This window comes from Salmonella sp. SAL04157 (genome assembly GCF_046551635.1).
GTDB lineage: Bacteria > Pseudomonadota > Gammaproteobacteria > Enterobacterales > Enterobacteriaceae > Salmonella > Salmonella enterica.
The window spans coordinates 57672-114028 of record NZ_JBGDVS010000002.1 but is presented as its reverse complement, the minus strand read 5'-3'; the positions used below and the strand labels follow the sequence as shown (position 1 = coordinate 114028).

The 56357-nt window shown below is 50.6% G+C and carries 58 protein-coding genes, 1 tRNA gene and 1 pseudogene (1 of these 60 only partly in view); 26 read left to right on the top strand and 34 right to left on the bottom strand.

Annotation, left to right across the window (positions count from 1 at the left end):
* The 12 genes and pseudogenes from ACLJRE_RS04030 to ACLJRE_RS03975 form a co-directional block, all read right to left on the bottom strand.
* Positions 1 to 455, bottom strand: partial view of a DUF1367 family protein gene (locus ACLJRE_RS04030; RefSeq protein WP_000090037.1) — the 5' portion only. 142 nt of this gene lie to the left of the window's left edge; only the first 455 of its 597 coding nucleotides appear in the window; the start codon lies at positions 453 to 455; its stop codon lies beyond the left edge, outside the window.
* 68 nt (positions 456 to 523) lie between these two features.
* A complete protein-coding gene (locus ACLJRE_RS04025; protein WP_000474096.1) occupies positions 524 to 715 on the bottom strand; it encodes a hypothetical protein in 192 nt (63 codons plus the stop codon).
* Positions 716 to 898: 183 nt separating this feature from the next.
* Complete coding sequence (locus tag ACLJRE_RS04020) at positions 899 to 1237, bottom strand: hypothetical protein (RefSeq protein WP_001129735.1); 339 nt, start codon at positions 1235 to 1237, stop codon at positions 899 to 901.
* Between the two features lie 80 nt (positions 1238 to 1317).
* Positions 1318 to 1407: pseudogene (locus ACLJRE_RS04015) on the bottom strand (methyltransferase); the annotation flags it as partial.
* Positions 1404 to 2006, bottom strand: coding sequence for an MT-A70 family methyltransferase (locus tag ACLJRE_RS04010; RefSeq protein ID WP_023228212.1), 603 nt, complete (start codon positions 2004 to 2006; stop codon positions 1404 to 1406). The pseudogene ACLJRE_RS04015 and the gene ACLJRE_RS04010, both read right to left, overlap by 4 nt.
* Positions 1999 to 2247: a hypothetical protein gene (locus ACLJRE_RS04005; protein WP_000918618.1), complete on the bottom strand. Its 249-nt coding sequence runs from the start codon at positions 2245 to 2247 to the stop codon at positions 1999 to 2001. The genes ACLJRE_RS04010 and ACLJRE_RS04005 overlap by 8 nt, the downstream gene beginning before the upstream one ends.
* A 3-nt stretch (positions 2248 to 2250) precedes the next feature.
* Positions 2251 to 2931: a hypothetical protein gene (locus ACLJRE_RS04000; RefSeq protein WP_058108909.1), complete on the bottom strand. Its 681-nt coding sequence runs from the start codon at positions 2929 to 2931 to the stop codon at positions 2251 to 2253.
* A gap of 37 nt (positions 2932 to 2968) precedes the next feature.
* Positions 2969 to 4357 carry a replicative DNA helicase gene (locus ACLJRE_RS03995; RefSeq protein WP_080213897.1) on the bottom strand — a complete coding sequence of 463 codons (1389 nt, stop codon included), beginning with the start codon at positions 4355 to 4357 and terminating at the stop codon, positions 2969 to 2971.
* Positions 4354 to 5334, bottom strand: a complete 981-nt coding sequence (locus tag ACLJRE_RS03990; RefSeq protein ID WP_080213896.1) for a helix-turn-helix domain-containing protein — start codon at positions 5332 to 5334, stop codon at positions 4354 to 4356. Before ACLJRE_RS03990 ends, ACLJRE_RS03995 begins: the two co-directional genes overlap by 4 nt.
* A 2-nt stretch (positions 5335 to 5336) precedes the next feature.
* A complete protein-coding gene (locus ACLJRE_RS03985) occupies positions 5337 to 5561 on the bottom strand; it encodes a hypothetical protein (protein WP_015406026.1) in 225 nt (74 codons plus the stop codon).
* Between the two features lie 22 nt (positions 5562 to 5583).
* Positions 5584 to 6030, bottom strand: a complete 447-nt coding sequence (locus tag ACLJRE_RS03980; protein ID WP_058108933.1) for a toxin YdaT family protein — start codon at positions 6028 to 6030, stop codon at positions 5584 to 5586.
* A gap of 64 nt (positions 6031 to 6094) precedes the next feature.
* Positions 6095 to 6298 carry a Cro/CI family transcriptional regulator gene (locus ACLJRE_RS03975; RefSeq protein ID WP_023228218.1) on the bottom strand — a complete coding sequence of 68 codons (204 nt, stop codon included), beginning with the start codon at positions 6296 to 6298 and terminating at the stop codon, positions 6095 to 6097.
* 78 nt (positions 6299 to 6376) lie between these two features.
* Between ACLJRE_RS03975 and ACLJRE_RS03970 the strand changes: the two genes are divergently transcribed.
* The 9 genes from ACLJRE_RS03970 to ACLJRE_RS03930 all read left to right on the top strand — a co-directional run bounded on the left by ACLJRE_RS03970 (position 6377) and on the right by ACLJRE_RS03930 (position 12680).
* Positions 6377 to 6778, top strand: a complete 402-nt coding sequence (locus tag ACLJRE_RS03970) for a helix-turn-helix domain-containing protein (RefSeq protein ID WP_024142132.1) — start codon at positions 6377 to 6379, stop codon at positions 6776 to 6778.
* 187 nt (positions 6779 to 6965) lie between these two features.
* On the top strand, positions 6966 to 7112 hold the full coding sequence (locus ACLJRE_RS03965; protein ID WP_016152511.1) for a hypothetical protein: 147 nt from the start codon (positions 6966 to 6968) through the stop codon (positions 7110 to 7112).
* A 492-nt stretch (positions 7113 to 7604) separates the two neighbouring features.
* The gene (locus ACLJRE_RS03960; RefSeq protein ID WP_000387662.1) at positions 7605 to 7928 is read left to right on the top strand and encodes a hypothetical protein; all 324 of its coding nucleotides are present in this window, start codon (positions 7605 to 7607) and stop codon (positions 7926 to 7928) included.
* 7 nt (positions 7929 to 7935) lie between these two features.
* Positions 7936 to 8181, top strand: coding sequence for a hypothetical protein (locus ACLJRE_RS03955; protein ID WP_080213895.1), 246 nt, complete (start codon positions 7936 to 7938; stop codon positions 8179 to 8181).
* 29 nt (positions 8182 to 8210) lie between these two features.
* Entirely contained in the window at positions 8211 to 10484 is a 2274-nt protein-coding gene (locus tag ACLJRE_RS03950; RefSeq protein ID WP_080213894.1) for a hypothetical protein, read from the top strand.
* Entirely contained in the window at positions 10481 to 11035 is a 555-nt protein-coding gene (locus ACLJRE_RS03945) for a siphovirus Gp157 family protein (RefSeq protein WP_000205292.1), read from the top strand. Before ACLJRE_RS03950 ends, ACLJRE_RS03945 begins: the two co-directional genes overlap by 4 nt.
* Positions 11036 to 11037: 2 nt before the next feature.
* A complete protein-coding gene (locus ACLJRE_RS03940; RefSeq protein ID WP_000916251.1) occupies positions 11038 to 11220 on the top strand; it encodes a hypothetical protein in 183 nt (60 codons plus the stop codon).
* 212 nt (positions 11221 to 11432) lie between these two features.
* Positions 11433 to 11657 carry a DUF4224 domain-containing protein gene (locus tag ACLJRE_RS03935; protein WP_001643772.1) on the top strand — a complete coding sequence of 75 codons (225 nt, stop codon included), beginning with the start codon at positions 11433 to 11435 and terminating at the stop codon, positions 11655 to 11657.
* Entirely contained in the window at positions 11658 to 12680 is a 1023-nt protein-coding gene (locus ACLJRE_RS03930) for a tyrosine-type recombinase/integrase (protein ID WP_010835719.1), read from the top strand.
* On the opposite strand, the gene ACLJRE_RS03925 is transcribed toward ACLJRE_RS03930, so the two are convergent.
* The 3 genes from ACLJRE_RS03925 to ACLJRE_RS03915 all read right to left on the bottom strand — a co-directional run bounded on the left by ACLJRE_RS03925 (position 12673) and on the right by ACLJRE_RS03915 (position 15350).
* Positions 12673 to 13959: a hypothetical protein gene (locus tag ACLJRE_RS03925; protein WP_080213893.1), complete on the bottom strand. Its 1287-nt coding sequence runs from the start codon at positions 13957 to 13959 to the stop codon at positions 12673 to 12675. The genes ACLJRE_RS03930 and ACLJRE_RS03925 overlap by 8 nt on opposite strands.
* Positions 13960 to 13962: 3 nt before the next feature.
* A complete protein-coding gene (locus ACLJRE_RS03920; protein ID WP_010835717.1) occupies positions 13963 to 15048 on the bottom strand; it encodes a nucleoid-associated protein in 1086 nt (361 codons plus the stop codon).
* 214 nt (positions 15049 to 15262) lie between these two features.
* Positions 15263 to 15350: transfer RNA gene (locus ACLJRE_RS03915), tRNA-Ser, on the bottom strand.
* 394 nt (positions 15351 to 15744) lie between these two features.
* On the opposite strand from ACLJRE_RS03915, the gene yccA reads away from it, so the two are divergent.
* Both yccA and tusE read left to right on the top strand, forming a co-directional pair.
* Entirely contained in the window at positions 15745 to 16404 is a 660-nt protein-coding gene (gene yccA, locus ACLJRE_RS03910; protein WP_000374046.1) for an FtsH protease modulator YccA, read from the top strand.
* An 86-nt stretch (positions 16405 to 16490) separates the two neighbouring features.
* On the top strand, positions 16491 to 16820 hold the full coding sequence (tusE, locus tag ACLJRE_RS03905; RefSeq protein WP_000904446.1) for a sulfurtransferase TusE: 330 nt from the start codon (positions 16491 to 16493) through the stop codon (positions 16818 to 16820).
* On the opposite strand, the gene yccX is transcribed toward tusE, so the two are convergent.
* The 3 genes from yccX to ACLJRE_RS03890 are packed head-to-tail and all read right to left on the bottom strand — an operon-like array spanning position 16817 to position 18500.
* Positions 16817 to 17098 carry an acylphosphatase gene (gene yccX / locus ACLJRE_RS03900; protein ID WP_000072884.1) on the bottom strand — a complete coding sequence of 94 codons (282 nt, stop codon included), beginning with the start codon at positions 17096 to 17098 and terminating at the stop codon, positions 16817 to 16819. The two genes, tusE and yccX, sit on opposite strands and share 4 nt — an antisense overlap.
* Positions 17099 to 17146: 48 nt before the next feature.
* Positions 17147 to 17926: a helix-turn-helix transcriptional regulator gene (locus tag ACLJRE_RS03895; protein WP_023212164.1), complete on the bottom strand. Its 780-nt coding sequence runs from the start codon at positions 17924 to 17926 to the stop codon at positions 17147 to 17149.
* A gap of 25 nt (positions 17927 to 17951) precedes the next feature.
* Entirely contained in the window at positions 17952 to 18500 is a 549-nt protein-coding gene (locus ACLJRE_RS03890; protein WP_000859426.1) for a YbhB/YbcL family Raf kinase inhibitor-like protein, read from the bottom strand.
* A gap of 214 nt (positions 18501 to 18714) precedes the next feature.
* Here ACLJRE_RS03890 and rlmI point away from each other — a divergent pair, with 214 nt between their 5' ends.
* Both rlmI and hspQ read left to right on the top strand, forming a co-directional pair.
* Positions 18715 to 19926 carry a 23S rRNA (cytosine(1962)-C(5))-methyltransferase RlmI gene (rlmI, locus tag ACLJRE_RS03885; RefSeq protein WP_000140488.1) on the top strand — a complete coding sequence of 404 codons (1212 nt, stop codon included), beginning with the start codon at positions 18715 to 18717 and terminating at the stop codon, positions 19924 to 19926.
* A 57-nt stretch (positions 19927 to 19983) separates the two neighbouring features.
* Complete coding sequence (gene hspQ / locus ACLJRE_RS03880) at positions 19984 to 20301, top strand: heat shock protein HspQ (protein ID WP_000561983.1); 318 nt, start codon at positions 19984 to 19986, stop codon at positions 20299 to 20301.
* 44 nt (positions 20302 to 20345) lie between these two features.
* Here the strand turns inward: hspQ and ACLJRE_RS03875 are convergent, their stop codons facing one another.
* Positions 20346 to 20759 (bottom strand): CoA-binding protein, encoded by a 414-nt coding sequence (locus ACLJRE_RS03875; RefSeq protein WP_001537782.1) that lies wholly within the window; start codon positions 20757 to 20759, stop codon positions 20346 to 20348.
* Positions 20760 to 20932: 173 nt separating this feature from the next.
* On the opposite strand from ACLJRE_RS03875, the gene ACLJRE_RS03870 reads away from it, so the two are divergent.
* Both ACLJRE_RS03870 and mgsA read left to right on the top strand, forming a co-directional pair.
* Positions 20933 to 21595 (top strand): DUF2057 family protein, encoded by a 663-nt coding sequence (locus ACLJRE_RS03870; protein WP_023212162.1) that lies wholly within the window; start codon positions 20933 to 20935, stop codon positions 21593 to 21595.
* A gap of 94 nt (positions 21596 to 21689) precedes the next feature.
* Positions 21690 to 22148 (top strand): methylglyoxal synthase, encoded by a 459-nt coding sequence (gene mgsA / locus ACLJRE_RS03865; RefSeq protein ID WP_000424187.1) that lies wholly within the window; start codon positions 21690 to 21692, stop codon positions 22146 to 22148.
* Between the two features lie 35 nt (positions 22149 to 22183).
* Here mgsA and helD read toward each other — a convergent pair whose 3' ends face one another.
* Positions 22184 to 24238, bottom strand: a complete 2055-nt coding sequence (gene helD / locus ACLJRE_RS03860) for a DNA helicase IV (protein ID WP_000420515.1) — start codon at positions 24236 to 24238, stop codon at positions 22184 to 22186.
* Between the two features lie 123 nt (positions 24239 to 24361).
* On the opposite strand from helD, the gene ACLJRE_RS03855 reads away from it, so the two are divergent.
* Both ACLJRE_RS03855 and yccS read left to right on the top strand, forming a co-directional pair.
* A complete protein-coding gene (locus ACLJRE_RS03855) occupies positions 24362 to 24808 on the top strand; it encodes a YccF domain-containing protein (RefSeq protein WP_001261222.1) in 447 nt (148 codons plus the stop codon).
* An 18-nt stretch (positions 24809 to 24826) separates the two neighbouring features.
* Positions 24827 to 26980: a YccS family putative transporter gene (gene yccS / locus ACLJRE_RS03850; protein ID WP_000950879.1), complete on the top strand. Its 2154-nt coding sequence runs from the start codon at positions 24827 to 24829 to the stop codon at positions 26978 to 26980.
* On the opposite strand, the gene ACLJRE_RS03845 is transcribed toward yccS, so the two are convergent.
* On the bottom strand, positions 26967 to 27572 hold the full coding sequence (locus tag ACLJRE_RS03845) for a TfoX/Sxy family DNA transformation protein (RefSeq protein WP_001202375.1): 606 nt from the start codon (positions 27570 to 27572) through the stop codon (positions 26967 to 26969). The two genes, yccS and ACLJRE_RS03845, sit on opposite strands and share 14 nt — an antisense overlap.
* Positions 27573 to 27788: 216 nt before the next feature.
* On the opposite strand from ACLJRE_RS03845, the gene sulA reads away from it, so the two are divergent.
* On the top strand, positions 27789 to 28298 hold the full coding sequence (gene sulA, locus ACLJRE_RS03840; RefSeq protein WP_000288730.1) for an SOS-induced cell division inhibitor SulA: 510 nt from the start codon (positions 27789 to 27791) through the stop codon (positions 28296 to 28298).
* 356 nt (positions 28299 to 28654) lie between these two features.
* On the top strand, positions 28655 to 29707 hold the full coding sequence (gene ompA, locus ACLJRE_RS03835; RefSeq protein WP_001562588.1) for a porin OmpA: 1053 nt from the start codon (positions 28655 to 28657) through the stop codon (positions 29705 to 29707).
* Between the two features lie 71 nt (positions 29708 to 29778).
* Here the strand turns inward: ompA and matP are convergent, their stop codons facing one another.
* Positions 29779 to 30231 (bottom strand): macrodomain Ter protein MatP, encoded by a 453-nt coding sequence (gene matP / locus ACLJRE_RS03830; RefSeq protein WP_000877172.1) that lies wholly within the window; start codon positions 30229 to 30231, stop codon positions 29779 to 29781.
* Between the two features lie 185 nt (positions 30232 to 30416).
* Between matP and ACLJRE_RS03825 the strand changes: the two genes are divergently transcribed.
* Positions 30417 to 32177: a Lon protease family protein gene (locus ACLJRE_RS03825; protein WP_000156463.1), complete on the top strand. Its 1761-nt coding sequence runs from the start codon at positions 30417 to 30419 to the stop codon at positions 32175 to 32177.
* A 68-nt stretch (positions 32178 to 32245) separates the two neighbouring features.
* Entirely contained in the window at positions 32246 to 32764 is a 519-nt protein-coding gene (fabA, locus tag ACLJRE_RS03820; RefSeq protein WP_000227928.1) for a bifunctional 3-hydroxydecanoyl-ACP dehydratase/trans-2-decenoyl-ACP isomerase, read from the top strand.
* Positions 32765 to 32863: 99 nt separating this feature from the next.
* Here fabA and rmf read toward each other — a convergent pair whose 3' ends face one another.
* From rmf to rlmKL, 6 genes are all read right to left on the bottom strand, one after another.
* The gene (rmf, locus tag ACLJRE_RS03815; RefSeq protein WP_001537784.1) at positions 32864 to 33031 is read right to left on the bottom strand and encodes a ribosome modulation factor; all 168 of its coding nucleotides are present in this window, start codon (positions 33029 to 33031) and stop codon (positions 32864 to 32866) included.
* Between the two features lie 255 nt (positions 33032 to 33286).
* Positions 33287 to 33850 carry a membrane integrity-associated transporter subunit PqiC gene (gene pqiC, locus ACLJRE_RS03810; protein WP_023212161.1) on the bottom strand — a complete coding sequence of 188 codons (564 nt, stop codon included), beginning with the start codon at positions 33848 to 33850 and terminating at the stop codon, positions 33287 to 33289.
* Entirely contained in the window at positions 33847 to 35487 is a 1641-nt protein-coding gene (pqiB, locus tag ACLJRE_RS03805; protein ID WP_000433412.1) for an intermembrane transport protein PqiB, read from the bottom strand. Before pqiB ends, pqiC begins: the two co-directional genes overlap by 4 nt.
* Before the next feature lie 4 nt (positions 35488 to 35491).
* Positions 35492 to 36745 carry a membrane integrity-associated transporter subunit PqiA gene (gene pqiA, locus ACLJRE_RS03800; RefSeq protein ID WP_000333143.1) on the bottom strand — a complete coding sequence of 418 codons (1254 nt, stop codon included), beginning with the start codon at positions 36743 to 36745 and terminating at the stop codon, positions 35492 to 35494.
* A gap of 14 nt (positions 36746 to 36759) precedes the next feature.
* Positions 36760 to 38667, bottom strand: a complete 1908-nt coding sequence (locus ACLJRE_RS03795) for an ABC transporter ATP-binding protein (RefSeq protein ID WP_000053043.1) — start codon at positions 38665 to 38667, stop codon at positions 36760 to 36762.
* Between the two features lie 12 nt (positions 38668 to 38679).
* Positions 38680 to 40788, bottom strand: a complete 2109-nt coding sequence (rlmKL, locus tag ACLJRE_RS03790) for a bifunctional 23S rRNA (guanine(2069)-N(7))-methyltransferase RlmK/23S rRNA (guanine(2445)-N(2))-methyltransferase RlmL (RefSeq protein WP_001086481.1) — start codon at positions 40786 to 40788, stop codon at positions 38680 to 38682.
* Between the two features lie 98 nt (positions 40789 to 40886).
* Between rlmKL and ACLJRE_RS03785 the strand changes: the two genes are divergently transcribed.
* Entirely contained in the window at positions 40887 to 41996 is a 1110-nt protein-coding gene (locus tag ACLJRE_RS03785) for a YcbX family protein (protein WP_023212160.1), read from the top strand.
* On the opposite strand, the gene zapC is transcribed toward ACLJRE_RS03785, so the two are convergent.
* The 3 genes from zapC to pepN form a co-directional block, all read right to left on the bottom strand.
* On the bottom strand, positions 41993 to 42535 hold the full coding sequence (gene zapC, locus ACLJRE_RS03780; protein WP_001220671.1) for a cell division protein ZapC: 543 nt from the start codon (positions 42533 to 42535) through the stop codon (positions 41993 to 41995). The genes ACLJRE_RS03785 and zapC overlap by 4 nt on opposite strands.
* 165 nt (positions 42536 to 42700) lie before the next feature.
* The gene (gene pyrD, locus ACLJRE_RS03775; RefSeq protein WP_000291723.1) at positions 42701 to 43711 is read right to left on the bottom strand and encodes a quinone-dependent dihydroorotate dehydrogenase; all 1011 of its coding nucleotides are present in this window, start codon (positions 43709 to 43711) and stop codon (positions 42701 to 42703) included.
* Between the two features lie 207 nt (positions 43712 to 43918).
* A complete protein-coding gene (gene pepN, locus ACLJRE_RS03770; protein ID WP_000193768.1) occupies positions 43919 to 46531 on the bottom strand; it encodes an aminopeptidase N in 2613 nt (870 codons plus the stop codon).
* Between the two features lie 266 nt (positions 46532 to 46797).
* Here pepN and pncB point away from each other — a divergent pair, with 266 nt between their 5' ends.
* The 4 genes from pncB (at position 46798) to aspC (ending at position 52642) form a co-directional block, all read left to right on the top strand.
* Positions 46798 to 48000, top strand: a complete 1203-nt coding sequence (gene pncB / locus ACLJRE_RS03765) for a nicotinate phosphoribosyltransferase (protein ID WP_000191405.1) — start codon at positions 46798 to 46800, stop codon at positions 47998 to 48000.
* A 168-nt stretch (positions 48001 to 48168) separates the two neighbouring features.
* Positions 48169 to 49569: an asparagine--tRNA ligase gene (gene asnS, locus ACLJRE_RS03760; RefSeq protein ID WP_000117867.1), complete on the top strand. Its 1401-nt coding sequence runs from the start codon at positions 48169 to 48171 to the stop codon at positions 49567 to 49569.
* A 606-nt stretch (positions 49570 to 50175) separates the two neighbouring features.
* Entirely contained in the window at positions 50176 to 51267 is a 1092-nt protein-coding gene (gene ompF, locus ACLJRE_RS03755; RefSeq protein WP_000977709.1) for a porin OmpF, read from the top strand.
* Positions 51268 to 51451: 184 nt separating this feature from the next.
* Positions 51452 to 52642, top strand: coding sequence for an aspartate transaminase (gene aspC, locus ACLJRE_RS03750; protein ID WP_000462653.1), 1191 nt, complete (start codon positions 51452 to 51454; stop codon positions 52640 to 52642).
* A gap of 61 nt (positions 52643 to 52703) precedes the next feature.
* On the opposite strand, the gene ACLJRE_RS03745 is transcribed toward aspC, so the two are convergent.
* The 3 genes from ACLJRE_RS03745 to ldtD all read right to left on the bottom strand — a co-directional run bounded on the left by ACLJRE_RS03745 (position 52704) and on the right by ldtD (position 56034).
* The gene (locus ACLJRE_RS03745; protein ID WP_001109471.1) at positions 52704 to 53351 is read right to left on the bottom strand and encodes an MBL fold metallo-hydrolase; all 648 of its coding nucleotides are present in this window, start codon (positions 53349 to 53351) and stop codon (positions 52704 to 52706) included.
* Positions 53352 to 53378: 27 nt separating this feature from the next.
* A complete protein-coding gene (locus ACLJRE_RS03740; protein WP_000357052.1) occupies positions 53379 to 53927 on the bottom strand; it encodes a YcbK family protein in 549 nt (182 codons plus the stop codon).
* 259 nt (positions 53928 to 54186) lie between these two features.
* On the bottom strand, positions 54187 to 56034 hold the full coding sequence (gene ldtD, locus ACLJRE_RS03735) for a L,D-transpeptidase (protein WP_000925894.1): 1848 nt from the start codon (positions 56032 to 56034) through the stop codon (positions 54187 to 54189).
* Positions 56035 to 56357 lie beyond the last annotated feature (323 nt).

Genomic DNA, 56357 nt, shown 5'->3' with positions numbered 1-56357 from the left:
AACGATATAGATTTTGGTTCTTTGCGGCTGGTGCCATCCGGCATCTGGTATTCAGTATAAAAACCTGATTCGATTGTCACCCATGCGCGGAACGCTTCAAAGGATTTGACGGAGCTGATATTGCTGGCGCGTTTCTCAGCTTCTTCATGCAGATATTGATCGGCCAGTTCCTGGAGTGTTTCTTCGTGACCCGCGTAGTGAGCAACCAGTTGTACATATCCCCGAACCAGTTTTTTATCTGCCGGGGATATTGCACCGCCCGACGGTTGCCAGTAATCGAACCCAAGATTGAGGAGTGCGAAAAATTTTCTGTGAAACGCTGCATTACGTGCCTGTTTAAAGTCGGCATACAAAACAGCGCCCAGACGAAATTTTTTGTCGATAAATTCGCGAGCATCCGGGGTTGCTGGAATAAGTACACCGCCCGCTGATTTTACAAATGAATACTGCGCCATTGGTTTCCCCTTTAGCGCAGCAATTGCTCAGAAATACAGTTTGCCGGGTGTTCAGTCCGGTACCGTGATTATACCCTTTGTTTACCTTTTTGAACAACAATACAGCCTGCTTGTTCTGCCAGTTCTAACAATGATTTAAGGGATGCGACATGTTCATCGTCGTACACGTTTCTTAAAGACATCACCTTGCCATTTTTACAGGTAATGAGAACGCGACCATTATCGGGGAGATGTTCCCCTATCTCCGTCTTTTTAAACACGCGCCCTCCCTGCGATAACTGTATAGATATCCAGTATATATACTCCTTAGTAATTGGAAGTGCAAACTTTTAAAGGCACAAAACGTTAAAAAATGAAATAGATTTATTATTTAACACTATGTTAAATAAAGAAAAACCGCCTTTATGGCGGTTTATTTACATGTTGCAGACTGGCGTGACATGTCACATTGTTAGTTTCACCGCATGCCATCCAGACGTAACCCAGCACTGAGAATCACCTGCACATGGGCATGATGTAATCGGCAGCGCGTCGCCGCATTTTCCACATTGATTTGCGCTGATTGATTTGATACGTCCACGAACTCGCGCATCATCCTGACGAATTAGCATCGCAATATATTCGCCCATTTCATACGGCGCACGACCCGGGCGGCGGGCGGCGCAGTTCCGCTCCAACATGTCCAGCTCCTGAGAATCAAGCACCAGTTCAATCTTGCGCTCACCAGCGGCAGACTGACGGGCGCGTTGCGCTGCTTTACGTTCTGATGCTGATTTTGCCATTATGCTGCCTCCCTGCTTACACATAATTCAGGTAAATTAGCCCTCACCAGCGCCTCTGCGAAAGGTGGGGGAACAGCATTATCAGTGAAAACTGCTCTTTCGTCCTGCTTATCGAACCAGAACATTCGAGAACCGCAGCACATATCAAGAATTGTTGCTACATTAGTCATGCCGCACACTCCCCATGTTCCTTGATAAATTCAGCTATTCCTGGCAGCAGCATTACATCAGGTGAATCACACTCATTTCCCCATACGTCAAACCCATGAGAGGACTGGCGAGCAAACAGTTCAATACGTGGAACATCACCAAGCAATTGCACCAATTTTTCACGCACAAAGTCAGGTTTTTGCGAATGCTCCAGGCGCGGCGCGGTAAATGACTGGACGATCCCGGCGTCAATGCGTTCAGGAAGATTTCCTTTAATCGCAAAAAGACAATCTTCACTATTTGCACGTGTCATATGCCCCATTCCCATCACCAGCTTATCCGTCTGGCGGCTCCCACATTTATTCCAGGTAAAGCCTTTCATTGTCATCAGACGGAAACCCCACGCCTCGACAACCTTCAGTGCTTCAATCGGCTGCGTTGGGACCCACCACATAGCCAACAGGCAACTTTGCGCTGCAAGATCCCACACAGGCAGGCGGCAGATGTCGAGAACATTCATCACGGGATATTTGAACCCGGCTCCACGGCCACCATCTGCAGCTTTGTCCCGGTACGCCCAAGGCGGATCTGCATAAATTAATGTGTATTTTTTATTCACTATTTCCCCCTTCGCGCATCTGGCGCCAGTAATTCAAACGCCCTCTGAAAAAATCCCGGTAGCTCTCCGGCGTCGCGTCAATGTGCTGTATAACCATCTGGCGAGTGACTTTGCGCTCATAGAGCTGGCGAACGAGCGCGGCGGCGCGCATGTCATAATGCTCTTTGAGTTGGCACTCTTGCGGCCATTTGGCACGATTGAGCGGTAAGCCGGGCGGGAGGTAGTCCGATTGCCCGGCCATACCTTAAGCCCTCATGTTTTTCTCTGAGTGAACGTAAAAACGGGGATCAACGCTTTTCAGCGTAAAGTGTGTAACGGGCATATCGTCATGCCGCTCAATGCCGACGAAATTAGACATACACAGCGCAAAGACTCGTTTCTGAAGTTGTTCCATGGTAATTTTGATGTCCGGGTGATATCTTTTAATGGCGGACATAATCCCCTGGTATGACAGCGTTTTTCCCTTCATGATGGCTACCAGTTGTACCGCTGGTAATTCGCTGGATTTGGACTGAACGACAGGTTCTGTAGATGCTGCTATAGGTTTAATCGAATCCAGCAGCAAGCGGCAGCGACTGGTTACCCCCACCCTGTAGCCTGTCTTTTTGTCGTAATTTTCTTTGCTGCCGGAAGTCCAGACCGTTGCGGTTTCGCGAAGTTTAACTGTCTTCTCACCACCGGAATAGATCACTGTGCCAGTATGCGTTTTCGTGTGACGCCGAGGTGCTGGCCCTGACAGTTTCACCTTTTTCACCGTCGAAGATACACGTACGGTTAATCCCGGTACCGGGACAGGACGGGGACACGGAACATACATTGAACGGCTGCGTGCTCTGGCTCCGGCATTCATCCGCCAGATGATTACATTCGTCCAGTCACAGGCATCATCAATGGTCTCTACTTTTGGATAAATTAAATCGGTCATTGGTCTTTCCTCTCTAAATTTAGCGCGGGTCAGGCGCTTAAAATGCATCGGTGTTGTACTTCTCTGAATATTTGCGGTGCGGTTTTCTGGTTTTTGCTGCCTCCAGTTGAATGCGGGTCTTCTCTTTGCCGACGTGCTGATCGATCGGCAGAAAGTGTCCGTTTTTAAATTCCTGGTAAATTACGGTGCCAGCAGCAGCGAACCGGCATTTGCCCAGAATGACTTCAGCTACACCAGCCGCCGGGCTTTCAGGGTTATAAACATCATCGCGGTACAGAAACAGAATGCTGTCAGCATCCTGCTCGATGGAACCAGAATCACGCAGGTCTGACATTACGGGGCGACGTTGCGCCGCCGGACGCGCATCAACCGCGCGGGAAAGCTGGCTGAGCGCAAAGGTCGGTGTATGTAGCCGCATAGCCATCGTTTTGAGATTGCGAGAAATGTGCGCTACGGCAAGGTCGTTACGCTCTGCTTTCGGTTTTTTAATCAGACCGAGATAATCGACCATAATCATTGCCAGATGCGGATGGCGTCGTTTGTGCGTTTCTGCAATCGCGCGAATCTGTTCAACTGTAAGGTCGGTCGCATCGACAATCCAGATATCCCGGTCCGTAAGCTCACCAATGGCGGCAGTCAATCGTGCCCAGTCCTCGTCGTACATATCCTGAGGATTACGCAGACGTGAAACAGACAAGTTTCCAGCGCCAGCCAGCGAACGCTCGACAATCTGAGCAGCAGCCATCTCCATGCTGAAAATGAGCGCTCCACCTCCTTTTGACGTTACACCTTCCACAACCGTAAGAGCGAATTCTGTTTTACCCATACCAGGACGACCAGCCACAACAATAAGATCCTGCGGGTTAATCCCACCTGTTGCGTTATCAAGATCCACAATACCAGTCAGCAAATTGCGCGTGGACTCATCGCCATCCATACGTTTCTGTACTGTGTCCATGTAAGCGGGCAATAGCTCGTTGATATGTACCGGTTGAACGTCACCACTATCGGCAGTCATATCCAGCAGTTGTGCTACGGCGTTTTCGACTATCTGATCGCGTTGATCCTGGTTTGCTGCGTTACGAATGCCATCGGCCCCATCCTGCAGGAGCTTCGCCAGCGCACGACTTCGCCATGCCTTAACCATCTTCCTCGCATAGCCTTTGAGGTTTGGCACCGTTGCAGGGATACGGGATATTTCCGACAAGTTAGCCAGACTCGAACCACCCAGTGCTTCGCTAATAAATAACATGTCAATCATGCCACTAGTCAGCGCCTGTTTTTTTATTTCGCTGAATGTACGGCGATAAAATCCTATGCTGAATGATTCTTCTGGGGTGGAGGCGATCACATCGAATGCATCAGGTGAAGCGCCGCCATTCAACAGGCCAGCCAGTACACATGCTTCCAGTTCCTGAGGACTCACAGTGCTTCCTCCCTTGTTTTACGCAACGTTTCAGGTTTCATCAGATAATCAAAGCTGGCGCGCCAGCCACTGGCACCGAAATAAAAATCGGGTGCATCAGCGCGGAATTTTTCGAAATAGCCAAGAAATGCCCCCGTAGTTTTATTTTTCATGTGAGCAGCCAGGCGGATAATCATCCCTCGACGATCGGCATCCAGTTCAGCAGCAGGCAGTGTGTCAGCAAATATTTCGTTGTAGCCGTTCATGACAGCATCCGGATCAACATCAGCCTCTGTAGTAGCCCATGCTTCTGCATCCGCGAGATAACCGTCAAAGCGATTTACGCGGCAAATATTGGCCGGTTTTGGCAAACCAGAACCACGGCGGCGCCAGGTAGCCAGTACCCAACGAATAACTAATTGCAGCTCAGCCAGTGTGTATGCTTCGCGTGTTTTTGTCGGCGTCAGCATTAGTACGAACGGCTTAATATCACGGCAACGGGTTCCGGTTTGTTCGTTGTAGAATTCCAGGGCTTTTTTAGCGTCAGCAAGGAGCCATTCGTCGCCCTCCCCCTTCTGGGGGTTAGGGGGATCATTAGGTTCATTGACTGGTTCAAAAGAGTGACTGGTTCTGGTGCCACCACATGGCATAGGGGGTGTGTTTTCTAACGGCATACCTGTGATTTTTGACGGCACAGGGGCTGTGCTTTTTGGTGGCACAGGGGTATCAAGATTCAGGTAATACACATTCGACGTATTGCCCTTACCATTGTTTATACCCATGCGGTTTTCTTTTGTTAAAACGCCCATGCCAATAAGCGCGTCAATATGCGTACGAACAGCACTCCTGCTGCATTCGCAATGATCAGCAATGTGCTGATAAGATGGCCAGCATTCACCATTATCATTGGCGTTATCAGCAAGTTTAATCAGCACCAGTTTACGGATTGGGTTTCCGGTTTTTATTGCCATAGCCCGGGCCATTAGGGTCATGCTCATAGTCAGATCCCCAGCAGCTCAGCCAGTTCACGACAGGCTATTTCGTAGTCTTTTGGTGTGAGAAAAACGCACGTCTCGATCATCTCAGCTTTGCGTTTCTCATAAATTTCCCATTTTTTAGCGGACAGGCGTTCTTCAAATATTCCCCGTACGTCCTGTGCACAGGATGGCTCGCCATTTAAACGCCAGCCGTTCCGCCAGGTGATGCGGTCTGTTGATGTCTGCATATTGGTCTTTCCTCGATACAAGTTAAACGCTGGTCAGGCGCTGTGTTTCCTGTATGGCTTGTAATGCCTGTGCTATCCGCTGTGGTCGATCTCTGGCATCAAGCAACAAGGCAATAATCGCCGCGGCAAAATCACGAATCGCGATGCAAATTAACTGCTGAGTGGTCATCCCCAGCTGTGCATATCGTTCCGCAGGCAATGCAGCCTCCATCGCCATGGCCAGCGCTTTAGTTTTGATTCTTGCCGCTTTCGTCTCACCACGTAGCCAGCGAAAAATCTGCTGCCGGTTGTTGTTGATCGCCCGCCAGTCAGCATTACCTTTTGAATCTTCCATCGGGTGCAGTTTTACGCAGCTGGTATTGTCGCCCATTCGAAACCACATGCGAGTGATCTCGATAGCAACATGTTCCTGCCCACGCTCAGCAGCCCAGTTGAAGATTTCTCTTTTCAGTTCGTCGAGGTTTTCCACTTCGTCGCGTCTCCTGTCGCTGAAAACCTGATTAAGCGTAATCAGATTTCGAATACGCCTCTTGTTAAGCTGCATCATCAGTTTTTGTAATGTTCTGGTATTCGCACGGATCATATACAAGCTGGCCTGCGGTCATCAGAGCCAAACGCGCAGCTCTCTTTTCGGGGACATGTACTCCCCAACGAGAAACTGCGGGCTGAGATACGCCCAATGCTTTTGCCAATTTGGTCTTACTGCCAAAGTAATTTATTGCATCTTGAGTAAGCACATTCGCCTCCTAACGTTAACGTTTGTTTGGAAATTACAACTTAACATAAGGTAAGTCAAATTAATTTACATTAACCCTATGAAGAACATTGAACTGAATGACCGCATCCGTAGCAGAAGAACACAGCTCGATATGTCGCAGCAGAAACTTGCAGATGCTGTGAAGGTTTCACACGTCACTATCTTTAAATGGGAAAGTGGTGAAACGCAGCCGCGAGGCAAGAATCTATTCACATTAAGTAAGGCCTTGAAATGTTCTCCCACATGGTTGCTTTATGGTGATGAAGACCAAACTCCATTACCTCCATCAGAGATCCCAGCAGAGTTAGATGAGCGTCAACAGAAACTGCTTGAGCTTTTCGATTCCCTTCCTGAATCAGAGAAAGACCGACATTTGACTGAATTGGAGCAAAAAGTTGATGACTTCAATGCTCTGTTCGAAGAACTATTAGCTGCCAGAAAAAAATCACAAAAAAAATAGTTATATTATTCAATTGGTTATTTTCTCACACCAACCAGCTTAACTTTTTTTAAGCAAAAATCATTGACTGTTAACTTACCTTTAATTAAGCTCACCACCATCAACGACGCACTAACCACGCGGCAGTTGTTCAGAAAAACGTTCTGACAGTCTGGAAAGACAGACGCCGAATTGAGGAAAGACCAATATGACCAAGAAAGACATGACCGATATGCTGATCAGAGCTCATGGGGTCTCGTGGGAAACCGCGTATCAGTACCTTTGGGAATCAGAATGGGTCTTCTGGATGGCTTCAGCATGTATCCGCGAAGATCAGGCAAGCGGACTTATTTAACGAGAATTGCCTCGGGTCGCCGACAGTACGATGACATGCGGGAAAGACCGCAACTGGATTCGATTCGTTGCAGTGGTGGAAGGTAAGAGCAATGGGCGCGTAACACCACACAAGCCCCCTGTCACGGCAGTGAACGCGGTTGAGCCGTCCGCCCGCGTAAAGAACGCCCCGTGAGGCTTAAAAACAGGCCGTATGATCCACGTTACGGATCATCAAATATCCATTGCTGTGTGTAGTCTTTGCCTCGTCTCAATGAGGGGCAATTTTTTACATAGCAACCAGTACCGAGGAAAGACCAGGCGGGTATGACCAGCCCTGACAGCCCGGAAAGACGGGCAACAGATGTAAAAAAACCCACCGAAGTGGGTTTCTTTACCCGGAACGGCGACCAAACCACTCCGGAGGTGGTACAGGGGACCAACCCTGCACCGAGGAAAGACCAACGACATGAGCCGCTGATCGGCTCGGATTATACACTAGTAAGGAGCCGCTATGGAAGCGCTTGCCATCCCAGTAAAGCTGTACATCCATTACAACGCCAACACGTTTGCTCAGGAAAAAGTCATTGTATCTACCTGTGACATGTCACGCACCTTTCCAGATCAATACGTCCTGCTGGAGACTCGCGATATATCCATCGATGTAAACCAGCCAGAACCTTTCGACATTATTGCTCTTCAGGTCGACCAGTTGCGTGGTCAGAAAGAGAAGATAGCAACGCTGGCAAAACATCAGATAGCCCAGGTTGACGACAAAATACAGCAACTGCTGTGTATTGATCACTCTCCTGTCCAGGAAAGCGATATTCCGTTCTGAGGTAACCATGCAGACTGAAATTATCATCGACAAGGTAATGAGTGCTGGCTTGTCTGTACTCGAACATGAGAACAACGGCGATTTCGGAAATGGCATTATGCATCTAACAATTGTCGGTGGTGTTCGCCGCGTTGAATTCTATCCAACAACCGGAACTGTGTACGCTAACGCCGTAAAAGGTAAGTACCCGATTTTTAAGCAGAAGAAAGCAGGAATCAAAGTAGCTATCCGACTTGCAAAATCAGGCGCCTGACCAGCGCCAGTAATCAAAGAGGAAAGACCATGACAATTTACAACTGTCTGTTCGAGCCGAAGAAATCGGCTATTAAAGATGGTGCTGTTGCGCTGGCAATCAGCATCGAAGCACCAAATAAAAAAGTCGCTGAAAGTATCGTCATTGGCAAACTCTGGGAACACTACCCGGCAAACGGCGACAACTATTTTAAGCCCAAAATCTGGGAAGACTCGGAGGATCAGCCTCGTCCGGAAGTTGGAAAATTTGATGAACAATTTGCTCAGGCGAACACTTTTGACGGGGAAAAATGGATCGCCAACAAACCAGACACCAGCGTTCCAGGTTTACCAAGCAGTGATGAAATCATCGATCTGATGAAGCTGCCAGCCCGGGAACGGTTCGCTGCCGTCCTCATGTTCAGCAATTCTCCCATAGATGGCGTGCTTTATTCTCAGGTTCTGGACTATCTCGATAATCTGGAAAATAACACTGAACCCTTTGATGATGACGATCGGATTAATTCAAATATCCTTCATGCACTGCACAATAACGAGCCCGTTCGTCATATGCATGTTGAAGGGTTAAACAATCTTATTCAGGCCATCTTAGCTAAATTTGAAGACCAGACACCGGGCAAGGCTGCTATTTCTCAATTTATCAAACGCTGGCTGGAGAATCCGGGTAAGCGTGAAGAAATGGTACCAAGTAAGACATCTTCCCTTAACACCAGCGATAATATAGAGAGTCCTAAAGTGGCCCCCCTACGTGGTTATAAACACACTTACGCAACACTGGACCAGGAGATCGCCGTCGCCCTGCTGCCTATATCTCCTGACGCACCGGTGCTTTCAGGAAATCTTCGCGATGCAGAAAAAATCATTGCAGAAGACCGGGAGGATTTTAAACGCTGGTCAATGGCCCTGCGTACCACTGAGAAGATCCTCAAATATGACCGACCGAGTATTTTTGGCGTTATACAGAACACGCCAGCTAAAGATACTTACCATTTCCCAGAGTCTCTGCGGCGCCATATTGATTCATGGCTGACTGAGCATGGTCAGTTCGAATGTCCTGAACCCGATGCGGAGAGGACTGGCAAATTGCTTGCGGCAGCGCGTGGCGAATATGTCGAAGGCATCAGTGACCCTAACGATCCGAAATGGGTTAAAACCGATACCCAACCACAGGTATCAAACCTCGGCAATGGAATGTTCTCTGTTGATAATCTGATGTCTGAAGCCGCCTCAAATGAATGTAAAAAACAGGAAGTAATCGAACAAGGAACTGTTACAGATGATCAGGCAACACAAGCCCGTGAAACGCTGAATAGCATGGGTTATGGTGTTTATGCAACGAACCGGGACGAAGCTATCCAGCAGGAAGAAAAGCTGAGCGATAAAGTAAAAAATATCGTTCAGGATGTGGATCAACTTGTCGAGCGCATTAAACGTGAAGAGCAGTTCCCGCAGGCCTCTGAACTGGTTCAGAGCATCAACGAAATGCAGTCTGCTGAACGCGATAACCTGGAATTGTGGAAAAACGTGTTCAAAACAGATGAGCGTTTTACTACTGCGTTCTCTGTGAACGGAGGCGGAACCTCAATCAATGGTACCTACATGACCATGATCGCTACACGCGAATTTGGTCCAAAAGGTATCGGCTGGGGTGTCGATATTCTGGAAGAGCGCTTTGACAATGGCGCGCCAATTACTCGCACAGTCAAAGGCACTGACGGTAACAACACGTGGGAACTTATCCCCGACGGTGTCGGCGGCGTCCTGACAGAAAAACATCACGTTATCAAAATCAGACTTTGGTACATCCGCAATAGTGTACGCGGTGAGGAGATTTCTTTCGGGTGTACCCCATATATTTACGGCAGCAAATATGGCCCTATTTGTGATGGTGAAGCAACAAAAAAATCACTGACTGACGCAACCAAAAAAGCACTGTCTGCGCTTGGTTTCTGCGCTGATATTTTCATGGGCCTGTACGACAACCCGGAGTATCGACAGAAAAATAAAGCTGAATTCGCGCTGAAAAATGCCAGTGAAAACGCTGAGGATGCAGCCCGCGTCCGCCAGGAACTGGACGACAAACTAACCCGAGTCGCTAACACCATTGCATCTGCTGTATCAGAAAACGAGATCAACAAAGTCTATTCATCGATTGCCCGCGAAGCGGAAGTGCATCGCAAGGATGCAGAAGCGAAAGGTGATACACAGCACGCGCGTTACTTAGGTGGGCGTCTGCGGCGGCTGACAACCATTAAAGATGAACGTATCGCCGAACTGAACAAAGCACAGGAGAAGGCAGAATGACTACTGCAATCGCGTTAGCTGCTGACTATACCAGTCTGTTGCAATTGCTGGAAAGCTCTGATGAGCTTACTCCAGAAATGATCGCCGATACGCTGGAAAGTATTGAAGGTGAACTCGCTGATAAGCTGGATGCCATCATGGTAATTGCCCGCAATAATCTCGGTCATGCCAAAACCTGCGATGAAGAAATAAAGCGTCTGGCGGAACGTAAAAAGCATTTCGAAAATAAAGATAAAACATTACGTAAATATATTCTGTCGTGCCTGATGGCCGCTAATCTGGATAAGCTCAAGACGTCTAAAAATACCTTTTCCGCCAGAAAAGGTAGCATCAGTGTTGTCATCGATAACGAGAAGCTACTGCCAGACGAACTGGTTACTGTTCAGACGATTATCGCCCCGGACAAAAAAGCCATCAAAGAAGCGATCGAAGCTGCGGAAGCTGCCGCAGCGCAAATCACTGCTGACGGTGGAGAAGTACCTGCCGAACTGTTAAATCCGGTACCGGGCGCCCATCTTGTGATCGGCGAACGCTCACTACAGGTACGCTAACAATGCTGAAACTATCACTTAAACGCGGCGATGCCGTCCACGTCGTATTCGCGGACGGTAGTAACGGAATTATTGAAGCACGCAGCCGTTGTGAACTGGGTATGCACCTGCCAAAAAACGTAAAGGTTACGCGCGAGAAAGGCGCATTCCTCCCCGAAAACCTGATTAAGCGTAATCAGAAATAAACCGCCACCACCGCTAGCATTGTGGTCTCACTATTTACAGGAGACCGCAATGCTGCGATGGCAACCCGGAGCTACCTTACTCACAGATTTCGATATAAAGATTGGCCGGTTATCGGCAAGCGTACGAAAGAAGACGCTGACCCAGTCAGACATCGAACGCGCCTGCAGTGATGCTGACGACGCTGTGTACCGGATGATGAGGAAAGACCAACATGACCAGAGAAAACGATCTGCTAACAGACGCTGAACTTATTGAGTTTACCGGCTATCAGAAACCATCCAAACAACGGGAAATACTGGACCGTGGCGGCGTTTCGTACATTCCCGACCGGGAAGGACGCCCGATGGTTACCTGGACACATATCAACGCTGTACTGAACGGACAGATCACCGTGCAGACCAGTACAGAAGAGAAACCCGATTTTGGAGCTATTTAAATGGGGCGCAGAAGAAAGGATCCGGGTGATAACAGACTACCCCCGCGCGTATCAAAAACCAGAACGCGTTACTACTACAAACCCACCTCGCGGGAAACCGTGACGCTTGGACCAATCACCCTCACCATGTCAGCGTTATGGAAACGGTACGAGGAAGAACGACGCAATTATTCAGATGTGATGACGTTCGAAAAGATCTGGAAGATGTTTCTTAAAAGCGCCTACTACACCGAGCTTGCAATACGAACCCAGCGGGATTACCTGCAACATCAGAAAAAACTACTTGCCGTATTCGGTAAAGTTAAAGCTGACTTAATCAAACCGGAAGACGTTCGTCAGTTTATGGATCGTCGTGGCCTGCAAAGTAAAAATCAGGCCAATCAGGAAATGAGCAGTATGTCCCGTGTTTACCGCTGGGGATATGAGCGCGGTTACGTTAAGGGAAATCCGTGCGCCGGCGTCAGTAAATTTTCCCTCAAGGCTCGCGAGCAATACATCACTGACGAAGACTACCTGGCGATTTATAAACATGCAGATCACGTCGTCAGAGCAGTAATGGAAATATCATACCTGTGCGCAGCCCGGCAAGCTGATGTACTCGCTCTGCGCTGGATGCAGATATCTGACAAGGGGATTTTTATCCAGCAGGGTAAGACAGGGAAAAAGCAAATTAAGGTGTGGACGCCCCGCCTTCGGCAAGCGCTGGAAACAGCACAGACAGAATGTCCGAAGCTCTCACCTGACGCACTGGTTATCTATAACAACGATCGTGGTCAGTTCATCCGCAAAACATTCAATAATCGCTGGCTAAAGGCCGTACGTGCCGCACAAAGGGAACTTGGCCGACAACTAGATTACACGTTTCACGATATCAAGGCAAAAGCTATTTCAGATTTTGAAGGGAGTAGTAGGGATAAGCAAATATTCAGCGGACACAAGACGGAAAGTCAGGTGCTTATTTATGACAGAAAAGTGCAAATTAGTCCTAGTCTTGATAAACCGCCAATTAATAAAATCACTTAAATAATTGAGTCATAAATACATCGATGAAACAATTAAAATACGAAATCACAGAAGGATGGAATTTAAACATATACACACCTAAAGAAATCATAAATGGCAAAGCAGAAATAATCAACAAAAACACCATTGCTGCATCTAAACCCCTTGCTTGAGAATAGAGCTTCTCTTTATGCTTTGAAATTAACTCTGCCAGTTCCCCACTCCTCTGGGCTTTTGTATGACTAAATAAAGCATCTATTGAATTCATGATCGATTTAAGTACTTTTTTTTGATCATAAATAGTAAGCGCAATTAACAGGGATGTTATTGCAACACCTAACAAGGCTAAGATGCTTTCAAATTTACCTGTGTTTAAAATGGCTACAGCCACAGCAAAAGAAATTGGAAGCCCAAATAGCTTACCAGATATAGACGAAAGAGTACCTGAAATTTTTGAAGAAACAGTCATGTAATTTTCAGCTGCTTCTTTTTTCTGTTTCAAAAATGAAAAGTTAGTTAAATAACACTCAAAATTCCCGTAATATGTTTCTTTCAATAACTCCCATTGTTCAATCAGAAAATTAAATTTATCCTTACTCTCATCTATGTCTTTAAGCACCTCAATAATTGACACTCTAAACATAGCTTGTTTTTCTTGAATGTGAGCATTATCCGTTCCATTTTCCTTTATACTTTTAAAGATAGACAAGTCAACCACAGGAAAAGAAATGCTTTCACTAGTTATTCTGGGTTCAATAACAATCGGTGATGTTTTTTTCGAGTTGCTAGTATCAATAAATACAAGCTTTAGCAGACCACTATGCTCTACACGATCGTTATAATTTGCTAATTCATAAAGTTCTGTAATGAATTTTGAAAGCTGTAACGCCTTTTGAACTTGTTCATTTTTGGAGTTTACCTCTCCAAATAAAAAATCCTCTTTTACAAGATAAACATTCTCAACTCGACCACCAGTATTTAAATTATTATCTATGAGTAAAAAATCTTCTAATGACTCAATAAATTTAAAATCACCAACAGGTAACGACACTGTTAGAATAACATCTTTATCTGCTGTTAGACTTTCAGGAAAAGCATCCTCATAGCATGTACCACAGGATATTGAGTCAAAATTCAACTCAAAATCTGCAATACTCTGATCCGCGTTATTCCATAAGTCTTTAAAAATGTCGAACTGGGTAGTAAGTTGTCCTCTATATTCGAATGAGCTGTTAATAACAGAAGGTTTTCCTAACCCTCTGTAAAATGCAACCAACTTTTCAAAATATATCGAGGACATAATTTACCCTTCGTTCTTGAGTGCATCTTCTAGCTTCTGGATTGTATTATCATCCAACTGAGAAATTATTAATTTCTTTTCTTTACGCAAATACTGAATTACAGAACCTACCTGTTCACCGAAGAATTTCTTTTCAAAACTTAACTCCCATCCATTGGATTTTGTCCTGACTTTAGTTCTTTTGTTTACGACAGCCCTATTTATAGCAAACTCTAATGGAACCCCTATTTCTTCGCCATTGAGATACTCAACTAAATTGTCGATATTAGCATGTTTACCTGCCGGCACAGCTTGTCTTACAATATGCTCAATTTCGGCCAGAGAAGCAGTTTCCCCCGGTTTTTTCTCTTTTAGATGGTACAGCACAGCATCGTAAGCGGCATTTTTATACGCTTTGATATCTGCGTGTGCATCAAAGTAACTTCTAACACCATTGAGAACTGCATCTGTAGCTTTAGCTGAGGGAACACTATCTGAACATCCCAGAGCTGCGACGAAATATCCAGAAGCATCCTGATTCACTTTAGGGCTAACAAATGCTAAATAAGTTAGCTTTTCATCATCAGGAAGTGTTTCAAACAGGTGATACCTATCAAAGTTAACACGTGCAGCCTGATGAATTTTTGCTAAGTCAATTTGAACCGTTCCCACTGGCTTTAAGTTCTCATCCAAACGCAGCGCATCCTTCTGCTTAACCATAGTAATCAGAAGGAAATGTGATTGACCACGAGTATAGTGGGCAAAGACTATGGCCCCACCAGATGCTGCCACTCTAGTTGGATCTTTAGCTTGGCGAGATAGTTCACTCATGCATGTTAACGAGAACTGATGGAAATCGTCAGATGAAGCTGCCCCATCATAATACGTCTTAAAAGCAGTAGGTACTTTAAACGTCACATCCTCGGAATCGAAGGTTCCTCGGGCGGCCTGATTCTCTTTTTTGCCGATCAAGTCGTTCAAAGACTCTATCAGTTGACAGACGTATTTATCATCGCTTGGAAGTACAGGCTTAATTGTTGTTTCAACTTTCTGCCTGCCGCTCTCTTTAACTAGCTCATGAATTACACAGTGGCGTAAATTAAAATCCATCTTTTCTACCTTAACATTGCTGTTAATAGTCAAATCATGACCATAAAAGTGCTCATATGAACACACACTGCATGTAGTGTAGAGGGTTACAAGTTCTGCTTAAAATGATTTTTTATGCAGTTTTGAGGTAGGTCGAATTCTTCGAGGATATTCTTTTTTTATTCTTCGCCTCAAAAACAAAGGGGCTAGCTTATTGCTAACCCCTTGTTTTATTTGGCGGAAGCGCAGAGATTCGAACTCTGGAACCCTTTCGGGTCGCCGGTTTTCAAGACCGGTGCCTTCAACCGCTCGGCCACACTTCCGGAATGAGGCGCACTATAAACATCCCGGTGCGTCATGTAAAGACCGAATGTGTTCGTTTGCGTGAAAAACAGGCAAAATTTCGTTAATTGCCTGAAATAGCGGCACATTGACCATTTCTTCAACACAAAAACTGGCTTAATACGTGTTGATCGTCCCCACTGTTTTACCTCTGTGATTATCAATTTTTTATCGGTAGCGCGTAGTTGGCGCTGCCGCCTGTTTTATGGCGTAGCGCCAGGCATGAGCAGACCGTTTTAACGACGGTAATCACCTGAAATCTCTTAAGGAAACTAAACGTAAACGAATGCGTAAAGATGGGTAAAACCACTGGGTGACAGTGACTGTTTTTATTATTCTCCTTTATTAATTACATCTGTCATAAGAGAGTGACTAATGGATCGTATCATTACATCATCGCGTGATCGTAGCTCGCTACTGAGTACGCACAAAGTACTGCGCAACACCTATTTTCTGTTGAGCCTGACGCTGGCTTTCTCCGCAATTACCGCGACAGCCAGTACGGTACTGATGCTGCCCTCCCCCGGCCTGATTCTGACGCTGGTCGGTATGTATGGGCTGATGTTCCTGACCTATAAAACCGCCAATAAGCCGGTCGGTATCCTGTCTGCTTTTGCGTTTACCGGCTTCCTCGGCTATATCCTGGGCCCGATTCTTAACGCCTATCTGTCAGCAGGCATGGGCGATGTCATTGGCCTAGCGCTGGGTGGTACCGCGTTAGTATTTTTCTGCTGCTCCGCTTACGTTCTGACCACCCGTAAGGATATGTCTTTCCTGGGCGGTATGTTAATGGCCGGGATCGTCGTCGTGCTGATTGGTATGGTGGCGAATATTTTCCTGCAACTGCCTGCATTGCACCTGGCGATTAGCGCGGTGTTTATCCTGATTTCCTCGGGCGCTATCCTGTATGAAACCAGTAACATCATTCACGGCGGTGAAACCAACTATATTCGTGCGACCGTCAGTCTGTACGTTTCGCTGTACAACATCTTTGTCAGCCTGCTCAGCATTCTGGGCTTCGCCAGCCGCGACTAATCGACATTCCCCTCTTCCAGCCCTGCTTATGCAGGGCTTTATTTTTTGCTACACTGCCGTCCGTGTTGATTACGCAGTGAAACGTTATGTTGATCTTTGAAGGTAAAGAAATCAGTACTGATAGCGAAGGCTATCTGAAAGAGACGACGCAGTGGAGTGAAGCGCTGGCAGTCGCTATCGCCGCCAATGAAGGCATTGAGCTCTCTGCGGAACACTGGGAAGTCGTGCGCTTCGTGCGCGAATTTTACCTGGAGTTTAATACCTCTCCCGCCATCCGAATGCTGGTAAAGGCGATGGCGAATAAGTTCGGCGAAGAAAAAGGCAACAGCCGCTATCTGTATCGTCTGTTCCCGAAAGGCCCGGCAAAGCAAGCGACCAAAATCGCCGGTCTGCCCAAGCCGGTAAAATGTATTTAATACCGAATACTAAAGCCTGTTAGCGTCTCGCGAGGGCTGTGCGGTTCAGTAAGGATTTTGTCCACACGAGCAGAGCGCGGCCCGCCCTCTTTCAGCCACTTGATGAGTTTTTCCACCTGCGCCGCGTCGCCACAGGCCACCACTTCTACGCTTCCGTCATCCATATTCTTCGCATAGCCGGTTAACCCCAGCCGCTGCGCCTCATGCTGCGTGGTATAGCGAAACCCGACTCCCTGAACGCGACCATAAACCCAGGCGATAATGCAGACGTTCGACATGATGGTTCTCCTTTCATAATCAGTGGTGGAGGCTCATACAGGACATACTTAACGTACCTGACTGGGCAGACACCCATAATGCTGGCGGAATCTGGCCGTAAATCGCGACCCCGACAGGTAGCCGCACCGTAGCGCTATTTCGCCGATCGGCAGCGTCGTCGATTGCAGTTGAGAAAGCGCGCAGGACATGCGTACCTCTTCAACAATTTGTCGATAACTCTGCGATTCGCGCTGCAAACGTCGACGCAGCGTCGATGTTCCCATAGCAAGGCGGCGGGCTATCTCCTGGGCTGTCCATAGCTTAGCAGGTGAGAGCATAATCAGTTGCCGCACCTGCTCCGTGAGGGTGTAACGCCGTTCAATAAGCAGCGGTCCCGCCGCGCCATCATGTAAAAGCGCTAACAGTAACCCCATCGTCTGATGTTCCTGTAGCCCAACGGGTAAACCCTGGCGCACAGCATCCAACACGTTCTCCCACATAAATGTCAGGCTACGGCTCATCGGGGTACACAGCGATGTCAGGTTTGCCGGTGGATAATCCTGAACGTACATCGTTTTAAAGCGAGCAATAATCTCCGGTGAAAGTAACAACAGGTCGGAGCGAAAACCGCTCTGCGCAGGCTGATTAATAATCTCCAGCGGCGTGTTCGCCGGGATAATAATCAACTCACCCGGCCCGGCGACAAGGCGGCTATCATCCTGAATGATGACTTTACTGCCCTGCGTAATATGGCAAATAGCGGCGGAAAAAAGCGTAACACGATGCAAACGGTGCAGATGACTGGAACGCACCTCTGCCGTCGTAAGATCCTGATGTCGAATATGCATCTCCTGCACCGTGCCGTCCTCTGTTTTACCTTCCGTATGTGGCCGTGAATTTTGCTTTCGCAATCACATGCGCGTTAAGCATAAACCCTACCAACGCGCCACTCGACTCACTGTCGAGCGGCAGTGTTGCCGTATTCAGCGCCCACACAGTAAACTGATAGCGATGAGGCTTATCGCCCGGCGGCGGACAGGCGCCGCCAAAGCCAGCATAACCGAAATCATTACGTCCCTGCACCACTCCAGCGGGTAACGTTTTTTTATCAGCCCCCGTCGGCAGGTCGTGAATCTGCGCAGGAATATTCACCATCGTCCAGTGCCACCAGCCGCTTCCGGTGGGCGCATCAGGATCGAAGACGGTAATAGCGTAGCTTTTGGTTCCGGCAGGCGGATTACGCCAGCTCAGCTGCGGCGAAATATTTTCTCCACTACAACCAAATCCTTTAAAGACGTGCTGTTGCGTTAAACGAAAATCCGCCGGAATATCCGCGCTACTGAGGCTAAACGCCGATGCGGCAGATACGCTGCCACTCAATGCCATCATTGCGGCTGCGGTCAAAGAGAAGACTGTTTTCATTGTATTTCCTTCTTCATGTAAAGAAATAACACTATAAAAAGCGCCCACTGAAGAAACTGTGCCTTTACGATTCTATTTTGTGCAGAAACGCTCACCACCATACGCTGATGATTGCCCCTCTTATCTGTGCTACCCTACGCGCCATTTCGTTTTCACGGTCCCTGGCTGGAGCTATCATCCGGCTCGCGTTACTGTTTGTGAGAGGTTACTCCGCATGACTGAATCTACATTTTCGCAATATCCCCGTTTAGTCCTCAGCAAAGGGCGAGAAAAATCTTTACTCCGCCGCCACCCATGGGTCTTTTCCGGCGCCGTATCCCGCCTGGAAGGCAAAGCCAACCTCGGTGAAACTATCGATATCGTCGACCATCAGGGAAAGTGGTTAGCACGCGGCGCCTGGTCGCCAGCATCCCAGATCCGCGCGCGCGTCTGGACATTTGATAAAGCAGAATCCATTGATATTGCGTTTTTCACCCGCCGCCTGCGCCAGGCGCAGCAGTGGCGCGACTGGCTGGCGAAAAAAGACGGCCTGGATAGCTATCGTCTGATCGCCGGTGAGTCCGATGGCCTGCCTGGCGTCACTATCGATCGTTTTGGTCATTTTTTGGTGCTGCAACTGCTCAGCGCCGGGGCCGAATATCAACGCGCCGCATTAATTAGCGCTCTGCAAACATGCTATCCGGATTGCGCTATTTACGATCGCAGCGACGTCGCCGTGCGGAAAAAAGAAGGGATGGCGCTGACGCAAGGCCCGGTCACTGGCGAACTGCCGCCTGCGCTTCTGCCAATTGAAGAACACGGTATGAAATTGCTGGTCGATATCCAGGGCGGCCACAAAACCGGTTATTATCTTGATCAGCGCGACAGTCGTCTGGCGACGCGCCGCTACGTGGAAAATCAGCGGGTACTGAACTGCTTCTCTTATACCGGCGGTTTTGCCGTGTCGGCATTAATGGGCGGTTGTCGCCAGGTTGTCAGCGTGGATACCTCACAGGATGCGCTGGATATCGCCAGGCAAAACGTTGAACTGAACCAACTGGATTTGAGCAAAGCCGAATTCGTGCGCGATGACGTGTTTAAGTTGCTGCGCGCTTACCGTGAACACGGCGAAAAATTCGACGTCATCATCATGGACCCGCCCAAATTCGTCGAAAATAAAAGCCAGTTAATGGGTGCCTGCCGGGGCTATAAAGACATTAACATGTTAGCGATTCAACTGCTCAATCCGGGCGGCATACTGCTGACATTCTCTTGCTCCGGACTGATGACCAGCGATTTATTTCAGAAAATCATTGCCGATGCCGCAATAGATGCCGGTCGTGATGTACAATTTATAGAGCAGTTCCGTCAGGCCGCCGATCACCCGGTGATCGCCACCTACCCGGAAGGGCTGTATCTGAAAGGGTTTGCCTGTCGCGTCATGTAACTTGAAAAGTGGAATAGTATCCTCATATAAAGGGTATCTATTTCCCGGGAGGTGACTATGATAGCCAGCAAATTCGGTATCGGCCAACAGGTCCGCCATTCCCTGTTAGGTTACCTCGGAGTGGTCGTCGATATCGACCCGGAATATTCGCTTGATGAGCCGTCGCCTGATGAACTGGCGGTTAACGACGAACTTCGCGCCGCTCCGTGGTACCACGTGGTAATGGAAGATGATGATGGTCAGCCAGTGCATACTTATCTGGCCGAGGCCCAGTTGCGAAGCGAAATGCGGGACGAGCATCCAGAACAGCCATCGATGGATGAACTGGCGCGTACCATTCGCAAACAGCTTCAGGCGCCGCGACTACGTAACTGATTGTATTTAAAAGGCCGGAGGGCGATATCCGGCCATTTAAACTTTTATTTCGCCAGCCCCAGGCGAGGGATCTCAATCGCCGGGCAGCGATCCATCACCACGGTCATGCCTGCATCCCGCGCCAGTACCGCCGCCTGCTCGTTGATCACGCCAAGCTGTAGCCACAGCGTTTTTGCGCCGATGGCGATAGCTTCCTGTGCGACGCCCCATGCAGCTTCAGAGTTGCGAAAAACATCCACCATATCGACTTTTTCGGGAATGTCCGCCAGCGTGGCATACCCCTGTTGCCCCAGCAATGTCTTACCCGCGACTTTTGGCGCAACCGGAATCACATGGTAGCCCTGTTCAAGCAGGTATTTCATTACCCGATAACTTGGACGATCGGGTTTATCGCTCGCACCTACCAGCGCGATAGTGCGAGTGGACGTCAAAACATCAGCAATATCGGTCTCTTTCATCATCTTTCTCCTGGCTGTTTTGCAAAGTGTACGACAAACCTGACATAGCAACCATTCATCCCATACCGATGTATGAGAGCAAAACGCCAAAATATGTCTATATGTTAGTAAACATGATCTAAGAAAAATTTCGATACATTATTAGCCAGACGGCCTTTGGACAGGAGAACCTTATGAAAACCGGCGCGCTAGCCACCTTCCTTGCTCTCTGTTTGCCGGTGACTGTTTTTGCCACAACGCTCCGTCTGTCGAATGAGGTTGATCTGCTGGTGCTGGACGGCAAAAAGGTGTCCAGCTCTTTATTACGCGGCGCAGAGAGCATCGAACTGGAAAACGGGCCGCATCAACTCGTTTTCCGGGTGGAAAAAACCATCCGCCTGCCCGGTAATGAAGAGCGGCTTTATATTTCTCCGCCGCTGGTGATAAGTTTCGATACCCAACTGATAAATCAGGTCAATTTCCAGCTCCCACGGCTGGAAAACGAGCGCGAAGCCTCGCATTTTAACGCGGCGCCGCGTCTGGCGCTTTTGGACGGCGACGCCATGCCCATTCCGGTAAAACTCGATATTCTGGCCATTACTTCTACGGCTAAAGTGGTCGATTATGAAATAGAGACCGAGCGTTATAATAAATCGGCGAAACGCGCCTCGCTTCCTCAGTTCGCCACGATGATGGCAGACGACAGCACATTACTTTCCGACGTCTCAGAGCTTGATACCGTACCGCCGCAATCACAAACTCTGACAGAACAGCGGCTGAAATATTGGTTCCGACTGGCCGACCCGCAGACACGCCATCATTTTCTGCAATGGGCGGAAAAACAGCCGCCCTCTTGATGTGAGTTGTCCCAGCGCGCAATTTTTTTGTCTTTCTCTTGCAGCATCAAGCGCTTCCAGTAATCTGTAGACAGGTTAACTACGGAATCGAATTATGGAACTGACGACTCGCACCTTGCCGACGCGCAAACATATCGCGTTGGTTGCTCACGACCACTGCAAACAGATGTTAATGAACTGGGTGGAACGCCATCAGCCGTTGCTGGAAAAACACGTTCTTTATGCAACCGGCACCACGGGGAATCTGATCCAGCGCGCAACCGGTATGGACGTTAATGCGATGCTGAGCGGCCCGATGGGCGGCGACCAGCAGGTTGGCGCGCTCATTTCAGAAGGGAAAATCGACGTGTTGATATTCTTCTGGGACCCGCTTAACGCGGTACCGCACGACCCCGATGTCAAAGCGCTACTGCGTCTGGCCACCGTATGGAATATCCCTGTCGCCACTAACGTCTCAACGGCGGACTTTATCATCCAGTCCCCGCATTTTAATGACGCTGTAGATATTCTTATTCCGGATTATGCGCGTTATCTGGCCGAGCGCCTGAAATAACCGCTACGCGGGCGGGATGCTGTACCGCCCGCGCTTTAGGGCTTCCTCGCCACCGGCACATCCAGCTGTTTAAGCGCCTCCACAAAGCGCGAGGGATTATCTTTATTGAAAAGCAGCCAGACCCGCGCACGCGCACGCGTCAACGCCACATATAACAAACGCCGCTCTTCAGCGTCCGGAAAATCCTCAACCTGAGGAAGAAGCGCACTTTCCATAATGGATTCTCGCGCCGGGGCGGGGAAACCGTCGTTACCCTCCTGCAATCCGACAAGAATCACGTAATCGGCCTGTTGGCCTTTGCTGGCATGGATAGTCATGAAGTCTATCTGTAACTTCGGCCAGCGAGTCGCCGCTTTTTGTAGACTCGCGGGTTTCAGATGATGATAGCGCGCCAGCACCAGGATACGTTCATCTTCCTTCGCATAGCCGGATAATTTATCCAGTAACGCGTCCAACTGGCTTTCATCCAATAACGTCACCGCTTTTTTATCGCCTGGGGTCAGACTATTTAACGGTTTTTTAAGTTGGTGCGGATTCTGCTGTACAAAGCGATTGGCAATATCGCCAATCCGACTGTTAAAGCGGTACGTGGTGTCCAGGTGGCAATGCTCGCCCTCGCCGAACGTCTGATGAAACGCCGTCGTTAAGGAGAGCTGCGCCCCGCTAAAACGGTAAATCGCCTGCCAGTCATCGCCAACGGCAAACAGCGTAGTCTGGCTATTCTGCTTGCGCAGCGCCTCTAACAGCGCCGCCCGTTGCGGGGAAATATCCTGAAATTCATCGACCAGAATATGCTTCCACGGGCTGATAAAACGCCCTTTTTCGAGGATCACCATTGCCTGATGGATCAGCCCGGAGAAATCAACGGCATTTTCCGCTTTCAACGCGCTTTTCCAGGCCTTCAGCAGCGGCGCCATCAGCTTAATGCGTTTGCCAAACAGCTCGCGGCACTCCTCTGGCGCGCCAGCGATCATTTCTGCCTGCGCGCCGCCGTGCATACGCATCAAACTGACCCAACGATCCAGGCGAGGGGCCAGACGCCGCTGTAATGTCTCATCGTCCCAGAAATTACCTTCCGGCACTACCCACTGCATCTCCTCTTCCAGCCACTGACGCCAGCCTTTGGCCTGCGCTTTTTTCTCGCTACACTGCTGACGCCAGGTGTGCAGAAATAGCTGATGCCGCGCGGTGGCGTCACTTTCCAGCTTACTGACAACCGGCGCTTTTTTACTGCCTTGCTGAATAATATACAGCGCCAGCGAATGGAACGTACGGGCAGTAATCTCTTCCGTATGTAAGCGCTCGCGGATACGCTCATCCATCTCCTCTGCCGCCTTGCGACCAAACGCCAGTAAAAGAATTTGCCCCGCATCGGCTTGTCCGCGCGCCAACAGCCAACCCGCGCGCGCCACCAGCACCGAGGTTTTGCCGCTTCCCGCCCCCGCCAGTACCAGTAACGATGATTCGCCATTAACCACCGCCCTGGCCTGGGAGGGATTAAGCGGAGAGGATTCTATCTGCGTAAAAAAGTCGGCATGCGCTTCCAGCATGGCATCAGCATACGCCTGATTATGCTGCTGCCGACTTCCCTCGCTATCCTGTAACCAGGCCAGACACTTACGCCATATCTCGCGACAGTGAGCAAACTCCTCCAGACGTGAGACCGGTAGCGGCAAGGCGGCAAACGTCTGGCGAATTTCGTGTTCCAGCCCCCGAACGCGTTCACGGGTAAGCCATTGGTTTTCGCCCGTTCGCTCACTAATACGCGCCCATTGCTCTTGTAATGCCTGCGCGGCGACATCACTCATCTCCTGGCTCCAGCGACGCCAGTGCGCGTCCAGATAGCGATGGAATTGCTGGGTTTCCGACCACTCGGTACCGTGCAAACGCACGACTTTATCCTCCGGCAGGACAAACTCCAGCTCGCCCCATACCAGCCCACGCTTACAGTGAATCGCCAATAACTGATTGAATGGAATAAGATATTCATGCCTGTCGCCAGACACTTTCACCCCAGCGTTGAGGATCACGGCACGATCATACGGGTGTTGCGCCAGACGTTTTCCAAGAGAAGTTGCTTTCAGTTCCATGACTCAGCGAATCCAGACGTAAAGATGTGCTTATCAGTGTAACCGCCAGAGAAAACGTGCTCCAGTCTAAAAAAACGTTACAATTGCCCGCAGTGATAGAAAACCGGAATGAACTGAGGGTTTATGCGTACCGTTCTGAATATTTTAAACTTTGTACTGGGCGGCTTTGCCACTACGCTGGCCTGGCTGCTGGCGACGCTGGTCAGTATTGTGCTTATTTTCACCCTGCCGTTGACCCGCTCCTGCTGGGAGATAACCAAACTGTCCCTGTTCCCTTACGGTAATGAAGCCATTCACGTTGACGAACTTAATCCGGCGGCGAAAAGCGTATTAATGAATACTGGCGGTACTTTGCTGAATATTTTCTGGTTACTTTTTTTCGGCTGGTGGCTATGCCTGATGCACATTGCCTCCGGTATCGCGCAGTGTGTCACTATCATCGGGATACCTGTCGGTATTGCGAACTTTAAAATTGCCGCGATTGCGCTTTGGCCTGTCGGTCGCCGCGTCGTCTCTGTAGAAACCGCTCGCGCCGCGCGAGAAGCTAACGCGCGCCGCCGTTTTGAATGATCGGGACAAATAGCCTTTATGTTAAGTCCGTTGATTCGCCGTTATACCTGGAACAGTACCTGGCTGTATTACATCCGCATTTTTATCGCTCTGTGCGGCACCACCGCCCTGCCCTGGTGGCTGGGCGACGTCAAACTGACCATCCCGCTCACGCTCGGTATGGTTGCCGCGGCGCTAACCGATCTCGACGACCGCCTTGCCGGACGCTTGCGTAATTTAATCATTACCTTAATTTGCTTTTTTATCGCGTCGGCTTCTGTGGAGCTACTCTTTCCCTGGCCGTGGCTATTTGCGTTGGGCTTAACGTTATCCACCAGCGGGTTTATTCTGTTGGGAGGACTAGGGCAACGCTATGCTACCATCGCGTTCGGCGCGTTACTCATTGCCATCTATACGATGCTGGGTACCTCTTTATACGATCACTGGTATCAGCAACCACTGCTCCTGCTGGCAGGCGCAGTATGGTATAACCTACTGACGCTAACCGGGCATCTGCTATTTCCGATCCGTCCGTTGCAGGATAATCTGGCACGCAGTTACGAACAGTTAGCGCACTATCTGGAACTGAAATCACGCCTGTTTGATCCTGATATTGAAGATGAAAGCCAGGCGCCGCTCTATGATTTAGCGTTAGCGAACGGGCAGTTAATGGCGACGCTGAACCAAACGAAAGTGTCGTTGTTGACTCGCCTGCGCGGCGATCGCGGTCAACGCGGTACGCGCCGTACCCTCCATTACTATTTTGTGGCGCAGGATATTCATGAACGCGCCAGTTCTTCGCATATTCAATACCAGACGCTGCGCGATTATTTTCGCCATAGCGACGTCATGTTCCGCTTTCAGCGTCTGATGTCGATGCAGGCGCAGGCCTGTACGCAGCTGGCGCGCTGTATCTTACTGCGTACGCCGTACCAGCATGATCCGCGTTTTGAACGCGCCTTTACCCACATTGACGCCGCGCTTGAACGTATGCGCGCCAGCGGCGCTTCTTTAGAGCTGTTAAATACGCTTGGGTTCTTATTAACCAACCTACGCGCCATTGATGCGCAACTGGCGACGATCGAGTCGGAGCAGGCCCAGGCAATGCCGCGCAATGAGTCAGAAAACCAGTTGGCTGATGATAGCCTGCACGGGTTTAGCGACATCTGGCTGCGTCTGAGCCGTAATTTTACCCCGGAGTCCGCTCTCTTTCGCCATGCGGTACGCATGTCGCTGGTATTGTGCATCGGTTATGCTCTCATCCAAATTACCGGGATGCGCCACGGGTACTGGATATTGCTCACCAGCCTGTTTGTTTGCCAGCCTAACTATAACGCGACCCGCCATCGCCTTGCGCTCAGGATTATCGGTACGTTGGTAGGCGTTGCGATCGGCCTGCCGATTTTATGGTTTGTCCCTTCGCTTGAAGGACAGTTAGTTCTGCTGGTGATTACCGGCGTGCTTTTCTTCGCATTCCGTAATGTGCAGTATGCCCATGCGACGATGTTCATCACCCTGCTGGTATTACTCTGCTTTAACCTCCTGGGCGAAGGCTTCGAGGTAGCGTTACCGCGCGTCGTCGACACGTTAATTGGCTGCGCTATCGCCTGGGCTGCGGTCAGCTTTATTTGGCCGGACTGGCGCTTTCGCAACCTTCCCCGGGTACTCCAGCGCGCCACCGATGCTAATTGCCGCTACCTTGATGCGATCCTTGAGCAATATCACCAGGGACGGGATAACCGCCTGGCCTATCGCATTGCCAGACGCGACGCGCACAACCGCGATGCAGAACTGGCATCCGTGGTTTCTAATATGTCGAGCGAACCCGACGTCACGGCCGAAACCCGGGAGGCGGCGTTCAGGCTGCTTTGCCTCAATCACACTTTTACCAGCTATATCTCCGCCCTCGGCGCGCACCGCGAAAAGCTCAGTAATCCGGACGTGTTGGGGCTTCTGGATGACGCGGTCTGCTACGTTGATGATGCGCTTCATCATCAACCTGAAGACGAACAGCGCGTACACCAGGCGCTGGAGGGTTTAAAGCAGCGAGTTCAGTCGCTGGAAACACGTCCGGACAGCAAAGAACCTCTGGTTGTTCAACAAATTGGTTTGCTCATTGCCTTACTGCCCGAGATTGGACGCTTGCAACGGCAAATTTCACCGCCGACTTCTACATTAATTACCCAGCCGTAAGCGAATGAGCCCAGTCGGCAAGCTCCTGGCGACGACTCGCCGGGAGCGCCGCTTCATGTACGCCGACAATTGCGCCTTCCAGGGCATACAAAACTTTCACCGTCAGCAAGGGATTGCTTTGTCGCAACCTTAGCCAGCACATTTTCGCGCCCAGTATGCGTAACATATTTTCGTCCTTTATCCCTGACTCATTGAGCAATGTTTCCAGATGGAAGGTCATATTGGGGAGATCTTTGAGTCTGTGCTGTAAAATACGGCTGTGTTTTTCCTTCATTGCCGCGTCAAGAGAATACTTCGATAAACGTACCAGCTGCTGCTGATCGCGCCACAGGCTTTCATCCACCCGGTAATAGTTGAGCATAACGGGACGTCCACATTTCATAAACATGAGCCAGGCGGGAGGATGCTTCACACAGTAGGGTACGCTTTCTTCACAGGCGCGGAGATAAAGCTCGCCATTAGCCACCATCGCAAAGACGGTATCCTCCACGGTCAGACTATAGCTACCGAATAAAGATCGATACTGGATCGTCCCCAAAGAGGCCAAATATTCTTGCGATTTATAGATCCTGTCATAAGAGAGTGCTCTCATAAAATTCCTTTTAAATCATAAAGTAAAAGAATGATTTGCAGTAACGGATCCGTTAATGACGAAAATAGGCAACTTATACTCCGCGAGCAAGATGATTTTTATTTTTGACGCCACTAAGAATAAAAATTGCGAGACAGTTTCCGAAAATAGAGTTGATCTTTCATCGCCACAGGGGTACTGTATGAATATACAGTAACTCACAGGGCTGGATTGATTATGTACACTTCAGGTTATGCAAATCGTTCTTCGTCATTTCCTACCACTACCCACAACGCTGCGCGCACCGCTACGGAAAATGCCGCGGCAGGACTGGTCAGTGAAGTTGTCTACCACGAAGACCAGCCCATGATGGCGCAGCTCCTGCTTTTGCCTTTACTCCGTCAGTTAGGCCAACAATCACGCTGGCAGCTCTGGCTCACGCCGCAGCAAAAGCTCAGCCGTGAATGGGTACAGTCTTCAGGTTTGCCATTAACGAAAGTGATGCAAATTAGCCAGCTTGCGCCTCGTCATACGCTGGAGTCGATGATCCGCGCTTTGCGTACAGGAAATTACAGCGTGGTAATTGGTTGGTTGACTGAAGAACTGACAGAAGAAGAACATGCCAGCCTGGTTGAAGCAGCGAAGGTAGGTAATGCGGTAGGGTTTATCATGCGCCCTGTACGTGCGCACGCTTTACCCAGGAGACAGCATTCCGGGCTAAAAATTCACTCTAATTTGTATCATTAAGTAAAATTAGGATTTATCCTGGACTTTTTTTTACGCGAACGCATCTCCTTTGAGTGGTAACGTTTTTTTTGCGAGAAAGCTTGCCAGAAGCGGTTTCCGCAATTTTTGCTGTACGATTTATCATCTGAAACTGTTAAATGATGTGTATATCCATCATGTTTTTTTCACATGTCTGACGGAGTTCACACTTGTAAGTTTCCAACTACGTTGTAGACTTTACATCGCCAGGGGTGCTCAGCATAAGCCGTAGATATCGGTAGAGTAACTATTGAGCAGATCCCCCGGTGAAGGATTTAACCGTGTTATCTCGTTGGAGATATTCATGGCGTATTTTGGATGATAACGAGGCGCAAAAAATGAAAAAGACAGCTATCGCGATTGCAGTGGCACTGGCTGGTTTCGCTACCGTAGCGCAGGCCGCTCCGAAAGATAACACCTGGTACGCTGGTGCTAAACTGGGCTGGTCTCAGTACCATGACACCGGCTTCATTAACAATGATGGCCCGACTCATGAAAACCAACTGGGCGCAGGTGCTTTTGGTGGTTACCAGGTTAACCCGTACGTTGGCTTTGAAATGGGCTACGACTGGTTAGGCCGTATGCCGTACAAAGGCGACAACATCAATGGCGCTTATAAAGCTCAGGGCGTTCAGTTGACCGCTAAACTGGGTTATCCAATCACTGACGATCTGGACGTTTATACCCGTCTGGGTGGTATGGTATGGCGTGCAGACACCAAGTCTAACGTCCCTGGCGGCGCGTCTACTAAAGACCACGACACCGGCGTTTCCCCGGTATTCGCGGGCGGTATCGAGTATGCCATCACCCCTGAAATCGCAACCCGTCTGGAATACCAGTGGACTAACAACATCGGTGATGCCAACACCATCGGCACCCGTCCGGACAACGGCCTGCTGAGCGTAGGTGTTTCCTACCGTTTCGGCCAGCAAGAAGCTGCTCCGGTAGTAGCTCCGGCACCGGCTCCGGCTCCGGAAGTACAGACCAAGCACTTCACTCTGAAGTCTGACGTACTGTTCAACTTCAACAAAGCAACTCTGAAACCAGAAGGCCAGCAGGCTCTGGATCAGCTGTACAGCCAGCTGAGCAACCTGGATCCGAAAGACGGTTCCGTCGTCGTTCTGGGCTTCACTGACCGTATCGGTTCTGACGCTTACAACCAGGGTCTGTCCGAGAAACGTGCTCAGTCTGTTGTTGATTACCTGATCTCCAAAGGTATTCCGTCTGACAAAATCTCCGCACGTGGTATGGGCGAATCTAACCCGGTTACCGGCAACACCTGTGACAACGTGAAACCTCGCGCTGCCCTGATCGATTGCTTGGCTCCGGATCGTCGCGTAGAGATCGAAGTTAAAGGCGTTAAAGACGTGGTAACTCAGCCGCAGGCTTAAGTTTCCGTCTGATAAAAAACCCCGCGTCGCGGGGTTTTTTGCTCTGGTCTGGATGACAACGCCTTTCAGCGTTACTTCTTGCCTAATAACGCCTGTAAATCCTGCTTTAACGTGGTCATTTGCGTGGCATATTTCTCTTTATGCTCCGCGTCTTCTATCAGTTGCACTATCGTTTCGGATAATGTTTTACCGCGTCGCTGCGCAAGGCCCGCCAGACGCTGCCAGACCATAAACTCTAAATCGATAGATTTTTTGCGCGTATGCTGATGTTCCGCATTGAAGTGTCGTTTGCGTCTTGCCCGAATGGTTTGTTTCATCCGATTAAGCAAGGCAGGATTCATATGCCTGTCTATCCAGACATTTACCCGCACCGGTTCATTTTCGAGGGCCAACAACAAATTGACGGCTTCCTGGGCAGCACTGGCTTCCACGTAGCGGGTGATCAACTCCCCTTCGCGGTGCTTTTTCACCAGATATTTCCATTTCCAACCGCTTTCAAGATTTTCAAGTTGTTGATATTTCATTGTGATCCCAATGTTACCGTGTAACTGTTATCAGAATATCAGTTTTTTAGCCATCTGAAGAAAAGAATCTCGAACCTGTGAATGGTTACACGTCTTCATATTACTTTGCATTCGCTTTCCGCGTGTGCAGCGTGACGGGTTAGGCTATAATCCCCCCTTTTACAACAGACTAAAAAACCTCAACTTTGACCATTACGAAACTTGCATGGCGTGATCTGGTTCCGGATAGCGAAAGCTATCAGGAGATATTTGCACAGCCACACGCGACTGACGAAAACGACACCTTACTCAGTGATACTCAGCCACGACTGCAATTTGCGCTTGAGCAACTTATTCAGCCGTGGACCTCATCCTCTTTTATGCTGACTAAAGCGCCTGAAGAGCAAGAGTATCTCACTTTACTTTCAGATGCCGTCCGCGCTCTGCAAACCGATGCCGGACAATTAACCGGCGGACATTATGACGTTTCCGGGCATACTGTTCATTACCGCGCCGCGCAGAATGCGCAAGACAACTTTGCCACCGTCACACAAGTCGTCAGCGCGGACTGGGTCGAAGCCGAACAGCTCTTTGGTTGCCTGCGGCAGTATAACGGCGACATTACCCTGCAGCCGGGACTGGTTCATCAGGCAAACGGCGGCGTGCTGATTATTTCCTTACGAACCCTTCTGGCGCAGCCGTTACTGTGGATGCGTCTGAAAGCCATCGTTAGCCGCGAGCGTTTTGACTGGGTGGCGTTTGACGAGTCGCGTCCATTACCGGTCTCCGTGCCATCAATGCCGCTCAAACTGAAGGTGATTCTGGTTGGCGAACGTGAATCACTGGCTGATTTTCAGGAAATGGAACCGGAGCTCGCGGAACAGGCTATCTACAGTGAATTTGAAGACAATTTACAGATAGCGGACGCAGAAGCTATGACCCTGTGGTGTCAATGGGTGACGCGTATCGCTTTACGCGATAATTTGCCCCCTCCGGCACCGGACGCCTGGCCCGTCCTGATACGCGAGGCTGTGCGCTATACCGGCGAACAGGATACGCTGCCTCTTTGCCCACTGTGGATAGCCCGCCAGTTTAAGGAGGCGTCGCCTTTATGCGAAGGCGATACCTGTAGCGCAGAAGCGCTCAGTCTGATGCTTGCCCGACGCGAATGGCGAGAAGGCTTTCTGGCGGAACGGATGCAGGATGAGATTCTGCAAGAGCAGATCCTGATTGAAACCGAAGGCGAACGCGTTGGACAAATCAATGCGCTTTCCGTCATTGAGTTTCCCGGGCATCCGCGCGCCTTTGGCGAACCGTCGCGAATTAGCTGTGTTGTGCATATCGGCGATGGCGAATTTAACGATATTGAGCGCAAGGCCGAACTTGGCGGAAATATCCACGCTAAGGGAATGATGATTATGCAGGCCTTCCTGATGTCGGAGTTGCAGCTGGAGCAACAAATTCCCTTCTCTGCCTCGTTAACCTTTGAGCAATCCTACAGCGAAGTGGATGGCGATAGCGCCTCAATGGCGGAATTATGTGCGCTTATCAGCGCGCTGGCCAATGTGCCAGTGAATCAAAACATTGCGATTACCGGCTCGGTCGATCAGTTTGGTCGCGCGCAACCGGTGGGCGGGCTAAACGAAAAAATTGAAGGTTTCTTCGCCATCTGCGAGCAGCGGGAATTAAACGGTAAACAGGGCGTGATTATCCCTGCCGCCAATGTCCGCCATCTCAGTCTTAAATCTGAACTGCTGCAAGCGGTTAAAGAAGAGAAGTTCACTATCTGGGCGGTAGACGACGTGACCGACGCCTTACCGCTACTGTTAAATCTGGTGTGGGATGGCGAAGGTCAAACGACGTTGATGCAGACTATCCAGGAGCGTATCGCGCAGGCGACGCAACAGGAAGGCCGTCATCGTTTCCCGTGGCCATTACGTTGGCTGAACGCTTTTATTCCGAACTGATCGGACTTGTTCAGCGTACACGTGTTAGCTATCCTGCGTGCTTCAATAAAATAAGGTTTACATAAAACATGGTAGATAAACGCGAATCCTATACAAAAGAAGACCTTCTTGCCTCTGGTCGTGGTGAACTGTTTGGCGCTAAAGGGCCGCAACTCCCTGCGCCGAACATGCTGATGATGGACCGCGTCGTTAAGATGACCGAAACGGGCGGCAATTTCGACAAAGGCTATGTCGAAGCCGAGCTGGATATCAATCCGGACCTATGGTTCTTCGGATGCCACTTTATCGGCGATCCGGTGATGCCCGGTTGCCTGGGTCTGGATGCTATGTGGCAATTGGTGGGATTCTACCTGGGCTGGTTGGGCGGCGAAGGCAAAGGCCGCGCTCTGGGCGTGGGCGAAGTGAAATTTACCGGCCAGGTTCTGCCGACAGCCAGGAAAGTCACCTATCGCATTCATTTCAAACGTATCGTAAACCGTCGCCTGATCATGGGCCTGGCGGACGGTGAGGTTCTGGTGGATGGTCGTCTGATCTATACCGCACACGATTTGAAAGTCGGTTTGTTCCAGGATACTTCCGCGTTCTAAGTGTTGAATTGATATTCCGCGCTATCGGTATCATGCTTGCAAAGCCAATAAAGGCGAAACCTCCGCACTGCGGAGGTTTCTTTTTCTAAAGAGACAGAATCAGGCCATTACCGCCCTGTCCTCCATGGCTTGTCGCCAACCTCCCAACCAGTATGACCGTTGATTCAGCGTCTGATAGGGACACATTTCTTTTGATCGTCCGGCGATGCCGGCCTGATATCCACGTTGATGTGCCCGTTCCAGGCGATCTCGTTTTTGTCTCTTCATGCCTCGTTTCCCTCATATTTGTATCTGGTGGAAAAGAAAACAGTGATTACAAAATGTGCAATCACACTACACGAATACCTCTAAATGGATCGCCCGTCAATGCGCAAAATTCACACCAATGTCATATTTGTGAGCTATACGGTAAATCATTTGTACAAAAAATGTGAGCCATAACAACTATTTTTCCGGCGTCAAAAATAAAAAAACCGCCTCAGGCGCACGACCTGAAGCGGTTAAATTTACATTACTTTTATCTCAGGGAAGGCGCTTTATCTCATCTGCGATAGCGGCTGCTTCCTGACTCCATGCGCTTGCCAGTACTTTGACCATCTCATCATAGCCATCTTTCTGCTGGCTGGCTTCGATATGGAAAGGCCGCTTAATCAGTTGTCCGTTGTGGTTTAATAGCCACTCCCCGCTGACGATAACCTTACCATCGTAACGTCCATGGAATCCGGTTACGGTAACGTTCAACGTATCCTGGGTGGTTCCCAACGGCTGGAAAGCGACGACCCAGCCAGGAAGCCGGGCGCTAAGATTCGCCACCAGCGTGTTACGTAATTGCTGGTCCAGCGGGCTGGCCCACAGATTGTTATTGGCAATCACATACTGGACATCACTGGTTTGATACACCACACCGTTACCTGCCAGATAGTCAGGTACGGAAACCTGCTCTACCCATAAGAGACGGTTGCCCTGGCTTGCGGTGCTTTGCACACCGCTTTGCACTATCGGGAGCTGATAATAGCTTTTATTTTCTCCGCCGGAACTACATGACGCCAGCCAGAACGCCATTATCACGACTAGCCATTTTTTCATTGTTTCGCCCTCTTAGGCTCAGGATCTTTTTTATCCTTCGCTTCAAATACCAGCGCGTTGCTCTTCTCGTTCAGAGTTTTCAACACCGGTTGTAACTCACGAAGCACCTGATCGAGACGCTGCATATCCGCCACCATTTTGTTATACGCCGCCGATCCAGGCTGGAAGCCTTGCATACTGCGGTTAAGTTCGCGTAACGTCGTTTGCATATCCGCCGGAAGCTGCTGCATCGACTGACTGGAGGTAATCTTGTTCATATTATCCAGCGTGGTTTGCAGCCGACGCATAGTACGCTGGCTTTCAGACAACGTATTGGTCGCTTGTTCAATCATCGGATTCAGCGGCAGGTTGTTGATCTTATCCAACGTTTCCACCAGTCGCTGTTGAATTTGCGCCAGGCCGCTGCTGACGGTGGGAATAATTTCATAACCATCAAATTCGCGTAGCCCGGTAATCGGCGGTTCCTTAGGATAAAAGTCCAGATCGACATACAGCGCTCCGGTCACCAGATTACCGGTTTTAAGCGATGCACGCAGACCGCGCTTAAGCAGCTCCGCCAAATGCGCGGCAACATCCGCATTTTCTCCCAGTTGCGCTTTCAGACGCTCCGGTTCAATGCGCACCAGCACAGGAATACGGTAATCATCGTTAAATACCTGGCGCATTTTAGACGCAAAGAAAGGCACTTTGCTTACCGTCCCCAGACGAATACCGCGGAACTCCAGCGGCGCGCCAGGTTGTAATCCGCGCACCGAATCTTTAAAGAACATCAGGTAATCGATATGATCGGTGTACAGCGAATCCTGAATACTTTTTTGATCGTCGTAGAGATTAAACGCCGTTTTTTCGGCGACAGGTTGCCCCTGCTCAAGTCCTTCCGGCACATCAAAACTCACGCCGCCGCCAAACAATGTCGTCAACGATCCCATTTCCACGCGCATTCCCGCCGATGTCAGATCCACAGCGATACCGCTATCTTTCCAGAATCGGACATTACTGGTAACCAATCGATCGTTTGGCGCCTTAATGAACAACTGATAACTCATTGTCCGTTTTTGCGGATCGAAAGAGCTGGTTTCAACGGATCCTACCCGATAGCCCCGGAACAGAACGGGATCGCCAGGACTGAGCTGACCGGCCTTTTTGCTGTCCAGAATCACACGAATACCTTTGGCATCGGGCGGCGCCAACGGCGGTGAGTCAAGAAGCTGATAGCTTTCCGGCTGACTGCCCTTACTTCCTGGTTGTAGTTCAATATACGCGCCTGATAGCAGCGTCCCAAGCCCGCTGATGCCTTCACGCCCCACCTGCGGTTTTACGACCCAAAATACCGAGTCTTTATGCAGCAACTTTTCCATACCGGAATGAAGCCGCGCTTTGATTTGTACATGGGTCAGATCGTCAGTCAGCGTCGCGCTTTCAACCACGCCAACATCCACGCTGCGACTTTTGATCGTCGTTTTTCCGCCTTCAATACCTTCCGCATTGGTGGTAATTAAGGTAACTTCCGGCCCCTGGTGGCTGTAGTGATAAAACAGAATCCAGGCTCCGATAAGCGCAGTAACAATCGGGAATATCCAGACAGGCGACCAATTTTTCACCTTTTGTACTTTGGCTTCCCCTTTTTTAGGTTCCATGCTATCAGGACTCCTCATGGCCTGGTTCGTATTCACGATCCCACGACAGACGCGGATCAAAGGTCATCGCAGAAAACATTGTCATTATGACGACTAAAGCAAACATCAACGCACCCATCGCAGGATAAATATTCATTAACCCTCCCATACGCACCAGCGCAGAGAGTACGGCAATGACAAAGACATCAATCATTGACCAGCGCCCCACAAACTCCACTACTTCATAAATAAAATGCATCCGTTCACTGTCGCGCTTACCGTGGCCCTTCGCATCCCAACAAAGCCAGGCAATAGCGATCATTTTTAGCGTCGGCACCATAATACTGGCGAGAAAGATAACCGCCGCCACCGGATAAGACCCCTCGCTCCACAGCAAAATCACGCCAGCCAGAATGGTCGACGGCATTTTAGAGCCCAGTAAGTCGGTAATCATAATCGGCAAAATATTGGCGGGCAGATAAAGCATGATCGAGGTAAATAATAACGCCAGCGTCCACTGCAAACTGTTTTTACGCCGGACATAGCCTTTCGTATGGCAACGCGGACAGACGAGACTCTCCGCAGGCAGGATCGCCGTGCAGCAGGCGCAAGAACGCAAAGACTGCCGGATACCGGTAATCCCCGGCGTTAACGGCTGCGCCAGTGCAGGCTGCGGGGCGATATCATCCCACAACCAGCGGCGATCGACACACTGGAACGCCCGCAGTTGAACGAGACAAAATAAGCACCAGGGAATAAAACTGCTGCCGATGCCGATATCGCCGTAGGCCATCAGCTTAACAAAACTGACCAACACCCCGGCGAGAAATATTTCCGCCATTCCCCACGATTTGAGGAGGAAAAAGATCCTTGCCAGCGTTTTTTTTACCGACAACGGCAGATTGGCGCGGTTGACAAGTAATAGAATGGTCACCAGGCAAAATGCCGGCACCAGTTGGACAAATAATAAAAAGAACGTGCCGAGGCTGGCGTAATCTTCAGAAAACATGACGCCGGGGATTTCCAGAAGCGTGACTTCGCTGGTGACGCCCGCGACATTCATATTCACGAAGGGAAAAAGGTTAGAAAGCAGCAACATAAATAGTGCCGCTAACGCATAGGCGGTAGGACGCTGCCGGGGCGCGTCCCACTCGGTCGTTAACGTTGCGCCGCATCGTGGACATGCTGCTTTTTGCCCATGCGAGAGGCGGGGTAAAGCCACCAGCATGTCGCATTGCGGGCACAATATGTGCTTCGCAGCATGGTGATGTTCACACATAGGCGCTCCTTTCGTTATGCCCCGTTTTTCAGGCCTTCAAGATACTCCCAACGTTCGAAGGCTTGCTCAAGTTCTTGCTCCGCCTGACTTAAATCGGCCAGAACTTTTTGCGTTTGCTCATGGGGTTGGCTAAAAAAGGCCGCATCCGCAACCTGCGCCTGTAGCGCTTCCAGCTTCGCTTCCAGGTCTTCAAGCTGACCGGGTAACAGCTCCAGCTCGCGCTGCAGTTTATAGCTTAGTTTGCTACTGCCACGTTTTACAATTTCTGCTTTAGGGGCAATAACTTCCTCATTTTTTTTCGCCATCGGCTGTTTCGTCGCCAGATGCTGCTCTTGCTGCGCACGCGCATCATGGTAGCCGCCGATATAACGTCCGATTTTGCCGCCGCCCTCGAAAATCCAGCATTCCGTCACTGTATTATCGACAAATTGCCGATCGTGGCTGACCAGTAGTACCGTGCCCTGATAGCCATCAATTAATTCTTCTAATAGTTCCAGCGTTTCGACGTCAAGATCGTTCGTTGGTTCATCGAGAATTAAAAGATTGCTCGGCTTGAGGAACAGTCGCGCCAGCAGCAGACGGTTACGTTCGCCGCCAGAAAGCGCGCGAACGGGCGTCATCGCCCGTTTGGGATGAAACAGGAAGTCCTGCAAATAGCCCAGTACATGGCGCGGCTTACCGTTTACCATCACCTCTTGCTTGCCTTCCGCAAGGTTATCCATCACGGTTTTTTCCGGATCCAGTTCGGCGCGATGCTGATCGAAGTAGGCGACTTCCAGCTTCGTTCCTACGTGGATGCGCCCGCTGTCAGCCTGAAGCTGTCCCAGCATCAGTTTCAGTAGCGTGGTTTTACCGCAGCCGTTCGGGCCAATTAACGCAATCTTGTCGCCGCGCTGCACCTGAGCGGAGAAATCTTTTACCAGTTGTTTTCCTTCTACCTGGTAATCGACATTCTCCATCTCAAAAACGATTTTACCGGAGCGCGTCGCCTCTTCGACCTGCATCTTCGCCGTGCCCATCACTTCCCGGCGCTCGCTGCGTTCACGACGCATCGCTTTTAACGCCCGCACGCGCCCTTCATTACGGGTGCGGCGCGCCTTGATACCCTGGCGAATCCAGACTTCTTCCTGCGCCAGTTTGCGATCAAATTCCGCGTTTTGTAATTCTTCTACGCGCAGCGCTTCTTCTTTCTCCAGCAGGTATTGATCGTAATTTCCCGGATAGGTGACAAGTTTGCCACGATCGAGATCGACAATGCGGGTCGCCATATTGCGAATAAACGAACGATCGTGAGAGATAAAAATAATCGTTCCGTTAAAGGTTTTCAGAAACCCTTCCAGCCAGTCGATAGTTTCGATATCCAGATGGTTAGTCGGTTCATCCAGTAACAATACGCGCGGATTGCTGACCAGCGCCCGACCCAGCGCGGCTTTACGCAGCCAGCCGCCGGAGAGCGACGACAGCGCGGCGTTAGGATCGAGTCCAAGCTGCGCCAGCACTTCATTAATACGGTTTTCCAGCTGCCACAGATTATGATGATCGAGCTGTTCCTGTACGCGCGCCATTTCATTGAGGTTTTTCTCGCTGGGATCGGTCATCACCAGACGGGAAATCTCATGATAGCGCTTGAGGTATTCCGCTTGTTCTTCGATACCTTCGGCGACAAAGTCATAGACGCTGCCCGCAATATTACGGGGCGGGTCCTGTTGCAGACGCGCGACGATCAGATCCTGCTCATAAATAATACGCCCATCGTCCAGACCCTGTTCGCGGTTGAGGATCTTCATCAAGGTGGATTTCCCGGCGCCGTTACGCCCCACCAGACAGACGCGTTCGTTATCTTCGATATGCAACTCTGCGTTATCGAGAAGCGGCGCGTCGCTGAACGACAGCCATGCGCCATGCATACTGATTAATGACATTTACTTTTCCTTTCAGGCGGCGCGGATCAGCCAACAGTTATGAATCTGACGGTTACGGGCAAAATCCGGGGAAAGCGTTTTTTGCGTAATTTCTTGTGCGGTAAGCCCCAGCTCAGCCAGCCCTTCCAGATCCATACGGAATCCGCGCTTATTATTTGAGAACATGATGGTGCCGCCTTTACGCAGCAGGCGTTTTAAATCTTTCATTAACGCAACATGATCGCGCTGAACATCAAACGACTCTTCCATACGTTTTGAGTTAGAGAACGTTGGCGGATCGATAAAGATCAAATCGAACTGTTCATTCGCCTCGCGCAGCCAGCCCAGGCAGTCGGCCTGAATCAGGCGATGCGCGCGGCCACTCAGTCCGTTCAGACGCAAATTACGTTCGGCCCACTCCAGATAGGTGCGGGACATATCCACCGTTGTGGTGCTGCGCGCGCCGCCCAGCCCCGCATGTACGCTGGCGCTGCCGGTATAAGAAAAGAGATTCAGGAAATCTTTGCCTTTGCTCATTTCTCCCAGCATTCTGCGGGCAATACGGTGATCGAGGAACAGACCGGTGTCGAGATAATCCGTCAGATTTACCCATAAGCGCGCATTATATTCGCTGACCTCAAGGAACTCGCCCTTCTCGCTCATTTTCTGATACTGGTTTTTTCCTTTTTGTCGTTCACGGGTTTTTAACACCAGTTTATTCGGCGGAATACCGAGCACTGACAAGGTTGCCGCAATAATATCGAACAGACGTTGCCGCGCTTTTTGCGCATCCACCGTTTTCGGCGGCGCATATTCCTGAATCACTGCCCAGTCGCCGTAACGGTCTACCGCCACGTTATATTCCGGCAGGTCGGCATCATACAAGCGATAGCATTCAATCCCTTCCTGGCGCGCCCATTTCTCCAGCTTTTTAAGATTTTTACGCAGGCGATTAGCGTAATCTTCCGCCACCGTCGCCGGTTTACTGTCCGCCGTGGTTTCCGCAATATGATAGTTTTTCTGCACGCAGTCCAGCGGGCCATTCTTGGCTTTAAACTGTTTGTCGGCACGTAATTGCAGGCTGCCCAGCAAATCGGGCGAAGCGCTGAACAGCGACAGGTTCCAGCCGCCAAACTGATTTTTCATGGTACGGCCCAGCAGGCTGTGCAACGCAATCAGCGCCGGTTCGCTGTCCAGACGTTCGCCGTAAGGCGGGTTACTGATCACCGTACCATACGGGCCTTTCGGCAATGGATTACTCAGTTGCGCCACATCTTTCACTTCAAAGGTGATAAGCTCGCCGATACCGGCGCGACGGGCGTTGCTGCGCGCCCGCTCAATGACGCGCGCATCGCTGTCGGAACCGTAGAAATGAGAGGAATACTCCGCCAGTCCCTTACGCGCCCGGGTCTGCGCTTCGGCTTTCACTTCCTGCCAGATAGCCTCGTCATGCTGCGCCCAGCCGCTAAATCCCCAGTGACCACGGTGCAGGCCCGGCGCGCGATCGGTCGCCCACATCGCGGCCTCAATCAATAGTGTCCCCGAACCACACATAGGGTCGAGCAGCGGCGTACCTGGTTGCCAGCCGGAACGCATAACAATCGCTGCCGCCAGCGTCTCTTTAATTGGCGCCAGCCCGGTGCGATCGCGATAACCGCGCAGGTGCAGGCCATCACCACTGAGATCCAGCGCAATGCTGGCAGTTTCTTTATTCAGCCAGACGTTAATACGGAGGTCCGGTGATTCGCGGTCCACATTTGGACGCGGAAGATTTTTCCGCGTAAATGCATCGACAATCGCGTCTTTAACTTTCATCGCGCCATACTGACTATTACGGATGGTGTCGTTCAGGCCGCTGAAATGCACCGCAAACGTCGCGCCAGGATTAAAAATCTCTGTCCAGTTTATCGCCTGAACGCCGAGGTAAAGATCGAGATCGCTGTAGACCTTGCACTCACCCATCGGCAGGATAATACGCGAGGCCAGGCGGCTCCACATCAGGCTCTGGTAAATAAGCCGCGTGTCGCCCTGAAAATGGACCCCACCCTGAACAACCTGACACCCTACGGCGCCCAGTTTTTCCAGTTCAGTTTTTAACAGCTCTTCCAGCCCGCGGGCCGTACTGGCAAACAGAGAATTCATATTGTCACTTTTACGCTAAGAAAATTGTTGCGCATTATAGCTAATCTCACGCCCATGTCATAAAGTTGAAGGCTTATTTTCATTTGAGGGACTGTACGGTGGCGACGTTATCACGGCTCTTTATTCATCCGGTCAAATCCATGCGCGGCATTGGTCTGACTCATGCGCTGGCAGATATCAGCGGCCTGGCTTTTGATCGCATCTTCATGATAACCGAGCCTGACGGCACATTTATCACCGCCCGCCAGTTTCCACAAATGGTACGTTTTACCCCCTCCCCCTTACACGACGGCCTTCATTTGACCGCGCCAGACGGCAGTAGCGCGCTGGTTCGCTTTACGGATTTCACCCTGCAGGATGCGCCGACCGAGGTCTGGGGAAACCATTTTACCGCTCGCGTCGCCCCGACGGCGATTAATCAATGGTTGAGCGGCTTTTTCTCCCGCGATGTCCAGTTGCGCTGGGTTGGGCCGCAGTTGACGCGCCGGGTTAAACGGCATAACGCGGTGCCGCTGGGATTTGCCGATGGCTACCCGTATTTATTGACCAACGAAGCCTCGCTGCGCGATCTGCAACAGCGTTGTCCGGCAGGCGTACAAATGGAACAATTTCGCCCAAACTTAGTGGTTTCCGGCGTAGCGGCCTGGGAGGAAGATAGCTGGAAAGTGCTTCGCATTGGCGATGTGATTTTTGACGTCGTGAAACCCTGTAGCCGCTGTATTTTTACGACCGTCAGCCCTGAAAAGGGGCAAAAACATCCTTCCGGAGAACCGCTGGCGACACTGCAAGCTTTTCGTACTGCCCAGGACAATGGCGATGTGGATTTCGGTCAGAATCTGATTGCCCGCAATAGCGGCGTCATTCGCGTCGGCGATGAGGTGGAGATTCTGGCGACAGCCCCGGCAAAAGCTTATGGCACCACAACGGTCGACGACAGCGTTACGCCAGAGAAACACCCGGACGCGAGTGTAACCATCGACTGGCAGGGGCAAACCTTCTGCGGGAATAATCAACAGGTACTACTGGAACAGTTGGAGAATCAGGGAATTCGTATTCCGTATTCTTGCCGGGCTGGTATCTGTGGTTGCTGCCGGATACGTTTGCTGGAAGGCGAAGTAAGTCCGCTGAAAAAATCGGCTATGGGTGACGATGGTACGATTCTGAGCTGTAGCTGCGTGCCTAAGACCGCGTTACGACTGGAAAATTAAACCGCTTGTTCAAGGCTGAAACTGTGACAGTGAACCTGCGGTTTCAGCCTGTCGTTCATAATTTTAATCGCATCGCCAAGCTGCATGGTTCGGCCTGCTATCACCACGCCCGGCTGGGCCAGCAGACACAACGCGGCATTTTCTCCCGGCTCAACGACCAGCAAATTAACCTGTTCCGCCGTATCGCTTAACCAGACGCTTGCGGCATCGCCCGTTCCCGGGGTCCACATTTCGCCATGCGCCACAAAATGCCAGCTTTTTGGCATCTGCGGTTTGAGATAGCGAATCGCCACCAGCGCATTCAACACCAGCTCCGCGCGTTGCTCTTTAGTTAATTCGAAATCCCGGCATTTTTCTTCAAAGGAAAAATAGAGCGCGGCATCATCCACACAAAAACCGGTCGGGCAAAACGCGTCCGGCGTAAGCATTTTACGAGAGAAGCGCGAGCGAAAAAGCATACCATTGGCGAGATCGAGCATCATACGATCGTGCTCTTCATCATAATACCAGCGCCAGTTATCGTCAGGTTTAATTCGCATTACCTCTCTCCCGCTTTTAAGCAACTCGTAACAGCATTGTCCTTTCGCCGCTTCGTTTATTACCCCAATAATAAAAGCCTAAAATGTCTAAATAAGCAACAGTGGAGAAATATAAAACAACCAGCGCCGGAAATAAAGCCCTGGTTGTCTGATAAAGGGTAAAGTTTAGATGTGCGTTACGATTTCTTTAATCAATGGCGGGCCTTTAAAAATAAAGCCGGAATAAATTTGTACCAGCGTAGCTCCTGCCGCTATCTTCTCGCGCGCGGCGATAACTGAGTCAATGCCGCCGACGCCGATAATAGGCAATTGTCCTTTTAACTCCTGGGATAAACGGCGAATAATTTCTGTGCTTTTTAATTGTAATGGCCGGCCACTTAATCCCCCCGTTTGCTGGCAATTTTTCATTCCTTGTACCAGAGAACGATCGAGGGTGGTATTTGTCGCAATCACCCCATCAATATTATGACGAAGCAGGCTATCGGCAACCTGGATCAATTCTTCTTCACAAAGATCCGGCGCGATCTTTACTGCCACCGGCACATATTTATGGTGGATCGCCTGAAGATCGTTTTGCTTATTTTTAATGGCAGTTAACAGATCGTCCAGCGCATCGCCATACTGGAGCGTACGTAGCCCTGGCGTATTCGGCGAAGAAATATTAATGGCGATATAACCCGCATAAGCATAGACTTTTTCCATACAAATCAGGTAGTCATCTTTGCCATTTTCGACAGGCGTATCTTTATTTTTACCGATGTTAATTCCCAGAATACCATCAAAATGGGCTTTTTTAACATTCTCGACCAGGTTATCGACGCCCAGATTATTAAAGCCCATCCGATTGATCAGACCTTCAGCATCCACCAGACGAAAAAGACGCGGCTTATCGTTACCCGGCTGTGGGCGCGGCGTCACGGTGCCGATTTCCAGGGAGCCAAACCCCATCGCGCCTAACGCGTCGATGCACTCCCCGTCTTTATCCAGACCGGCAGCCAGCCCCAGTGGATTTTTAAAGGTAAGTCCCATGCAGGTAACCGGCTTTGTCGGTACTTTCTGGCGCACCAGCGCTTCCAGCGGCGTACCTGTAATGCGGCGTAATTGTTGAAATGTAAATTCATGAGCGCGCTCTGGATCGAGCTGGAAAAGGGCTTTACGAACGAAGGGATAGTACATGAACTCTCCTGGATTCCCGGTGTGCAAACCGGGGGCGTATTATGGGCGATAACAAAGCAAAAGGGAATTGACCTACGGCAATAAATAGCAATCGTTTTCCTTCATTCTCACTTCACGTTTCGCCAGCGAGCGTCATCGTCCGGCAAAAAAATGCCCGGCAGCGCTAACGCTTACCGGGCATGTCTTACCTCTTTATAGCAGATACTGTCAGGCTAACGCTTTAGTTATCTTCTCGTACAGATCGCCGGAAAGATTCTCCAGTCCTTTTAACTGCTCCAGCGCCGCGCGCATTTTCTCCTGACGCTTATCATCATAACGTTTCAGACGAATCAGCGGTTCAATGAGGCGAGATGCTACCTGCGGGTTACGGCTATTCAGATCGGTCAGCATCTCGACCAGGAACTGGTATCCGCTACCGTCTTGCGCATGGAACGCCGCCGGGTTGCTGCCAGCAAATGCGCCAATTAATGAACGGATGCGGTTCGGGTTGCTCATACTGAAAGAACGGTGTTTGAGCAGGCTGCGTACGGTTTCCAGTACATTTTCCGCCGGGCTTGTGGATTGCAGGATAAACCATTTATCCATCACCAGGCCGTCCTGATGCCACTTATCGTCATACTCCTGCATCAGCATATCGCGGCACGGCAACTGCGCCGCCACCGCAGCAGACAGGGCCGCCAGCGCATCGGTCATATTATTGGCGTCGCGATACTGTTTGCTGACCAGCGTATTAGCCAGCTCCGTCTCACCAAACGCCAGGAAGCGCAGGCAAGCATTGCGCAGCGTGCGCTTACCGATATCGCCGTGATCAACACGATACTCATCCAGATGATTGGCGTTATAGATAGCCAGGAACTCATCCGCCAGTTCTGCCGCCAGCGTACGCGTTAGCGCTTCACGAACTTGCGCAATGGCGATCGGGTCAATGACCTCAAACAGCTCCGCAATTTCATTGGCCGAAGGCAGCGTTAAAATTTCTGCGGCCAACGCCGGATCGATTTTCTCATCCAACAGTACTGCACGGAACGCATCAGCGACATGCACCGGAAGCGATAGCGGTTGCCCCTGCTGATGACGCGCCACATTCAGTTTAATGTATGTGGCCAGCAGGCTTTGCGCCGCATCCCAACGGGAGAAATCATTGCGCGCATGGCGCATCAGGAACGTCAACTGCTGATCGCTCCATTTATATTCCAGTTTCACCGGCGCTGAAAACTCGCACAGCAAGGCCGGAACAGGCTGGAAGTAGACATTATCGAAGGTAAATGTCTGCTCCGCCTGCGTGACGTTCAGCACGGCATTGACCGGGTGACCGCCTTTTTGCAACGGAATGACGTTGCCTTCGTTATCGTACAGTTCAATGGCGAATGGAATATGCAGCGGCTGCTTCTCCGCCTGATCCGCCGTCGCCGGAGTACGCTGGCTGATGGTCAACGTGTACTGCTCGGTTTCCGGATTATAATCATCTTTTACCGTTACAATCGGCGTGCCGGACTGACTGTACCAGCGGCGGAAATGGGACAAATCGACATTAGAAGCATCTTCCATCGCCTGTACGAAGTCATCACACGTCGCGGCGCTGCCGTCATGGCGCTCAAAATAAAGCTGCATCCCCTTCTGGAAATTTTCCTCACCCAGCAACGTGTGGATCATGCGAATGACTTCCGCACCCTTTTCATAAACGGTGAGGGTGTAGAAGTTATTCATTTCGATTACTTTATCCGGGCGGATAGGATGCGCCATCGGGCTGGCGTCTTCCGCGAATTGTAAACCGCGCATGGTACGCACGTTACTGATGCGGTTCACCGCGCGTGACCCCAAATCAGAGCTAAACTCCTGATCGCGGAACACGGTTAGCCCCTCTTTCAGGCTCAACTGGAACCAGTCGCGGCAGGTGACGCGGTTGCCGGTCCAGTTGTGGAAATACTCATGACCTATCACGCGCTCAATATCGAGATAATCTTTATCCGTCGCGGTATCGGTTCGCGCCAGCACGTATTTGGAGTTAAAGATATTGAGACCTTTATTCTCCATCGCGCCCATATTAAAGAAATCCACCGCGACAATCATATAGATGTCGAGGTCATATTCGAGCCCAAAACGCGTTTCATCCCATTTCATGGAATTTTTCAGCGAGGTCATTGCCCACGGCGCGCGATCCAGATTGCCACGGTCAACGTACAGTTCTAACGCGACTTCACGCCCGGAGCGGGTGGTAAAGGTATCGCGCAGCACGTCAAAATCACCGGCCACCAGCGCAAACAGATAACACGGTTTCGGGAACGGATCTTGCCACTGAACCCAGTGACGGCCATTCTCCAGTTCGCCCTGCGCAACACGGTTGCCATTGGAGAGCAGGAAGGGATATTTGCTTTTATCGGCAATAATTTTGGTGGTAAATCGCGCCAGTACGTCCGGGCGGTCAAGATACCAGGTAATATGGCGGAAGCCCTCCGCTTCACACTGGGTACAGAGCGCATCGCCGGACTGGTACAATCCTTCCAGCGCCGTATTCGCCGCCGGACTTACCTCGTTGACAATGCGTAACGTAAAACGCTCTGGCAGGTCGCGGATGATAAGCGCGCCCTCTTCTTCCTTATATGCTGTCCACGGCGCATCGTTGACGTGGATAGATACCAGCGTTAAATCTTCCCCATCAAGGCGAAGAGGCGCATCAGGCGCGCCATGACGAACAGCCTGGCTTATTGCGGTGACCACGGTTTTTTCGGCATCGAGGTCAAAGGTCAAGTCAATATCAGTAATCTGGTAATCCGGCGCGCGATAGTCATGGCGGTATTTGGCTTGTGGCTGTTGTGTCATAAAAAACCTTTCGCATCTTTGTGTAGAGTGTCGACTCCAGTCTATTCCTGTTGCGCAAATCGCGCTACGCAGAATGTTCATCTTTTCAGGCACAAACGGCCTCTTTGCTACATTTTTATAACATGGGGCACGAAATGCGCTCGACCCTAAAGACAGCTTATGGTGTGATCGGGGTTCAATAAATCGCTAAACAAGGTATACTCCAGCGGTTTTCTTAGTTGTTTATTGTACTAAACGCTCCCGTGAGAGGACGCAACAGCGCACCTATGACACAATTCGCTTCTCCTGTTCTGCACTCGTTGCTGGATACAGATGCTTATAAGTTGCATATGCAGCAAGCCGTTTTTCACCACTACTATGATGTGCAGGTAGCGGCTGAGTTTCGTTGCCGTGGCGACGACCTGCTGGGTATTTATGCCGATGCTATTCGCGAGCAGGTGGACGCGATGCAGCACCTGCGCCTCCAGGAGGACGAGTTCCAGTGGCTCTCCGGCCTGCCCTTTTTTAAACCGGATTATCTGAACTGGTTACGCGAGTTTCGCTATAACCCAGCTCAAGTCTGTGTCACCAACGATAACGGCAAGCTGAATATTCGCTTAACCGGCCCGTGGCGTGAAGTCATTATGTGGGAAGTGCCGCTGCTGGCCGTGATCAGTGAGCTGGTTCATCACTACCGCTCGCCAAACGCGGGCGTTGATCAGGCGCTCGACGCGCTGGAAAGTAAGCTGGTTGATTTCACTGCGTTAACCGCCAATCTCGATATGTCCCGCTTCCACCTGATGGACTTCGGCACCCGCCGCCGTTTCTCTCGTGAAGTGCAGCAGGCGATAGTTAAACGTCTCCAGCAGGAGTCATGGTTCGTCGGCACCAGCAACTATGATCTCGCGCGTCGCCTGGCGCTGACGCCGATGGGCACTCAGGCGCACGAATGGTTCCAGGCGCATCAACAAATCAGTCCGGACCTGGCGACCAGCCAGCGTGCCGCGTTGGCCGCCTGGCTTAACGAATATCCGGACCAGCTTGGTATCGCATTGACAGATTGCATTACAATGGATGCGTTTTTACGCGATTTCGGCATTGAATTCGCCAGCCGTTATCAGGGGTTACGCCACGACTCAGGAGACCCTGTCGCATGGGGCGAAAAGGCGATTGCCCATTATGAAAAGCTGGGGATTGATCCGCTGACAAAAACGCTGGTCTTTTCAGATAACCTTGATCTGCAAAAGGCGGTCGAGCTCTATCGCCATTTCGCCTCTCGCGTGCAGTTAAGCTTCGGCATCGGTACCCGCCTGACCTGCGATATCCCTCAGGTAAAACCGCTCAATATTGTGATTAAACTCGTGGAATGTAACGGAAAGCCGGTGGCTAAACTTTCCGACAGCCCCGGTAAAACGATCTGTCATGATAAAGCGTTTGTGCGCGCGCTGCGTAAAGCCTTTGATCTCCCGCAGATCCGCAAAGCCAGTTAATTCTTTCCAGGGAGCCTGCCTGGGCTCCTTTTTCAGGTTTATTTCCGAAATCTTTCACTTCAGCTGCGATTTCTGCTTGTCTGATTGCAGATGCCAGGTAACATAGGAATACCCCCATTTCGGGTGGACAAGTGTTTATTTTTTCCGACTATTAACAGAGAGAATATTATGAGCGTTGTGCCTGTAGCCGACGTACTCCAAGGCCGCGTAGCCGTTGACCAAGAAGTCACCGTGCGCGGATGGGTGCGTACCCGCCGAGATTCAAAAGCTGGCATCTCCTTCCTCGCCGTTTATGACGGCTCCTGCTTTGATCCTGTACAGGCTGTCATTAATAATTCTCTGCCCAATTATAATGAAGAAGTATTACACCTGACGACAGGCTGCTCCGTAGTAGTAACAGGTAAGGTTGTCGCGTCGCCGGGACAGGGGCAAAGTTTCGAAATCCAGGCTACGAAAGTAGAGGTCGCAGGCTGGGTGGAAGATCCGGATACCTACCCGATGGCGGCAAAACGCCATAGCATTGAGTATCTGCGTGAGGTCGCGCATCTGCGCCCGCGCACCAACCTGATTGGCGCGGTAGCGCGCGTCCGCCATACTCTGGCGCAGGCGCTGCATCGCTTCTTCGATGAGCAGGGTTTCTTTTGGGTCTCTACCCCGCTGATTACCGCTTCCGATACCGAAGGCGCTGGCGAAATGTTCCGCGTCTCAACGTTGGATCTGGAAAACCTGCCGCGTAACGACCAGGGCAGAGTAGATTTTGACAAAGACTTTTTTGGCAAAGAATCATTCCTGACCGTCTCCGGCCAGCTCAACGGTGAAACGTATGCCTGTGCGCTGTCCAAAATCTATACTTTTGGGCCGACCTTCCGCGCGGAAAATTCCAACACCAGCCGCCACCTGGCGGAGTTCTGGATGCTGGAGCCGGAAGTGGCGTTCGCCGATCTGGAAGACAACGCCCGTCTGGCGGAAGCCATGCTGAAATATGTCTTCAAGGCGGTTCTGGAAGAGCGTGCGGATGATATGAAGTTCTTTGCCGAACGCGTGGATAAAGACGCTATCGCTCGTCTGGAGCGTTTTGTCTCTACCGACTTCGCTCAGGTGGATTACACCGATGCGGTCGCCATTCTGGAACGCTGTGGTAAGACATTTGAAAACCCGGTGTTCTGGGGCGTCGACCTCTCTTCCGAACACGAACGTTATCTGGCGGAAGAGCATTTCAAAGCGCCGGTAGTGGTGAAAAACTATCCGAAGGAAATTAAAGCATTTTACATGCGCCTTAACGAAGATGGCAAAACCGTGGCGGCCATGGATGTGCTGGCGCCGGGAATCGGCGAAATCATCGGTGGTTCCCAGCGTGAAGAGCGTCTGGATGTGCTGGATGCCCGTATGGCCGAAATGGGGCTGAATAAAGAGGATTACTGGTGGTATCGCGACTTGCGTCGCTACGGTACTGTACCGCATTCCGGCTTTGGCCTGGGCTTTGAACGCCTTATCGCTTACGTCACGGGTGTGCAAAACGTGCGCGATGTTATTCCGTTCCCACGGACCCCACGCAACGCCAGCTTCTGATTTTTACGTCACACTCAAGGCCAGCTATGCTGGCCTTTTTTTTCGCCTGAATGTCAGTTTTATTATCAATAAGTAAATAAATTTAATTACAACCCTCTGAATTACCACATCTTGTTACTGTATATTTCACGAAAATATTTACACATAAAAATTAATCCTTAATTTTATTGCGGATTAGATTTTTCTGTTCTAATAGCACAATTTTTCACCATAATTTCAGACATCAAGACTTCTAAATGGCTATTTTTATGAAATGGCTCGTCTGCTGCTTTTTCAGGCACAACGGTTCTACAAGCCAATAATTACAATAAAATCATAGTGATAAAAGAAAAATGATCAAATCAAAGCGAGAACTCAGGGGAAGTTTGACGTTGTTCACAAAGTTCCGCGAAAATAACATTTGTTTACATATTTTTTCCTTTTGAAACTAAATCTTTATATTTGTAGCACTTTCACGGTAGCGAAACGTTAGTTTGAATGGAAAGATGCCTGTCAGACACATAAAGACACCAAACTCTCATCAATATTTCTGTAAAGTTTTATTGACGGAATTTATTGACGGCAGTGGCAGGTGTCATATAAAAAAACCAATGAGGGTAATAAATAATGATGAAGCGCAAAATCCTGGCAGCGGTGATCCCTGCCCTGCTGGCTGCTGCAACCGCAAACGCAGCAGAAATTTATAATAAAGATGGTAATAAGCTGGATCTGTACGGTAAAGCCGTGGGTCGTCACGTATGGACAACGACCGGCGATAGCAAAAATGCCGACCAGACTTATGCCCAGATTGGTTTTAAAGGGGAAACGCAGATTAACACCGATCTGACCGGTTTCGGTCAGTGGGAATACCGTACTAAAGCAGACCGCGCTGAAGGCGAACAGCAGAACTCGAATCTGGTCCGTCTGGCTTTCGCGGGTTTGAAATACGCGGAAGTGGGTTCAATCGATTATGGTCGTAACTACGGTATCGTTTACGATGTTGAATCCTATACCGATATGGCCCCCTACTTCTCCGGCGAAACCTGGGGCGGCGCCTATACTGATAACTACATGACCAGCCGTGCTGGCGGTTTGTTGACCTACCGTAACTCTGACTTCTTTGGTCTGGTGGACGGTCTCTCTTTCGGTATCCAGTATCAGGGTAAAAATCAGGACAACCACAGCATTAACTCTCAGAATGGCGATGGCGTAGGTTACACCATGGCATATGAGTTCGACGGCTTTGGCGTCACCGCAGCGTACAGCAACAGCAAGCGTACTAACGATCAGCAGGATCGCGATGGTAATGGCGATCGCGCAGAGTCATGGGCCGTTGGCGCGAAATATGATGCAAACAACGTCTACCTGGCTGCCGTATATGCTGAAACCCGCAATATGAGCATTGTTGAAAATACGGTTACCGATACCGTGGAAATGGCAAACAAAACGCAGAACCTGGAAGTGGTCGCTCAGTACCAGTTTGACTTCGGCCTGCGTCCGGCAATCTCGTATGTGCAGAGTAAAGGTAAGCAGTTGAACGGCGCCGACGGCTCGGCCGATCTGGCGAAATATATTCAGGCGGGCGCGACTTACTACTTCAACAAAAACATGAACGTATGGGTTGACTACCGTTTCAACCTGCTGGACGAAAACGACTACAGCTCCAGCTACGTTGGCACCGACGATCAGGCGGCTGTCGGTATTACTTACCAGTTCTGATCAGCAGACCCCTTTGTTTTATGCCTCAAAAACAGGACTTCGGTCCTGTTTTTTTATCTCTCTTAGAGAAAATGTGCGTCTTTCAAAAACAGGCGGGCTTTTTAGCGCTAACGGTTGGCATTTTGTAAATCTGCCGTTAACCTGATAGCGGATTTCCCTTCTGTAACTATAATGGAACCTCGTCATGTTTGAGAACATAACCGCCGCTCCTGCCGACCCGATTTTGGGCCTGGCCGATCTGTTTCGCGCCGATGACCGTCCAGGGAAAATTAACCTTGGCATTGGCGTATATAAAGATGAAACCGGCAAAACACCGGTGCTCACCAGCGTTAAAAAAGCCGAGCAGTATTTACTGGAAAATGAAACGACGAAAAACTATCTCGGCATTGACGGGATTCCGGAATTTGCTCGCTGCACTCAGGAACTGCTGTTCGGCAAAGGCAGCGCGCTGATTAACGATAAGCGCGCACGCACGGCGCAAACGCCGGGCGGTACCGGCGCGTTACGCATTGCCGCCGACTTTTTGGCAAAAAATACTCCGGTAAAACGGGTGTGGGTGAGCAACCCCAGCTGGCCGAACCACAAAAGCGTGTTTAACGCTGCCGGCCTGGAAGTTCGGGAGTACGCTTACTACGATGCGGAAAATCACACGCTGGATTTTGAAGCGTTACAAGCCAGCCTGAGCGAAGCTCAGGCCGGCGATGTGGTTCTGTTCCACGGTTGCTGTCATAACCCAACCGGCATTGACCCTACTCTGGAACAGTGGCAGGTTCTGGCTGAGCTTTCCGTTGAAAAAGGGTGGCTGCCGCTATTCGATTTCGCTTACCAGGGCTTTGCCCGCGGCCTGGAAGAAGATGCGGAAGGTCTGCGCGCCTTTGCCGCGCTGCATAAAGAGCTCATTGTCGCCAGCTCCTACTCCAAAAACTTCGGCTTATATAATGAACGAGTCGGCGCCTGCACCCTCGTTGCCGCCGATGCGGAAACCGTGGATCGCGCTTTTAGCCAGATGAAATCCGCCATTCGCGCTAACTACTCCAACCCGCCAGCGCACGGCGCGTCCATCGTCGCGACTATCCTGAGTAATGACGCCCTGCGCGCTATCTGGGAACAGGAACTGACGGATATGCGCCAGCGTATTCAGCGTATGCGTCAACTGTTCGTGAATACCTTGCAGGAAAAAGGCGCGAACCGTGACTTCAGCTTTATTATCAAGCAGAACGGGATGTTCTCATTCAGCGGTCTGACCAAAGATCAGGTGCTGCGTCTGCGTGAAGAGTTCGGCGTTTATGCCGTGGCTTCTGGTCGCGTGAACGTGGCGGGCATGACCCCGGATAATATGGCGCCGCTGTGCGAAGCCATTGTCGCGGTACTGTAAAAAGCTGCCGACTGGCGTGACCGATAAAAAAGCCTGCACATTGCAGGCTTTTTCATTCTGCTTACCAGACCGGCATCTCATCTTGCAGGAAGGGATTATGCAGACGCTCGTACCCGAGCGTAGAGAGCGGGCCGTGGCCAGGAATAAAGGTCACATCATCGCCAAGCGGCAATAATTTACGCTTAATAGCGTCAATCAACTGGGTGTGATCGCCGCGAGGAAAATCGCTGCGCCCGACGCCACCTTTGAAAATCACATCGCCGGAGATCAGCAGTTGCGACTGTTCATCAAAGAAAACCACGTGTCCCGGCGTGTGTCCCGGACAATGTAACACCTGTAACGTCACATTCCCCACGCTGACGCGATCGCCGTCGTTCAACCAGCGATCAGGCGTCAGCGGCTGACACTCATCCAGACCAAACATGCGGCTTTGCGCCGGCAGTCCTTGCAGCCAGAACTCATCTTCTTTTTCCGGACCGATAACAGGAACGCCGTAATGCTGCGCCAGTTCACTCGCCGCGCCGACATGATCGAGATGCCCATGCGTGAGTAAAATTTGCATCAACGTCACGCCGCTGGCGTCCACTTCCTGTTTAATTTTTTCCGCGTCGCCGCCCGGATCGACCAGCGCCGCCAGCCGGGTTTGTTCGCACCAGATTAATGAACAGTTCTGGGAGAACGCGGTGACCGGAATAATACGATAGTTCATACTGCTCCTTTGATTAAGCCTCGCTGATTACCAGTGCCGCGCCGGCCCGGTATCAATATGCACAAAGTTACTACGTGGGTAATATCCTACACCACCTGCGCGCATAGATAACGCCGCTTTGCGAATATTGCTCAGCGCCACGCCCTCAATATGAAAATCCATCGCCTGCCCTTTTGTATGGTAGCTTTTTTTCGCTACGCCGCTGCTACGGGCGCGTAATTCATTATTGGTATCAAGAGAACGGTAGCCCGAGATGAGCTGCACAGGTTTACGCGTCCCTAACAGCCCCTGAAGTCGGTAAAGTTGGTCAAACAGGCGGGGATCGATTGATCGGACTTTATTCGCGCGATAGTCACGGAAAAAATGGTTTAACTTTGCTAATTCATCCTGAATATAGGCTCTTCCATCGAAAAACTCCGCCTTGATTGACTCTCCGGTATGGAGATTGTTTAACGTCAAAATGCGCGGGCGTGGGGTCGAGAGTGTGGCAAACGCTGGCGCGGGCAGGATGGCGGCGCCGAGAGCGACACCACCAAGCGCCAGCAGCTTGCGGCGATTAGCGTCAAATTTGTCCATGATAATCAGGTCTACAGGTCAATGTTATCGTTAATACACTTCTACCTTTAAGCAGACATGATACCGGCTGGCACAGACTTCTGAACGGCCCGGTCGACTTAAAGGTTGTTGTATATGCACTTCTGGCGCACGAAAGGCACCTTAACTGCCGATAAAGCCCGCGTCAAGATGGCCCTCCCCCAGCCACAACGGGGGTCTACAGCGAAACGCCCCGTTGAAGCCAAACATTAGGACAACATATTTACCAGAACTTCTTCATTTACCTGATTAATTGTTCAACCTTTGGCACAATTTGTGCGCTGGATCGCGCTGTGAGATCGTAATTGTAAATATCTGTACGATATTGCATACGTCCATCTGCGCCGACAAACGCGGTCAGATAGTAAAGATTTACTGGAATGTTCTGCCGGATATTGACATACCGCGTGTCGCCTTGCTTCAGGGCGCCTGAGATCCGCGCATCGTTCCAGCCAGCATCCTGCAAGAGCATATTCGCCAGTTCAGAGGCCTTATTGACCCGCACGCAGCCGGAACTTAACGCCCTGGCGTCACGCTGAAAGAGAGTATGGTTGGGCGTATCGTGCAGATAGATCGCATCTGAACTCGGCATATTAAATTTATAACGCCCCAGCGAATTGTGCGCGCCTGGCGCCTGCTGGAAACGGAACGGAAGATTCGATGGCGTAATGGTGGCCCAGTCAACCTGCCACGGATCGATCGCTTCTTTGCTGTTCCAGCCGCGCATCACGGTGTAGCCATGGCGCTCCAGATAGCCTGGGTCATTCCACACCTTCGGTAAAATGTCTTTACGCGCAAGCGTGGGCGGAACGTTCCACGGCGGGTTCACCACCACATTATTCAGCGCGCTGCTCATCATCGGCGTTTTACGGTCAGGACGCCCGACGATCACCCTCGAAGCCAGCACCTGGTTGCCATTCTGATAGTAGACCAGCGAATAAGCGGGAATGTTTACCATAATACCGGTAGAGAGTTCCGCCGGCAGCAGGCGTAAACGTTGGATATTCAGTGCCAGTACGCCTGCGCGTTGCGCGGGGGTCATATTAAGCCAGTTACGCGTCGCCGGGCCAATAACGCCATCCGCCCCCAGCCCTTGCCATGCCTGAAAACGCTTTACCGCCTCGACCAGTTCACGATCGTAGGCGCGTGCCGCCGGAGCCGACTTACTACGGCGGGCCGTTTGTTCGTCGACCGGCTGCGCCACCGATGTTTCGACTACCGCGGCGGAGGGGCTGACGACGGCGCTATCAGCAGTGTTATCGCCGGGTAAGGCTATCTTTGGACCGCCATCCAGCGTCCCCGTACGCTGTAATATTTCGCGCAGCGCAGGCACATCGTTACTCCATTGCCCCGGGCGCAGCGTCGCGGTATTGGTCAACTGCGGCCACGGGCGAGAGTCCGCCACCAGCTTCAGTAGCGCGTCATGCATGGGCGCATACTGTGGATGCTGCGGCGCCAGGCTGGCGATATACATCGGCAACTGCCCCTCTTCCAGCGCGATTTGCCACTGGTTAATCACCGAGACTGGCGGCGTCGCCAATGCGTAAGGTTTGTTGCTATATAACCAGCGCTGGCCTTTGACGGGGATATTCGCAATGAAATGGAGATAGCCCATCATGGCGTCTGACAACACAACATCGCGCGCCATACCGTTTACGGCGGGATCGGTCAACAATGCCACCCAGGCGGTAAACTGCGGCTGGAATCCGGCAATCGCCACCTCCGCCAACTGTTGCTGGAAGGCTTTCACCGCATCGCGATTATCCCACATGGGCTTCATGTCGCGCGCGGCATACAGCAATGTTAGCTGGCTCATATAGACCGGCGTATAGCCGGAAGGAAGCTGCGACTGTAAATCAGCCCGGACTTTCTCGGCTGAAACGCCCTCCGGCAGCGGCTGAATCCCGGCCATAATCGCCGTCGCGGCGGATTGCTTCTGCGGCCCAGCCTGATCCGTCGCGGCAACGGCGCTATCGCCAGGTATCATTTCAGGCTCATCGGCCTGCGCATTGAACAGTGGAGCGAATGTTACGGCCAGGCATAAACTGATTGCCGACAGACAACGACCACACATCTTGTTAAGCAACATCCCTTGCCCCCTGTTTTCGTTATCATACTCCGCATGACTGTGCTGCCCGCAGCGCGGGTCAACCTCAACCGATGCTTTTGTTTAGTATGACGAGTCAGCCTGCTCACTCGTCAGGCTTAACTCCAGTATATAAAGTTCGTTACGTTTTTGCCTAACCTAATGTAAAGAAGTTTAAAGAAAATGCACTACCCGGAGAGATTTTTCAGATAAAGAAAAAGGCGGCTTTCGCCGCCCCAGGGTAATGATAAAGCAGAACTTGTTGTGCCGGATGGCGGCGTAACCGACTTATCCGGCCTTGCCTGATAAACGAGGCGCCATCGGGC

What these genes read in the sequence shown, in the direction of transcription:
- ACLJRE_RS04020 (WP_001129735.1), bottom strand. Translation starts at nt 1,237, where the DNA reads ATGGCAAAATCAGCATCAGAACGTAAAGCAGCGCAACGCGCCCGTCAG.
- ACLJRE_RS04005 (WP_000918618.1), bottom strand. Translation starts at nt 2,247, where the DNA reads ATGGCCGGGCAATCGGACTACCTCCCGCCCGGCTTACCGCTCAATCGT.
- ACLJRE_RS04000 (WP_058108909.1), bottom strand. Translation starts at nt 2,931, where the DNA reads ATGACCGATTTAATTTATCCAAAAGTAGAGACCATTGATGATGCCTGT.
- ACLJRE_RS03990 (WP_080213896.1), bottom strand. Translation starts at nt 5,334, where the DNA reads ATGAGCATGACCCTAATGGCCCGGGCTATGGCAATAAAAACCGGAAAC.
- ACLJRE_RS03985 (WP_015406026.1), bottom strand. Translation starts at nt 5,561, where the DNA reads ATGCAGACATCAACAGACCGCATCACCTGGCGGAACGGCTGGCGTTTA.
- ACLJRE_RS03970 (WP_024142132.1), top strand. Translation starts at nt 6,377, where the DNA reads ATGAAGAACATTGAACTGAATGACCGCATCCGTAGCAGAAGAACACAG.
- ACLJRE_RS03965 (WP_016152511.1), top strand. Translation starts at nt 6,966, where the DNA reads ATGACCAAGAAAGACATGACCGATATGCTGATCAGAGCTCATGGGGTC.
- ACLJRE_RS03960 (WP_000387662.1), top strand. Translation starts at nt 7,605, where the DNA reads ATGGAAGCGCTTGCCATCCCAGTAAAGCTGTACATCCATTACAACGCC.
- ACLJRE_RS03955 (WP_080213895.1), top strand. Translation starts at nt 7,936, where the DNA reads ATGCAGACTGAAATTATCATCGACAAGGTAATGAGTGCTGGCTTGTCT.
- ACLJRE_RS03950 (WP_080213894.1), top strand. Translation starts at nt 8,211, where the DNA reads ATGACAATTTACAACTGTCTGTTCGAGCCGAAGAAATCGGCTATTAAA.
- ACLJRE_RS03945 (WP_000205292.1), top strand. Translation starts at nt 10,481, where the DNA reads ATGACTACTGCAATCGCGTTAGCTGCTGACTATACCAGTCTGTTGCAA.
- ACLJRE_RS03940 (WP_000916251.1), top strand. Translation starts at nt 11,038, where the DNA reads ATGCTGAAACTATCACTTAAACGCGGCGATGCCGTCCACGTCGTATTC.
- ACLJRE_RS03935 (WP_001643772.1), top strand. Translation starts at nt 11,433, where the DNA reads ATGACCAGAGAAAACGATCTGCTAACAGACGCTGAACTTATTGAGTTT.
- ACLJRE_RS03930 (WP_010835719.1), top strand. Translation starts at nt 11,658, where the DNA reads ATGGGGCGCAGAAGAAAGGATCCGGGTGATAACAGACTACCCCCGCGC.
- ACLJRE_RS03925 (WP_080213893.1), bottom strand. Translation starts at nt 13,959, where the DNA reads ATGTCCTCGATATATTTTGAAAAGTTGGTTGCATTTTACAGAGGGTTA.
- ACLJRE_RS03920 (WP_010835717.1), bottom strand. Translation starts at nt 15,048, where the DNA reads ATGGATTTTAATTTACGCCACTGTGTAATTCATGAGCTAGTTAAAGAG.
- yccA (WP_000374046.1), top strand. Translation starts at nt 15,745, where the DNA reads ATGGATCGTATCATTACATCATCGCGTGATCGTAGCTCGCTACTGAGT.
- tusE (WP_000904446.1), top strand. Translation starts at nt 16,491, where the DNA reads ATGTTGATCTTTGAAGGTAAAGAAATCAGTACTGATAGCGAAGGCTAT.
- yccX (WP_000072884.1), bottom strand. Translation starts at nt 17,098, where the DNA reads ATGTCGAACGTCTGCATTATCGCCTGGGTTTATGGTCGCGTTCAGGGA.
- ACLJRE_RS03895 (WP_023212164.1), bottom strand. Translation starts at nt 17,926, where the DNA reads ATGCATATTCGACATCAGGATCTTACGACGGCAGAGGTGCGTTCCAGT.
- ACLJRE_RS03890 (WP_000859426.1), bottom strand. Translation starts at nt 18,500, where the DNA reads ATGAAAACAGTCTTCTCTTTGACCGCAGCCGCAATGATGGCATTGAGT.
- rlmI (WP_000140488.1), top strand. Translation starts at nt 18,715, where the DNA reads ATGACTGAATCTACATTTTCGCAATATCCCCGTTTAGTCCTCAGCAAA.
- hspQ (WP_000561983.1), top strand. Translation starts at nt 19,984, where the DNA reads ATGATAGCCAGCAAATTCGGTATCGGCCAACAGGTCCGCCATTCCCTG.
- ACLJRE_RS03875 (WP_001537782.1), bottom strand. Translation starts at nt 20,759, where the DNA reads ATGAAAGAGACCGATATTGCTGATGTTTTGACGTCCACTCGCACTATC.
- ACLJRE_RS03870 (WP_023212162.1), top strand. Translation starts at nt 20,933, where the DNA reads ATGAAAACCGGCGCGCTAGCCACCTTCCTTGCTCTCTGTTTGCCGGTG.
- mgsA (WP_000424187.1), top strand. Translation starts at nt 21,690, where the DNA reads ATGGAACTGACGACTCGCACCTTGCCGACGCGCAAACATATCGCGTTG.
- helD (WP_000420515.1), bottom strand. Translation starts at nt 24,238, where the DNA reads ATGGAACTGAAAGCAACTTCTCTTGGAAAACGTCTGGCGCAACACCCG.
- ACLJRE_RS03855 (WP_001261222.1), top strand. Translation starts at nt 24,362, where the DNA reads ATGCGTACCGTTCTGAATATTTTAAACTTTGTACTGGGCGGCTTTGCC.
- yccS (WP_000950879.1), top strand. Translation starts at nt 24,827, where the DNA reads ATGTTAAGTCCGTTGATTCGCCGTTATACCTGGAACAGTACCTGGCTG.
- ACLJRE_RS03845 (WP_001202375.1), bottom strand. Translation starts at nt 27,572, where the DNA reads ATGAGAGCACTCTCTTATGACAGGATCTATAAATCGCAAGAATATTTG.
- sulA (WP_000288730.1), top strand. Translation starts at nt 27,789, where the DNA reads ATGTACACTTCAGGTTATGCAAATCGTTCTTCGTCATTTCCTACCACT.
- ompA (WP_001562588.1), top strand. Translation starts at nt 28,655, where the DNA reads ATGAAAAAGACAGCTATCGCGATTGCAGTGGCACTGGCTGGTTTCGCT.
- matP (WP_000877172.1), bottom strand. Translation starts at nt 30,231, where the DNA reads ATGAAATATCAACAACTTGAAAATCTTGAAAGCGGTTGGAAATGGAAA.
- fabA (WP_000227928.1), top strand. Translation starts at nt 32,246, where the DNA reads ATGGTAGATAAACGCGAATCCTATACAAAAGAAGACCTTCTTGCCTCT.
- rmf (WP_001537784.1), bottom strand. Translation starts at nt 33,031, where the DNA reads ATGAAGAGACAAAAACGAGATCGCCTGGAACGGGCACATCAACGTGGA.
- pqiC (WP_023212161.1), bottom strand. Translation starts at nt 33,850, where the DNA reads ATGAAAAAATGGCTAGTCGTGATAATGGCGTTCTGGCTGGCGTCATGT.
- pqiB (WP_000433412.1), bottom strand. Translation starts at nt 35,487, where the DNA reads ATGGAACCTAAAAAAGGGGAAGCCAAAGTACAAAAGGTGAAAAATTGG.
- pqiA (WP_000333143.1), bottom strand. Translation starts at nt 36,745, where the DNA reads ATGTGTGAACATCACCATGCTGCGAAGCACATATTGTGCCCGCAATGC.
- ACLJRE_RS03795 (WP_000053043.1), bottom strand. Translation starts at nt 38,667, where the DNA reads ATGTCATTAATCAGTATGCATGGCGCATGGCTGTCGTTCAGCGACGCG.
- rlmKL (WP_001086481.1), bottom strand. Translation starts at nt 40,788, where the DNA reads ATGAATTCTCTGTTTGCCAGTACGGCCCGCGGGCTGGAAGAGCTGTTA.
- zapC (WP_001220671.1), bottom strand. Translation starts at nt 42,535, where the DNA reads ATGCGAATTAAACCTGACGATAACTGGCGCTGGTATTATGATGAAGAG.
- pyrD (WP_000291723.1), bottom strand. Translation starts at nt 43,711, where the DNA reads ATGTACTATCCCTTCGTTCGTAAAGCCCTTTTCCAGCTCGATCCAGAG.
- pepN (WP_000193768.1), bottom strand. Translation starts at nt 46,531, where the DNA reads ATGACACAACAGCCACAAGCCAAATACCGCCATGACTATCGCGCGCCG.
- pncB (WP_000191405.1), top strand. Translation starts at nt 46,798, where the DNA reads ATGACACAATTCGCTTCTCCTGTTCTGCACTCGTTGCTGGATACAGAT.
- asnS (WP_000117867.1), top strand. Translation starts at nt 48,169, where the DNA reads ATGAGCGTTGTGCCTGTAGCCGACGTACTCCAAGGCCGCGTAGCCGTT.
- ompF (WP_000977709.1), top strand. Translation starts at nt 50,176, where the DNA reads ATGATGAAGCGCAAAATCCTGGCAGCGGTGATCCCTGCCCTGCTGGCT.
- aspC (WP_000462653.1), top strand. Translation starts at nt 51,452, where the DNA reads ATGTTTGAGAACATAACCGCCGCTCCTGCCGACCCGATTTTGGGCCTG.
- ACLJRE_RS03745 (WP_001109471.1), bottom strand. Translation starts at nt 53,351, where the DNA reads ATGAACTATCGTATTATTCCGGTCACCGCGTTCTCCCAGAACTGTTCA.
- ACLJRE_RS03740 (WP_000357052.1), bottom strand. Translation starts at nt 53,927, where the DNA reads ATGGACAAATTTGACGCTAATCGCCGCAAGCTGCTGGCGCTTGGTGGT.
- ldtD (WP_000925894.1), bottom strand. Translation starts at nt 56,034, where the DNA reads ATGTTGCTTAACAAGATGTGTGGTCGTTGTCTGTCGGCAATCAGTTTA.